Annotated in this window: 51 protein-coding genes (1 of these 51 only partly in view); 14 read left to right on the plus strand and 37 right to left on the minus strand. The window is 47.4% G+C overall.

Annotated features, from left to right (window positions below; genetic code table 11):
* Window positions 1-36 precede the first annotated feature (36 nt).
* The gene (locus E2B99_RS13085; RefSeq protein WP_134245582.1) at window positions 37-531 is read right to left on the minus strand and encodes a hypothetical protein; all 495 of its coding nucleotides are present in this window, start codon (window positions 529-531) and stop codon (window positions 37-39) included.
* Window positions 532-646: 115 nt separating this feature from the next.
* On the opposite strand from E2B99_RS13085, the gene E2B99_RS13090 reads away from it, so the two are divergent.
* The 4 genes from E2B99_RS13090 to E2B99_RS13105 all read left to right on the plus strand — a co-directional run bounded on the left by E2B99_RS13090 (window position 647) and on the right by E2B99_RS13105 (window position 5,252).
* On the plus strand, window positions 647-1,540 hold the full coding sequence (locus E2B99_RS13090) for a 1-aminocyclopropane-1-carboxylate deaminase/D-cysteine desulfhydrase (protein ID WP_134245583.1): 894 nt from the start codon (window positions 647-649) through the stop codon (window positions 1,538-1,540).
* Between the two features lie 128 nt (window positions 1,541-1,668).
* The gene (locus E2B99_RS13095) at window positions 1,669-2,814 is read left to right on the plus strand and encodes an NAD(P)/FAD-dependent oxidoreductase (RefSeq protein WP_240687841.1); all 1,146 of its coding nucleotides are present in this window, start codon (window positions 1,669-1,671) and stop codon (window positions 2,812-2,814) included.
* A gap of 484 nt (window positions 2,815-3,298) precedes the next feature.
* Window positions 3,299-4,486, plus strand: a complete 1,188-nt coding sequence (locus tag E2B99_RS13100; protein WP_134245587.1) for an ammonium transporter — start codon at window positions 3,299-3,301, stop codon at window positions 4,484-4,486.
* A 244-nt stretch (window positions 4,487-4,730) separates the two neighbouring features.
* Complete coding sequence (locus tag E2B99_RS13105) at window positions 4,731-5,252, plus strand: DUF421 domain-containing protein (RefSeq protein WP_134245589.1); 522 nt, start codon at window positions 4,731-4,733, stop codon at window positions 5,250-5,252.
* A 53-nt stretch (window positions 5,253-5,305) separates the two neighbouring features.
* Here E2B99_RS13105 and E2B99_RS13110 read toward each other — a convergent pair whose 3' ends face one another.
* Window positions 5,306-5,626 (minus strand): DUF4870 family protein, encoded by a 321-nt coding sequence (locus tag E2B99_RS13110; protein WP_134245670.1) that lies wholly within the window; start codon window positions 5,624-5,626, stop codon window positions 5,306-5,308.
* 84 nt (window positions 5,627-5,710) lie between these two features.
* Window positions 5,711-6,475 carry a YARHG domain-containing protein gene (locus E2B99_RS13115; RefSeq protein WP_134245591.1) on the minus strand — a complete coding sequence of 255 codons (765 nt, stop codon included), beginning with the start codon at window positions 6,473-6,475 and terminating at the stop codon, window positions 5,711-5,713.
* 122 nt (window positions 6,476-6,597) lie between these two features.
* On the opposite strand from E2B99_RS13115, the gene E2B99_RS13120 reads away from it, so the two are divergent.
* Entirely contained in the window at window positions 6,598-7,221 is a 624-nt protein-coding gene (locus tag E2B99_RS13120) for a DUF2306 domain-containing protein (RefSeq protein WP_430981487.1), read from the plus strand.
* A gap of 61 nt (window positions 7,222-7,282) precedes the next feature.
* Here the strand turns inward: E2B99_RS13120 and E2B99_RS13125 are convergent, their stop codons facing one another.
* Window positions 7,283-8,935, minus strand: a complete 1,653-nt coding sequence (locus E2B99_RS13125; RefSeq protein WP_240687838.1) for a mechanosensitive ion channel — start codon at window positions 8,933-8,935, stop codon at window positions 7,283-7,285.
* A gap of 459 nt (window positions 8,936-9,394) precedes the next feature.
* A complete protein-coding gene (locus tag E2B99_RS13130; protein WP_134245597.1) occupies window positions 9,395-9,943 on the minus strand; it encodes a DUF805 domain-containing protein in 549 nt (182 codons plus the stop codon).
* Between the two features lie 160 nt (window positions 9,944-10,103).
* Here E2B99_RS13130 and E2B99_RS13135 point away from each other — a divergent pair, with 160 nt between their 5' ends.
* Window positions 10,104-10,526, plus strand: a complete 423-nt coding sequence (locus tag E2B99_RS13135; protein ID WP_134245599.1) for a hypothetical protein — start codon at window positions 10,104-10,106, stop codon at window positions 10,524-10,526.
* A gap of 24 nt (window positions 10,527-10,550) precedes the next feature.
* Here E2B99_RS13135 and E2B99_RS13140 read toward each other — a convergent pair whose 3' ends face one another.
* Entirely contained in the window at window positions 10,551-11,339 is a 789-nt protein-coding gene (locus tag E2B99_RS13140) for a ferredoxin--NADP reductase (protein WP_134245601.1), read from the minus strand.
* 97 nt (window positions 11,340-11,436) lie between these two features.
* Between E2B99_RS13140 and gigC the strand changes: the two genes are divergently transcribed.
* Window positions 11,437-12,324: a LysR family transcriptional regulator GigC gene (gigC, locus tag E2B99_RS13145; protein WP_134245603.1), complete on the plus strand. Its 888-nt coding sequence runs from the start codon at window positions 11,437-11,439 to the stop codon at window positions 12,322-12,324.
* A gap of 25 nt (window positions 12,325-12,349) precedes the next feature.
* Here the strand turns inward: gigC and E2B99_RS13150 are convergent, their stop codons facing one another.
* From E2B99_RS13150 to E2B99_RS13220, 15 genes are all read right to left on the minus strand, one after another.
* Window positions 12,350-12,856 carry a GNAT family N-acetyltransferase gene (locus tag E2B99_RS13150; protein ID WP_134245605.1) on the minus strand — a complete coding sequence of 169 codons (507 nt, stop codon included), beginning with the start codon at window positions 12,854-12,856 and terminating at the stop codon, window positions 12,350-12,352.
* Window positions 12,857-12,867: 11 nt separating this feature from the next.
* On the minus strand, window positions 12,868-13,521 hold the full coding sequence (upp, locus tag E2B99_RS13155; protein WP_134245672.1) for a uracil phosphoribosyltransferase: 654 nt from the start codon (window positions 13,519-13,521) through the stop codon (window positions 12,868-12,870).
* Window positions 13,522-13,680: 159 nt separating this feature from the next.
* Window positions 13,681-15,150, minus strand: coding sequence for an NADH-quinone oxidoreductase subunit NuoN (nuoN, locus tag E2B99_RS13160; protein ID WP_134245607.1), 1,470 nt, complete (start codon window positions 15,148-15,150; stop codon window positions 13,681-13,683).
* 3 nt (window positions 15,151-15,153) lie between these two features.
* Window positions 15,154-16,758 carry an NADH-quinone oxidoreductase subunit M gene (gene nuoM / locus E2B99_RS13165; protein WP_134245609.1) on the minus strand — a complete coding sequence of 535 codons (1,605 nt, stop codon included), beginning with the start codon at window positions 16,756-16,758 and terminating at the stop codon, window positions 15,154-15,156.
* Window position 16,759: 1 nt separating this feature from the next.
* The gene (gene nuoL, locus E2B99_RS13170) at window positions 16,760-18,637 is read right to left on the minus strand and encodes an NADH-quinone oxidoreductase subunit L (RefSeq protein ID WP_134245611.1); all 1,878 of its coding nucleotides are present in this window, start codon (window positions 18,635-18,637) and stop codon (window positions 16,760-16,762) included.
* A complete protein-coding gene (gene nuoK, locus E2B99_RS13175; RefSeq protein WP_026470970.1) occupies window positions 18,634-18,942 on the minus strand; it encodes an NADH-quinone oxidoreductase subunit NuoK in 309 nt (102 codons plus the stop codon). The genes nuoL and nuoK overlap by 4 nt, the downstream gene beginning before the upstream one ends.
* On the minus strand, window positions 18,942-19,502 hold the full coding sequence (gene nuoJ / locus E2B99_RS13180) for an NADH-quinone oxidoreductase subunit J (protein WP_026470971.1): 561 nt from the start codon (window positions 19,500-19,502) through the stop codon (window positions 18,942-18,944). Before nuoJ ends, nuoK begins: the two co-directional genes overlap by 1 nt.
* Before the next feature lie 13 nt (window positions 19,503-19,515).
* A complete protein-coding gene (gene nuoI / locus E2B99_RS13185) occupies window positions 19,516-20,079 on the minus strand; it encodes an NADH-quinone oxidoreductase subunit NuoI (RefSeq protein WP_034279245.1) in 564 nt (187 codons plus the stop codon).
* Window positions 20,080-20,098: 19 nt separating this feature from the next.
* The gene (gene nuoH / locus E2B99_RS13190; RefSeq protein WP_134245674.1) at window positions 20,099-21,088 is read right to left on the minus strand and encodes an NADH-quinone oxidoreductase subunit NuoH; all 990 of its coding nucleotides are present in this window, start codon (window positions 21,086-21,088) and stop codon (window positions 20,099-20,101) included.
* Between the two features lie 44 nt (window positions 21,089-21,132).
* The gene (gene nuoG / locus E2B99_RS13195) at window positions 21,133-23,835 is read right to left on the minus strand and encodes an NADH-quinone oxidoreductase subunit NuoG (protein WP_134245613.1); all 2,703 of its coding nucleotides are present in this window, start codon (window positions 23,833-23,835) and stop codon (window positions 21,133-21,135) included.
* Window positions 23,836-23,846: 11 nt separating this feature from the next.
* Window positions 23,847-25,196 (minus strand): NADH-quinone oxidoreductase subunit NuoF, encoded by a 1,350-nt coding sequence (gene nuoF / locus E2B99_RS13200; protein ID WP_134245615.1) that lies wholly within the window; start codon window positions 25,194-25,196, stop codon window positions 23,847-23,849.
* On the minus strand, window positions 25,193-25,702 hold the full coding sequence (gene nuoE, locus E2B99_RS13205) for an NADH-quinone oxidoreductase subunit NuoE (RefSeq protein WP_134245617.1): 510 nt from the start codon (window positions 25,700-25,702) through the stop codon (window positions 25,193-25,195). The genes nuoF and nuoE overlap by 4 nt, the downstream gene beginning before the upstream one ends.
* 15 nt (window positions 25,703-25,717) lie before the next feature.
* Window positions 25,718-27,517 (minus strand): NADH-quinone oxidoreductase subunit C/D, encoded by a 1,800-nt coding sequence (gene nuoC, locus E2B99_RS13210; RefSeq protein WP_134245619.1) that lies wholly within the window; start codon window positions 27,515-27,517, stop codon window positions 25,718-25,720.
* A gap of 105 nt (window positions 27,518-27,622) precedes the next feature.
* Window positions 27,623-28,300, minus strand: coding sequence for a NuoB/complex I 20 kDa subunit family protein (locus tag E2B99_RS13215; RefSeq protein WP_134245621.1), 678 nt, complete (start codon window positions 28,298-28,300; stop codon window positions 27,623-27,625).
* A gap of 6 nt (window positions 28,301-28,306) precedes the next feature.
* A complete protein-coding gene (locus E2B99_RS13220) occupies window positions 28,307-28,864 on the minus strand; it encodes an NADH-quinone oxidoreductase subunit A (RefSeq protein ID WP_134245623.1) in 558 nt (185 codons plus the stop codon).
* Between the two features lie 543 nt (window positions 28,865-29,407).
* Between E2B99_RS13220 and E2B99_RS13225 the strand changes: the two genes are divergently transcribed.
* From E2B99_RS13225 to E2B99_RS13235, 3 genes are all read left to right on the plus strand, one after another.
* Window positions 29,408-30,745 carry a MacA family efflux pump subunit gene (locus tag E2B99_RS13225; protein WP_205669687.1) on the plus strand — a complete coding sequence of 446 codons (1,338 nt, stop codon included), beginning with the start codon at window positions 29,408-29,410 and terminating at the stop codon, window positions 30,743-30,745.
* A gap of 27 nt (window positions 30,746-30,772) precedes the next feature.
* Complete coding sequence (locus tag E2B99_RS13230; protein ID WP_134245678.1) at window positions 30,773-32,785, plus strand: MacB family efflux pump subunit; 2,013 nt, start codon at window positions 30,773-30,775, stop codon at window positions 32,783-32,785.
* A gap of 73 nt (window positions 32,786-32,858) precedes the next feature.
* Window positions 32,859-34,286: an efflux transporter outer membrane subunit gene (locus E2B99_RS13235; protein ID WP_240687839.1), complete on the plus strand. Its 1,428-nt coding sequence runs from the start codon at window positions 32,859-32,861 to the stop codon at window positions 34,284-34,286.
* A 158-nt stretch (window positions 34,287-34,444) separates the two neighbouring features.
* Here E2B99_RS13235 and dps read toward each other — a convergent pair whose 3' ends face one another.
* From dps to E2B99_RS13290, 11 genes are all read right to left on the minus strand, one after another.
* Window positions 34,445-34,954, minus strand: coding sequence for a DNA starvation/stationary phase protection protein Dps (gene dps, locus E2B99_RS13240; protein ID WP_430981485.1), 510 nt, complete (start codon window positions 34,952-34,954; stop codon window positions 34,445-34,447).
* 210 nt (window positions 34,955-35,164) lie between these two features.
* Window positions 35,165-35,692, minus strand: a complete 528-nt coding sequence (locus E2B99_RS13245) for a hypothetical protein (protein ID WP_134245627.1) — start codon at window positions 35,690-35,692, stop codon at window positions 35,165-35,167.
* Between the two features lie 16 nt (window positions 35,693-35,708).
* Window positions 35,709-36,272, minus strand: coding sequence for a hypothetical protein (locus E2B99_RS13250; RefSeq protein WP_134245629.1), 564 nt, complete (start codon window positions 36,270-36,272; stop codon window positions 35,709-35,711).
* Window positions 36,273-36,301: 29 nt separating this feature from the next.
* Window positions 36,302-37,132 (minus strand): enoyl-ACP reductase FabI, encoded by an 831-nt coding sequence (locus tag E2B99_RS13255; protein ID WP_134245682.1) that lies wholly within the window; start codon window positions 37,130-37,132, stop codon window positions 36,302-36,304.
* 82 nt (window positions 37,133-37,214) lie between these two features.
* Complete coding sequence (locus E2B99_RS13260; protein ID WP_134245631.1) at window positions 37,215-37,913, minus strand: XAC2610-related protein; 699 nt, start codon at window positions 37,911-37,913, stop codon at window positions 37,215-37,217.
* 18 nt (window positions 37,914-37,931) lie between these two features.
* Window positions 37,932-38,483, minus strand: coding sequence for a hypothetical protein (locus E2B99_RS13265; protein WP_134245633.1), 552 nt, complete (start codon window positions 38,481-38,483; stop codon window positions 37,932-37,934).
* 123 nt (window positions 38,484-38,606) lie between these two features.
* On the minus strand, window positions 38,607-40,229 hold the full coding sequence (locus E2B99_RS13270; protein ID WP_240687840.1) for an ABC transporter ATP-binding protein: 1,623 nt from the start codon (window positions 40,227-40,229) through the stop codon (window positions 38,607-38,609).
* Entirely contained in the window at window positions 40,207-41,232 is a 1,026-nt protein-coding gene (locus tag E2B99_RS13275; protein WP_134245684.1) for an ABC transporter permease, read from the minus strand. The genes E2B99_RS13270 and E2B99_RS13275 overlap by 23 nt, the downstream gene beginning before the upstream one ends.
* A gap of 5 nt (window positions 41,233-41,237) precedes the next feature.
* Window positions 41,238-42,311, minus strand: a complete 1,074-nt coding sequence (locus E2B99_RS13280) for a microcin C ABC transporter permease YejB (protein ID WP_134245637.1) — start codon at window positions 42,309-42,311, stop codon at window positions 41,238-41,240.
* Between the two features lie 41 nt (window positions 42,312-42,352).
* Complete coding sequence (locus tag E2B99_RS13285) at window positions 42,353-44,236, minus strand: extracellular solute-binding protein (RefSeq protein WP_430981488.1); 1,884 nt, start codon at window positions 44,234-44,236, stop codon at window positions 42,353-42,355.
* Window positions 44,237-44,294: 58 nt separating this feature from the next.
* Window positions 44,295-47,660 carry a LysM peptidoglycan-binding domain-containing protein gene (locus E2B99_RS13290; protein ID WP_134245639.1) on the minus strand — a complete coding sequence of 1,122 codons (3,366 nt, stop codon included), beginning with the start codon at window positions 47,658-47,660 and terminating at the stop codon, window positions 44,295-44,297.
* Between the two features lie 356 nt (window positions 47,661-48,016).
* On the opposite strand from E2B99_RS13290, the gene dnaQ reads away from it, so the two are divergent.
* The 3 genes from dnaQ to nudC all read left to right on the plus strand — a co-directional run bounded on the left by dnaQ (window position 48,017) and on the right by nudC (window position 52,297).
* Window positions 48,017-49,453 (plus strand): DNA polymerase III subunit epsilon, encoded by a 1,437-nt coding sequence (gene dnaQ / locus E2B99_RS13295; protein ID WP_134245641.1) that lies wholly within the window; start codon window positions 48,017-48,019, stop codon window positions 49,451-49,453.
* 300 nt (window positions 49,454-49,753) lie between these two features.
* Window positions 49,754-51,412, plus strand: a complete 1,659-nt coding sequence (locus E2B99_RS13300; protein WP_134245643.1) for a hypothetical protein — start codon at window positions 49,754-49,756, stop codon at window positions 51,410-51,412.
* Window positions 51,413-51,460: 48 nt separating this feature from the next.
* The gene (gene nudC / locus E2B99_RS13305) at window positions 51,461-52,297 is read left to right on the plus strand and encodes an NAD(+) diphosphatase (RefSeq protein ID WP_134245645.1); all 837 of its coding nucleotides are present in this window, start codon (window positions 51,461-51,463) and stop codon (window positions 52,295-52,297) included.
* A gap of 38 nt (window positions 52,298-52,335) precedes the next feature.
* Here nudC and E2B99_RS13310 read toward each other — a convergent pair whose 3' ends face one another.
* The 5 genes from E2B99_RS13310 to E2B99_RS13330 all read right to left on the minus strand — a co-directional run bounded on the left by E2B99_RS13310 (window position 52,336) and on the right by E2B99_RS13330 (window position 57,618).
* Window positions 52,336-53,703 carry an erythromycin esterase family protein gene (locus tag E2B99_RS13310; protein ID WP_134245647.1) on the minus strand — a complete coding sequence of 456 codons (1,368 nt, stop codon included), beginning with the start codon at window positions 53,701-53,703 and terminating at the stop codon, window positions 52,336-52,338.
* A gap of 285 nt (window positions 53,704-53,988) precedes the next feature.
* Window positions 53,989-54,993: an alpha/beta hydrolase gene (locus E2B99_RS13315; RefSeq protein ID WP_205669689.1), complete on the minus strand. Its 1,005-nt coding sequence runs from the start codon at window positions 54,991-54,993 to the stop codon at window positions 53,989-53,991.
* A gap of 72 nt (window positions 54,994-55,065) precedes the next feature.
* Entirely contained in the window at window positions 55,066-55,854 is a 789-nt protein-coding gene (locus tag E2B99_RS13320) for a BON domain-containing protein (protein ID WP_430981486.1), read from the minus strand.
* Between the two features lie 219 nt (window positions 55,855-56,073).
* Window positions 56,074-56,514 (minus strand): YraN family protein, encoded by a 441-nt coding sequence (locus tag E2B99_RS13325; protein WP_134245649.1) that lies wholly within the window; start codon window positions 56,512-56,514, stop codon window positions 56,074-56,076.
* Between the two features lie 54 nt (window positions 56,515-56,568).
* Complete coding sequence (locus E2B99_RS13330) at window positions 56,569-57,618, minus strand: penicillin-binding protein activator (protein ID WP_134245651.1); 1,050 nt, start codon at window positions 57,616-57,618, stop codon at window positions 56,569-56,571.
* 15 nt (window positions 57,619-57,633) lie between these two features.
* On the opposite strand from E2B99_RS13330, the gene rsmI reads away from it, so the two are divergent.
* Window positions 57,634-57,671, plus strand: the start of a protein-coding gene (rsmI, locus tag E2B99_RS13335; RefSeq protein WP_134245653.1) for a 16S rRNA (cytidine(1402)-2'-O)-methyltransferase. It continues 799 nt past the right edge of the window; only the first 38 of its 837 coding nucleotides appear in the window; it begins with the start codon at window positions 57,634-57,636; the stop codon falls past the right edge of the window.

The following is a 57,671-nucleotide window of genomic DNA, read 5'->3' on the forward strand; positions in this document are numbered from 1 at the left end:
TGATGGACACGCTTTATTGTTGTGCAATAGTGATGGCTACATCTGCGTAAACGTGTCTTTAAACTGTGGCCATTCCTGCAAAAAGCTGGTGGCATAAGGTTTGTCTTTGGCCAGCAGTTGATCCAGTTGCCGATGCACGGTGTACAGCATAAACACATCCATTTCCAGCAGATTGGCATCAAATGTTCCCGCCTCATTCAAACGAGCCTGACGCTGTTGCTGCGCCACCTGCACAATAATATCCATGGCTTCCCGGCCAGCAAAAACCGCATAGGCTCGCAGGCGCAATTCCAGTTTTTGCCAGTCATCTGCCAGTTGCTTAAAGGTAGCCAGCTCGCTTTGGGTCGAACGCCAGCCAATTTGTGCAATATTGATTTTACCGCTCACGTTTTCCGGCAGTACGGGTTCCAGCAAGTCAGCCGTACTTAAAAAAATCTTCTTGAGGGCCATCACCTGTGCAATATCCTTGGCACCCTGCCCCAGATCCAGCGTGGCAGTTTTTTGCAGATCGGTTAAATAGACATTAAGCATGACAGGCCATCTTTTATGATAAAAATAGTCGCTATTGTAGCGAACATTACCAATAGATTTTAAACTTCCGCAAATATATTCATATTTTCCTGTTGCCTTAATATGTTGTTTACTGATGCTGATTGATGCGGCAAATAGTCCAAACCAGCGACTACCTTATGAATTTCCTAATAACATCAGCGTTTTTATCAAGCGTGAAGATTTGCTGCATCCGCAGATTTCCGGCAACAAGTTTCGCAAGCTTAAATATAACCTGTATGCAGCCCGGCAGATGGGCTACAACACCTTGCTAACGTTTGGCGGTGCCTATTCCAACCATATTGCAGCGGTGGCAGCGGCAGGTGATAAATTTGGTTTTAACACCATTGGTATTATTCGCGGTGAAGAACTGGTTGATAAAATTAATGACAATCTAACGCTTAGGCTCGCCCAGCAACAGGGCATGCAGCTTGTGTTTGTTAGCCGTGCGGATTATCGCGGTAAAACCGAGCCTGATTTTATTCAAAAACTGAATGACCAGTTTGGTGAATTTTATTTAGTACCGGAAGGTGGGACTAATCAGCTTGCTGTGCAAGGCTGTACGGAAATACTAACGGCACAAGACAAACAACAGTTTGATTATGTCTGCTGCGCGGTAGGTACAGGCGGCACCATTGCAGGGATTATTGAATCCAGTTCTGAGCAGCAAACCATTTTAGGCTTTCCCGCCCTTAAAGGAGATTTCCTGCAGGCAGAAATCCAGCGATGGACGCATAAAACCAACTGGCGGCTTATCCCTGATTATCACGGTGGAGGTTATGCCAAAACCACGTCTGCACTGTTGCAGTTTGTGCAGAATTTTAAAGCCCAGACCGGAATTGAAATTGAACCAGTTTATACCGGCAAAATGCTGTTTGGTTTATTTGATTTAATTCATAAACATTATTTTCCAGCAAATAGCCAGATTCTGGTAATTCATACTGGTGGCCTGCAAGGCAATTTAAGTACGCGCTTTATGATGTCCAGATAAAATCTTACCTCAAAAAAATTTGCGGTTTAACCGATAGCTTCTCGCTTATAATTCAGCTTTTATTTTGCTGTGAACATTCCGTGCTACAAACTGATGTCATTATTATTGGTGCTGGTGCATCAGGCTTGATGTGTGCTGCGATTGCTGCCAAACGTGGCCGCCGCGTGCTGGTATTGGAACGCGCCAACAAGGTTGGTAAAAAAATCCTGATGTCTGGCGGTGGACGCTGTAATTTTACCAACCTGTATGTTGAGCCGGAAAACTATCTTTCGCACAATCCGCATTTTGTGATTTCTGCCCTAAGCCGCTACACCCAGTGGGATTTTCTGGGGCTGGTGGGTGACTATAAAATTCCCTATGAAGAACGTAAGCACGGCCAGTTGTTTTGCCTTAATAGCGCCAAGGATATCTTAAATATGCTACTGGCCGAATGTGACAAAACCGGCAAGGTGACCATTCAAACCAGCACAGAAATTGCCAGTGTTGAAATGGATCCTGAGGGTCATTTTGTTCTGAATACCAATCAAGGCAACTATCGCTGTGAATCTTTGGTGGTGGCCAGCGGTGGCTTGTCCATTCCCACATTGGGTGGTTCCGGTTTTGGTTATGAGCTGGCACGGCAGTTTGGTCATCATGTATATCCTACCCGCGCCGGACTGGTTCCCTTTACGTTTTCCAATCAGTTTAAGGCCGTTACTGAGCGCCTGTCCGGCAATGCACTGGATGTGAGCTTAAGCAATCAAGACGCTGAATTCACTGAAGCCTTGCTGTTTACTCATCGCGGCTTAAGCGGCCCCAGTAGTCTGCAACTGTCCAATTACTGGCAGGTGGGTTCACCGATTTACATTAACTTCTTTCCTACCCTCAATATTGGCCAATGGCTGATTGAAAAAAAACAGTCTCAGCCTAAATCCCTGCTGCGCACCGTGCTTGGCGAAATCATGGCCAAAAGTATTGTGCTGGAACTCCAGCAACTGATCTGGCCACAGCACAGTGAAACGGCGCTGGGACAATTACCGGATGCGGTATTGCAGGAGATTGCCCGGCAACTACAGCATTTTGAGCAAAAACCTTCAGGCACTGAAGGCTACCGTACGGCAGAAGTCACATTAGGTGGTGTGGATACCACCGAGCTATCGTCTAAAACCATGGAAAGCAAGAAGCAAAAAGGCCTTTATTTTATTGGTGAAGTTATGGATGTGACGGGACACTTAGGGGGTTTTAACTTTCAGTGGGCATGGGCATCCGGAGTGGCGGCAGGTCAGGTGGTGTAAACTGCACAGGGCTATGGCTAAAAACTTTTTATTGCTTTTCATTTTCAGGTGTGGATTCATGATCAACACGTAATGCTGCCTTTTCCTAAATCTTATTGTGAACCATAGTTGTTATTACAGAGAAGCTTATTTGCATTTTAAACCAAGCCGATAAAACACATGGTTTCCCTTCATATTCACATGGCTTATTCACTTTTAAAAATTTAGTGTTCAAAAATGAAGCAAATCTGATCCATTATCGTCCATTCAATCCTGCACCACTTTGGTATTTTTTGCACTAATCCAGCCATTTTTTGCACCAAAAAAAGAATGGCTCCAGAAAAGTTCAAATTTCCATAGCTATAAAATTCTTCAATTTTTAAAATTTATTATTTAAATATCAATGTACTAAAAACTAAATAAATTTTTGGCATTACAATTGAAAGACATTACCCAGTATTGATCAATCAGCTCCTTTCAAAATCGTTTTGGAACAGGTTCAACTATGACCAGCAATGACGTTTTATTTCTTCTTCTGGGCGCCATTTTGGTGCTGGCCATGCATGCCGGGTTCGCATTTTTAGAGGTTGGTACAGTCAGGACAAAAAATCAGGTGAATGCTTTAAGCAAAATCCTGACTGACTTTGCTGTTTCCACCATTGCCTATTTTTTCATTGGTTATTATGTGGCCTATGGTACGCATTTTATGCATGCCGATACTGCCATTACTACCGAGCACGGCTATAACCTGATCAGGTTTTTCTTCCTGCTCACCTTTGCGGCTGCCATACCTGCCATTATTTCTGGCGGGATTGCCGAGCGTGCCAAGTTTCGTCCACAAACCATTGCCACCTTTACACTGGTTGCGCTGGTTTACCCTTTCTTTGAAGGTATTGCTTGGAACAATCATTTTGGTATTCAGGATTGGCTGCTACGTACCTTTAGTGCCAATTTCCATGACTTTGCCGGTTCGGTGGTGGTGCATGCCATGGGTGGCTGGATTGCCCTGCCTGCAATCATTCTGCTGGGCGCGCGTCAGGGTCGTTATGGCAAGGGTGGAAAAATCTCGGCGCATCCGCCTTCCTCCATTCCTTTTCTGGCACTGGGCGCATGGATTTTAATTGTGGGCTGGTTTGGCTTTAATGTGATGAGTGCCCAGAAAATCGAAGGGATTTCAGGGCTGGTGGCAGTGAATTCACTGATGGCTATGGTCGGTGGCACACTCATGGCCAATACACTGGGCAAAAATGACCCCGGCTTCTTGCACAACGGGCCATTGGCAGGATTAGTAGCCATTTGTGCCGGTTCTGATGTCGTACATCCACTAGGCGCACTGTTTATTGGCGGTGTGGCTGGTGGTTTGTTTGTCTGGCTATTTACTTTTACCCAGAACCGCCTGCGTGTTGATGATGTGCTGGGGGTCTGGCCGCTCCATGGCGTATGTGGTGCGTTTGGCGGGCTGGCAGCAGGCATTTTTGGCTTGCAGGCATTGGGCGGTCTGGGCGGTGTTTCCTTTATGTCCCAACTGATTGGCACCAGTTTGGGCATTAGCATTGCGCTGGCTGGCGGCTTTGTGGTTTATGGTATTTTAAAGGCCACCATTGGCATTCGCCTGACCCCGGAAGAAGAATACAACGGTGCCGATTTAAGTATTCACCGCGTATCCTCCACTTACGACCAAAACCTGTTTTAAGGTCTTAACCAGCCTTAAGTCACGTATGAACCAAAGCCATGCAGTTCATGTTTTGAATCATGGTCGCATGGCTTTTTTATGCTTAGTCTTAGGCTAAATATCTTACTTTAACTAACTGGCTTAAAGAATTTTGAGATCAACTTATTATTGATCAAACTGTTACGTGATGCCAACCAATTCACTTCATTCCCTGAATAATGCTTCAGCCATAATTAATACCATCACAATAACTCGCATAATCATCATGGAATGGAATAGCATTTTTTCATTTGACATACCCGTGCTGGAAATGTTTATTCGTGGCACAGTCATGTACTTGGCTTTAATCATCCTGATGCGGGTCATTTTAAAGCGGCAGGCTGGCGGTATGGAAACTGGCGATTTGCTGCTGGTGATTCTGCTGGCTGATGCCTCACAAAATGGCATGGCAGGCGATTATAAAACCATACCGGATGGCCTGATTTTAGTCGCCACCTTAATGTTCTGGAACTTTTTTCTGGATTGGCTTAGCTATCGTTTTGCATGGTTTGAACAGCTGTTAAATGCACCACCCGTGCTGCTCATCCGGCATGGCAAAATGATACACCGCAATATGCGCAAGGAATTCCTGACTCAGGCCGAGCTGCTTAGCCAGCTGCGTGAGCAAGGTATTGATGATGTTAAAAAAGTCAAAAAGGCCTATATTGAAAGTGACGGCAAACTTAGCGTCATTGCCTATGAGCAGCGCACCAGACAACAGGGCAAACTCCATGATAAACAACTTTAAGCCCTTAATAGAACCCGACAATTAAGCCGGGATGGTATACATTGCGCTATTGCTTATTCAATGCTACGTCGTTCATTAAATGCCAAAAAGCCCTTAACCATGCGGTAGATGTACCACAGAGTTAATGCAAATAAAATGACATAGCCAATCAGGATAAAACGGGTAATGGTACCAATCAGGCCAATAAACAAGACACACCAGAAGGTCTTGATCTGCCAATCAAAATGACTTTGCAGCCAAGTACCACGCACGTCATCCCGTTTGACGTAATTCATGACAATCGCAATAATGGCTGTAATCCCTGAAAACAGGCCTAGCGCATACAGAATATAAATAATCAGGGTAAGCTGGCGGTTACTCTCAAGGTTTTGCAGATTGTGAGAATACTGCGTATTCAATGGGTCATAATTATTCATAATCAATTTTCCTTTTTAAATGGCTGATGGACAATTAAAAGATTAGCGTCCCCAGTCAAGTTCCACGTTCTCAGCATAGGGTTCCATGAGCTTGATGCGCTTGATATTCTCGCGTTCAATTTTGCTAAGTTGCTGTTCAACATTCAAACTGCACGGGATATACCAGTCCTTGTCACTAAACAGGCTGGCAATGACTTTATTGCTAAACGAGTAATTGTGGCGGGCATAGATTTCATTACGCATGTATTGCAGCTCCTGTCTGCTAATCTGCAAATCGCTGTCTTTCAGCAGGCGCTGGGAGGCTTCTGGAAATTCGCCAACATTCATTTGATAACGGCACTGCTGCGGTGCCAGTTCAAAAAATTTGGGTTGAATGCCTGCCTTGTTGGCTTGCCATGACCCTTCAATAGACTTTGGTTTGCTTAAATCCAGATGCAGTTCAAACACACCAGCGCTTTCAGGCTTACCTGTTTCACGCGCAATAATCTTGTATTTGTTGTTCTGTTTATTGTTACCTTCAGGTTGTATTGTCCCTACAAAACCTTGCTTATTAGCGCCAACAATACTGTAACCCCTCACTTGCCCCTGCTGGATACTTTCAATAAAAAACCCAATACGACGTGTATCAAAACTACCCGACCAGCTACTAACGAATCGACTTAAAGCAGTCTGCTTTGATGGACTCTGGTTCAAACCTGTGGTGCTTGCTGCATAAAGCGGACTGGCAAACAGGCCAAGCAGCATCAGGCTAAGGCTATAAACTCTATTGTTATAGCAATTGTGATTGGCCTTGTTGTGGTTTTTCATACTTCAATTCTCATATTAATTTTCTGCTTTAGGCTTTACAAATCAGGGGGCTTGTTCAAAATAAAAACATTTCATTCTTGTTCAATTCTTAAATGACCCACCTAAAAACACATTACAACATCATGCTATTTGTTCTGTTGGGCATTTTTATCTGGCTTTGCGTGCTGATGGTTAAAATTTGCCTCAGCTATTTTCCTTGGTCGGATACACAAGGTTTTTTGGTATTAAAACAGGATGTGGTGCATTTTTTGCCGTGGCAATGGGCATTCAAAATTCATGTTGCTTGTAGCAGTTTAATTTTACTGGCGGGTTTTACCCAGTTCTGGCCTGCTTTTAGGCAACGTTTTCCATTATGGCACCGACGCTTGGGCTGGCTGTATATTATTGCAGTACTTGGCTTTGCAGCCCCCAGTGGTCTGGTCATGGCTGTTTACGCGGCTGGCGGGTTAGCAACACAGGTATGCTTTGTTATTCTGGGAATTTTGTGGATTGGCAGCACGGTATTGGCGTTAAAATATGCCATCCAGAAGCGCTGGTACAAGCACCGTAACTGGATGATCCGCAGCTTTGCATTGTCGTTATCTGCCTTGAGCCTGCGTTCATGGAAATTACTGCTGTATCAACTAACACCTTATATTGATGGCCTAAGCCCAAAGCTGATCTATCAACTGGAAGCCTGGCTGGGCTGGGTAATCAATTTACTGATTGCCCAACTCATCATTTACTGGATTAGCCATAAAAAATAATCTGTCCTGCATAAAAAAACCGCTAATTTCTCAGCGGTTTTTTAGTGATTGCTATTAAAGCTTAACGCAGGGGATTGATGGGAGCATCCGGGTCATCCGGTAGAATCAGCTCATTATCCGTACTGGTTGCTGGTGGTGTCGTTTCCGAAGGACTAATGATTGGAGACGCTGTAGAAGAACCAACAGGCGAACCCAGACCAGTAGCCAAAGGCACTTCCATATCTGCATTACTCATGCCTGATGCAGTTGGTGGCGAAGGCTTTTTGGCCTCTTCTTTTGCCTTGTTCAGCATGTCATCAAGCAGGCGTTGCGCAGGTTCGCGGCCACCCAGACCAAAGGCCAGTGCAAAGGCAACTGCAACAGCACCCAGCGTCAGACCAAAGGCCAGATTAACAATGGAATCGGCAATGCCCATGGCGCGCAGGCCCATCGCCAGCACCAGACCAATAATCAGCACACGTACCACGTTGGCCAGCCACAATGAATAGTTGTAACGGCCACGCTGTACAATATCGCCAATCAGGTTGGCCAGCCAGAAGCCAATGATAAAAATGGCAACGCCCAGCAAGATGTTGGCACCAAAGGCAATGAAGGTTGTAATCAGGTTGCTGACCTGGTCAAAGCCCAGACGGTTTGCCGCTTCAGCCACTGCAAACAGCATGGCAAAAAATACCAGCAGCTTGCCAATAATGGCCGACAGATTGGTGCTGCCCAAAAAGCGCTGCATGTCCAGCTTGGCAGGCAAGCGATCGAGTTCGGTACCTGCCATCAGGTTAACCAGAATACCAGCCACAAACTTGGCGACCACATAAGTGATAATCAGGATCAATGCCGCCGCAATAATATTGGGAATGGCATACATGATCTGATCCAGCATGCGGATGGCAGGCTGCGAAATTGCCTCAATATGTAAGGCATCCAGTGCAGCAATCAGGGTTGGAATCAGGATCAGGACAAATACAATCGAACCGGCAATATTGGGAATGCTGGTGGTATTTTTAACGCCAACATGCGAAGCAGCAGATTGCAGGTTCAGACTAGAAACCAGACCGACCACAATGTTGCGCACAATTTTGGCCACAAAGTAACCTACAAAACCAATCACCAGTGCGGCAAACAGGTTCGGCAGGAACAACAGTAAATCATTTACCATGTTCTGTACCGGCAGCAACAGGCCATTTAAGCCCAGTGCAGACAGCACCATCGGAACAAACAGCAACAGGATTAACCAGTAAATAATCTGGCCAATATTATTGCTTAAGGGTTGTACGCCAACATCTGCACTCAAGCGCTCATCCAGTGTGGTGCGCGCCAGTAACCGGGTAATTCCGGCACGTGCCAGCGTTGCCAGCACCCAGCCCAGTACAGCCAGCACCAGTGCAGACAATACACGCGGAACAAATAGCAGTACTTCATTCACCATATTGGAAAATGGCGCTGATACGGCATGCAGATTTAACAGGTTAAAACTGGCAATTACCGCAATAATTAAAATAAACCAGAACACCACGCGCCCGGCAATATGTTCAATATCGGTATGGTGCCCTGTAGAGCTGTTGACATGTCGATTGACATTGAGTTTTGAAAGTAACTTACGTACACCTGCGCCAGCTAGCAGTGCAATAACCCAGCCGACGAGCAGCAAGGCAATAGCACCGAGAATAGGTTCTAGCTGAACACCATATGTATGCTGGAAGTTCTGGAATTTATCCATAGCTAACCCCTTGATCATATCGGTCATTCATTTTTATTAATGAGCAGCTTGCATCTGCACGTCTGAATTAATTATTCAGCATTTTGTTTTCAGCGGTTGGCGTGCAATTGGGAGCTACTCATCAATACCCTTTTATCTTCGAGATCATGACTTAAGTTTTTTGCTATGAAATCAACTTAGTGATGACCCTAAATAACCTTAGCAAAGCGTCAAAATATAAAAACAACGCTTTTGTTTCGTTCATACTGTTTTTGTCAAGCTAAGTAGGATTTTTATTAATATCTAAAATTTAATTTTTATTTTTTAAACATTTATTGCCTTGCATCTAATATTTACAGCTTTTTAGAATTGCACTCCTCTCCACAATTACTATACTTAGCCCTCATCCTGGGCTTAAAAACAAAAAAGCCAAAACAATGCTTTGGCTTTTTGAATAAACTTACGCTTTAAGATAAAGTTTTAATATTTTGTCATGTTCGCCAGATTTGACATATCACCGGACATGCCGCCCAGCATAGTCATCATCACAATCAAACCAACAATTCCCAGTACGGCCAAGATAATGTAAATCACCCCCAGTATACTTTCCCAGCCTTTATTGGGACGTGGCGGGCCAAAATTATTGCTGCCACGTGTGCCCGGTGCAAAAGTTACATACAGAATAAAAATCACATTTACCAGTGGCACCAGCATCAGTAATGACAGCCAGCCGCTTTGATTCAGGTCATGCAGGCGTCGGATAGTGAGCACAAAGGCATAGTAAAAAAATATGATGTAAACCACTACCATAACCAGAATGCTGGCTGTTCCAATCCCTGCATAAGGATCAGTAGAGCTGGCAGAATTACCAAAAATGGCAATACCCAATATTGCAACAATCGCAATAATCAAAGAAATCACCAGATACCAGGCCAGATAAGCCAGCCGGGCTAAACGACCGCGTGGTGAAAGTGGATGGTCAGCAACTGGTGCCATGACAGGCGGCTGTGAAGGATCATAAGTTGTCATAAATTTACCTCGTGTACCCTAATTATCATTAAAAGTTATTGCTGGATTTTTTACAGGTTAGATCATTTAACCGTCAACAGTATAGATAGCGTATTATTTTTTGCTTTGTCAACAAAACTTACTTAAAATTGCGCGTTCTTTTAGCAGTTTAAGTGCTGTGATGCCCTACTCCGTTACACCCGTTCAGCTTGACCTGCCCACCTCACTCAAGCACCAATGCTGGCTGCACACCTCAAGAGATGGTCATTTAATTGGCATTATTGCTTTTGAAGGCGATGCACCACAATTAAACTGGTATGACCTTGAATACCTGAGACGGCGTAGTGACGAATTTTCAGTCATGGCTTTTCCTGAATATATTTCAGCACTGATTATTGACCTGCGTAATCTTGAAGCGCGGCTGGAAGCTGATGCGCCTATTTTCCCGTGGCGCCTTACGGAAGAAGATTGTCCTATTCGGGTACTGGTCAGTGCTGAGCAGCGCGCCTATTATTCTTCGGTGTTTGAACCGGCTTGGCTGGCCTGGGATTTACAGGCAACCATCAAGGACATGCGTGACTTTTTTGATATGCACTATCATTAATTTAACTGTTGCGATTATTTTAATTTACCAGTAATTTTCTACCGCAATATTCCCCTCACCACGCCGGTTCATGCTGAGGCCACGTGCTTTAAGTGCATTACGTGTATCGTCTACCATTTGCGGATTTCCACACAGCATGACATGACTGGTTGCAGGATTTAATGCCAAGCCTGCCTGCTGTTCCAGTAAGCCGTTTTCGATCAGTATTGGCAAGCGTTGATGTAAAACATATTGATCTAAAACATGATCACTTGCCGGACTATCTGCCCGCGTGATAATTGGCAGAAATTTAAAACGTGCCCCACCTTCGCCAAAACTTTGGGCAATACTTTCAATGTCTTTGACATAGGCAAGTTCATCACGGGTACGCACACTATAGGCCAGGATAATGTGCTGATATTGCTGCCACGGGGCAAAGTCCTGCAACATGGATAAAAAAGGTGCCAGTCCGGTTCCGGTAGCCAGCAACCACAAATCATGCGGTAGAGGTTTCTGGTAGCGTGCCAGTGTCAAAAATCCATAGGGAATTTTTTCTAGCAACAGAGAGTCCCCGGCTTTTAAATGCTGCAAGCGTGAGGTAAATGCACCATCTGGCACGACAATAGAAAAAAATTCCAGTTCCTCGGCAAACGGTGAAGACACTACGGAATAGGCACGAAAAATTTTCTCACCGTCCACCTCAATGCCAATACGGGCAAACTGCCCGGCACTAAAGCGGAAATGTGCAGGCCGGGTCAGGGTAAAGCTAAACAGATTTTCACTCCAGCGCCGTACACTCAGGACGGTTTCGCGGGTAAATTTTTCTTCATTCATCGGTACATACTTATATCTCTACACTGCCCGGCAATGGTAGCATGTATTCATACTGTTCCTAATTTTCAAACCAAAAAAGTCACAAAAGGTACACTTGATGCGCATGACGTTAAGACAACTCGCTGTCTTTGTTGCCGTTGCCCAGGAAGGCACTGTTACCCGTGCCAGTGATGCAGTGCGCCTGACCCAGAGTGCGGCCAGTATGGCACTGGCTGATCTTGAAGATGCGCTGGGTGCTCCCCTGTTTGACCGATTGGGCAAGCGCTTGCAGCTGAATGACCTCGGCCGGTTTTTGCTGCCACAAGCGCTGGAAATTCTGGGTCGCTGCGAAGCATTTGAACAGGCGGCGCAGGGTGAACTGCAAACTATTGATTTGCGTCTTGGCGCAACTTTAACCATTAGTGATTATCTGATGCCAGACCTAATGGCAGACTTTTTAAAGTTCCAGCCGCAGGCGCAGCTTCAATTACAGGTTGGCAATACACGCCAGATTATCGAAGCAGTGAGCCAGTTCCAGCTTGATCTGGGTCTAATTGAAGGTTCGTGCCACTTACCGCAATTGCAGGCCTTTCCGTGGCGAGATGATGAACTGGCGGTTTGCTGTGCGCCGCAGCATCCGCTGGCTCAGCTCACCCGGCCACTAGACATCAGCGACTTTCAGCAGATTGACTGGATTTTGCGTGAGGAAGGCTCAGGCACGCGTGAAGTTTTTGACAATGTAATGCTCAAAGATTTGCCCAATGCCAAGTTGCGACTGACGCTGGGGCATAATGAAGCTATTTTAAAGGTGGTGGCGGGTGGTCTTGGGGTGGCCTGTGTATCACGGCTGGCTATTGAACCGCTAGCCAATGAAGGTCAGCTTGTCATTCTGAATACACCATTCTGGACACTCAAACGCCCGTTATTTATGCTGGTACACCGCCAGAAGTACAAAGGCCCTGGCCTAAAAGCTTTTATGGAATTTTGCCGGGCAAACAATCAATAGCTGATTACCCAAGGTGATTGAGCAATCAGTCCAGATATTTTTGCCAGAACTCGGCAATACCTGTATTTTCATCCAGCTGATAATTGTTGTAGCCAAATGCGTGATAAGCCCGTTTGGCAGGTTCATTGCCGCTCAGTACTTCCAGCGTCATCTTGCAACAACCCAAAGATCTAGCATGGGCCTCGGCTGCCTCAAACAGCTGGCGTGAGATACCCAAACCACGCGCCTGTTGTTGCACAATCACATCATGGATATTCATTAAGGGCTGGCATTTAAAGGTGGAAAAACCCAAGAAGGCATTCAATACACCAACGGGTCGATGTTGATGATATGCCAGCCATGAGTAAGCAGTTGGAAAATTTTGTAGCTTTTTCACCAGATTATCTTGGCAAAACTCACTTAACGCTTCACCGCCACCCATGGTGTCTTGCGCATATTCATTCATTAGCAGCACCAAGTCCTTGGCATAGGTCGGGTTGCTGTAATCAACCCTAATGATGCTAATATCAGTAATATTGAATGAATGAGCCATAGAATAAATTGCTAAGGTTTATTAAAAATAATTTTCTTTTGAATGGTGCCAAAAATCTTATCACCAGCATCACCCAAGCCTGGGATGATATAGCCTTTTTCATTGAGACACTCATCAATGGAAGCCGTATAAATCATCACATCCGGATGATGCGTTTGCAGGTTAGCAATCCCTTCTGGTGCAGCAACCAACACCATCACGCGAATTTCTTTGCACCCTGCCTGCTTCAATAAATCTATGGCTGCCAGCAGTGAATTTCCAGTAGCCAGCATTGGATCAATAATTAACGCCAAACGTGCATGAATATCCGGCGCCAATTTTTCCAGATAACTGCGGGCTTCCAGCGTTTCTTCATTACGTTCAAGACCCAGTACGCTGACCTTGGCACTAGGAATCAGGTTGAGCACACCTTCCAGCATGCCAATCCCCGCACGCAAAATGGGCACAATGGTAATTTTTTTGCCAGCAATACGTTCTACGCTCACTGGCCCTGCCCAGCCTTCAATCACCTCATTTTCCAGAATCAGGTCTTTGGTGGCTTCATACGTCAGTAGAGAAGCTATTTCCTGTGATAGCTCCCTGAAATTCTTGGTGCTAATGTCGGCACGGCGCATTAAACCAATTTTATGGCGAATCAGGGGATGACGAATTTCTAGGATAGGCATATCAATCTGAACGGCTGCGGTAAACAACAGCATGATAATACAAAAAAGGATTTAATATAAAAAAGCAGCATTAAAAAACCCAGCATCGAAAAGAAAAATGCCCCAACAGTGTTGAGGCATTTTTAGACAACAGATTAAACGACAGTAAATTAGCTAGCCTTAGCGCATCACCACGATTTGAGCTAGTGCTGCCAGTTTAATCAGTGGTTGCGGATAAACACCCAGTAGCAGCACCAGCAATGAAGTCAGCAGTACCATAATACCGCCTGCTTTTACACCCCAGTTGGTCTGGGCATCAATGCGTGGTGTATCTGGTGGGGTCATGTAAAGCACCACCATCACACGCAGGTAATAGTACAAACCAATCGCACTACCCAGAATAATCATGGCAGCCAGGAACCAGCTCATGTTCTGTACTGCAGCCATTATCACAAAAAACTTGCCAATAAAGCCAGCAGTTAATGGAATGCCTGCCAGTGATAGCATCATGACAGTGAGCACGGCCGTGAGCACTGGACGACGCCAGAACAGGCCGCGATAATCAGCAATGGATTCTGCTTCAGTGGTACTATAAGGACTGGACATCAGTGCAACCGCGCCAAACGCACCAATGGTGGTCAGTACGTAGGTCACCAGATAAATGCTGACCGTTGCAATAGATGATACACCCAGACAAATAATGGCAATCAGCACATAGCCAAAATGCGCGATAGATGAATAACCCAGCAGGCGTTTTAAGTTAACCTGACGTACTGCCAGCAAATTACCCACCAGAATCGACAACACCGCAATTGTAGCCAGAACAGTATGCAGCCCTTCCATTGCCAGTGAACTGGATACCAGTAAAAAGCGAACTGCAACGGCCAACATGGCAACTTTGCTGACTGTAGCCAGAAAAGTTGCTGCTGGTGCAGGCGCACCCTGATACACATCAGGTGTCCAGCCATGAAATGGTGCCAGTGATAACTTGAATGCAATGGCAATCACGATCAGGCCAAAGCCCATCACCACAATTGGCTCATGCAGTACCTGCCCCAGAATCTGACCCAGATTACGGAAATCCATGGTGCCAGTATAGCTATATAGGAAAGCCATACCCATCAGTAAAGCCGCAGAAGCAGTTGCTGACAGCACCAGATACTTGATCCCGGATTCCAGTGACTTGCTGCGTTCATGGGTATAAGCCAATAAGCCGTAAGTTGGAATAGACAGCAACTCAAGACTCATAAAGAATGAGGTCATATGGCTGCTAGCAGTCATCAACATGCCGCCTGCGACAGCAATCAGCAGCAACAGGTACAGCTCTTCACGGTTATGCTGGTAGCTATCAATGTAAGCATGCGCCAGCGTACAGCACGCTAGCGAAGCAATCAGGATTAGCGCCATATTAAATAGCGCAAAACCATCAACCACGAATAAACCCATTACAGCTTGCGGGCCAGAGTTCTGGAAAAATACCTGCCAGACAATACAGGCAACAGCAGCATTTAAGCCGATCACGGTTGCCGTTGCAATAAGGTCATGCTGGCGCTTGATGGCAACCAGTAGCATCACCAAAACGGCTGTTAGGCTGACAATAATAACCGGTGCAAGCGGCGCCAGCGGTTTTAGCGTAGAAATCATATCCATGGCTTATTGCATCTCCACGCTATTCATTGGACTAATGTTTGGCGTATTAAACAATGGGTAATGATATGAGTTACTTAACCATTGCATGCTTAAATGCGACGTATTGAGTACATCCTGCGGGAATAGCCCCAGCCATAACAGGCCAACGCCCATCACCAGTAGCATGGTCATTTCACGCGCATTCAAGTCTTTAAATGGCTGAGCCAGTTTTTGCTGTGACTCATGCGGCTGACCAAACATGGCTTTGTGAATCATGATCAGCGTATACAGTCCTGCAAAAACCAGACTCACTGTGGCCAGAATGGTAAAGGCTGGATAACGTGCATAAGAACCCAGCAGAATCAGGAACTCTGCAACAAAATTACCTGTACCCGGAATGCCCATTAATGCAGCACTAAAGAACATCAGGAAAAACGGCAAATAGCGGAACTGTCCCCACAGGCCACCCATCAGGCGCAAGTCACGAGTATGCAGACGCTCATAGATCTGACCTGCCATAATAAACAGCGCAGCAGAAGACAGACCATGTGCCAGCATCATGATCATGACACCTTGCAGGGTCATCAGGTTGCCTGCATAAATGGCCAGCAGGATAAAGCCCATGTGCGACACGCTGGTATAAGCCAGCAGCCGTTTCATGTCAGTTTGCTGAAAGGCCAGCCATGCACCATAAAATACGCCAACCAGACCCAGAATAATCGCAACATTGGCGAAATCAGCCGACGCGTGCGGAAACAGGGGCAGCACAAAACGCAACAAGCCATAAGCTGCTGTTTTGATCAGGATACCAGCAAGGTCTACCGAACCAGCCGTGGGTGCCTGAGCATGGGCATCGGGTAACCAGCCATGAAATGGCACTACGGGCAGCTTCACCGCAAAGGCAATGAAGAAGCACAGCATCAGGCCAAATTCAAAGCCATACGGCAGGGTTGTCCCTAACAGGTGCATATAGTCAAATGACAAGGTATTGGTCTGGGTAAAGCGGATCAGCACCAGAGTTAGAATACCCACCAGCATGATCAAACCAGAGGCCTGCGTGTAAATAAAGAACTTGGTTGCAGCATAAACACGTGAACGGCCAGTTGAACCCGAATGTCCCCACAGTGCAATCAGGAAATAGATCGGTACCAGCATCATCTCCCAGAAGAAGAAGAACAGGAACATATCAATGGCTAGAAACACACCAATAACGCCGCCAAGACTCCATAACAGGTTAAGGTGGAAGAAGCCCACATTTTTCTGAATTTCATCCCATGAGCAGCCTACAGCCAGCACACCCAGCAAGGCAGTCAAGGCCACCATCATCAGTGACAAACCATCCAGTGCCAGATGGAAGCTAATGCCCAGCATGGGAATCCATGGCAGGTTAAATTCTGCCTGCCATACAGGTGCAATGCCCGGTTGTACTACAATGGAAGTGGTTTCAGCATAATGCCCTGCCATCCATAACTGAATGGCCAGACCGAGTGTTACCAGCATGCCAATCAGGGCAATCCAGCGTGGTGCCCGAATACTAACCTTTTCAAACACCCAGCATAAAAAACCTGCAATAAAGGGAATCAGGATTAATGCAGGGAGAACCCAGTTATTAGTTGAAAGTTCCTGCATCTTATTTCCCCAGTACCTGAATCACAATAAGTATCATGAGTAATATCACCGCGCCGATCACAATTGCTGCTGCATAACCACGCAATGATCCTGTTTGGCGATTTGTAGTAACACTGTTACCTGCCCTCACCAGTACTGGAAATACGCCCCAAATCCGGTCTACTGGATCACGTCCCAGCAAACGGGCAATCATCAGGTACGGTTTAACAAATATTAAATGATAAAGCGCATCAAAGCCCCAAGCATTACGCCAGATATGCGCAATGCCGGCACCCACTGATGTGTTTGCCATTTTTTGTACCGAAGCATAGTTAAAGGCAAACAGTACGGCACCCACGATCAGGCCCAGCAGAGCTACCCCAATGGCGGTATATTCAACAAAATGCTTATCGTGAGCCACTGCTGCATTTACCACAAATTCTGGCAATACATTATTGAGTACATGACCTACCGGATGTTGCAGTAGCGCACCAATACAGGTCGACAATACCAGTAGCACACCCAGCGGTAACCAGTAGGTAACCCCTTCAATTTTGTGCGCATGGGTTTTTTCTTCGCCATGAAATACCAGCCAGATTAGGCGGAAAGTATAGATTGACGTCAGGAAGGCACCCACAATGCCAGCCCAGAATAATTCTGGATGACCGGCTGCCCAGGCTTGCCACAGGATTTCATCTTTGGAATAAAAACCAACCGTGATAAATGGTAAGGCTGCTAGTGCACCACCACCCACCAGAAAGCAGACGTATACAAATGGAATGGTTTTACGCAAGCCACCCATTTTGAAAATATTCTGTTCATGGTGACAGGCAATAATCACCGCACCTGAAGACAGGAACAGTAAAGCCTTGAAAAACGCATGGGTTAGCATATGGAAAACAGCAGCCTGATAGGCTTCGGCACCTAGTGCCAAAAACATATAACCCAGCTGACTCATGGTTGAATAAGCCAGTACACGTTTAATGTCTGATTGTACCAATGCTGCAAAACCAGCCATTAGCAAGGTAATCGCACCAATGACACCCACAAAATACAGCACATCTGGCGCAAGCTGGAATACCGGATGCATCCGGGCAATCAGGTAAACACCTGCGGTAACCATGGTTGCCGCGTGAATCAGTGCAGATACTGGTGTTGGACCTGCCATTGCATCAGCCAGCCAGGTTTGTAGCGGTAACTGTGCGGATTTACCCACAGCACCACCCAGCAGCATCAGGGAAGCCCAGGTCACTGCCGGGCTACCGCTGGTTAGCACTTCTGGCGCACGAACAATAATTTCATAAATGTCTAAAGTGCCAAATTGCTGGAACAGGATAAACAAGCCAATGAGCAGCAGAACATCACCCACACGGGTTACGGTAAATGCCTTGATGGCTGCAAAGCCGTTGTCCGGGTTTTTAAAGTAAAAGCCAATGAGCAGGTAAGAACACAAACCTACGCCTTCCCAACCCAGAAACATCACCAGCAGGTTGTCACCCAGTACCAGCAGTAACATGCTGGCCACGAACAGGTTAAAATATGAGAAGAAGCGTGCAAAGCCTTCTTCCCCACGCATGTACCATGAGGCAAACAGGTGAATGAAAAAACCAACACCTGTAATCATGCCCAGCATGACCAGTGACAGGCCATCAAGTTGCAAACCAAAGCTGGGAGCAAAACTGCCAATGTGCATCCATGTCCAGAGAATCTGGTGATAGTAAGCACCCTGGGTATCCTGGCCTAAATAATCGGTTGCTACATACAGTGCAGTTAACGCCGACAGCGCCATTGACCCAACGCCAATGATTGCTGCGAGTTTTTCAGAAATCTGGTCACGCAGACCGGCCAGTAAAATAAAGCCCAGTAGCGGAAAAACGAAAGTTAAAAACAGTAGGTTCATCCGCGCATCTCACTGGCTGCATCAACATCCAGATGCTGGAAGCGATGATAAAATTGAAGCACGATTGCCAGACCAATACAGGCCTCGGCTGCAGCCAACGTCAGGATCAGGATAAACATAACCTGCCCATCCGGCTGACCCCAAACACTGCCTGCCAGCACAAAAGCCAGTGCCGCAGCATTCATCATGATTTCAAGACTCATGAGCATAAACATCAGGTTACGGCGCACCATAACGCCATATAATCCTAGCGCAAATAGCAGTGTTGCCAGAATCAGGCCATGTTCCAGTGGAATTGCTCCCATCATGGTTGCACCTCACTATCTCTTACGAAATCTTCTTTAATCGAATCTTCTTCTGCAACTATAGGTTCACGCTTGCCCAAATGGAATGCGGCGACTAAAGCACCTAAAAGTAACATGGCTGCAATTTCAACCAGCAACAGATAAGGGCCAAACAGCGCAATACCCACCTGCTTTGGACCAACGCCGTGCGTGCCAATTGCAGGATGCGCGGCAGTATTACCAGAAGACAGCATCCATACCAGTGCCAGACCGAGTAAAAAGCTTAGCAAGGCCGGTACAGTCCAGGCCGATGAGTTCAGCCACAATTTTTCCTGCTGGGTGGTCTGTGCGCCCAAATTAAGCATCATCACCACGAACACGAACAGCACCATAATGGCACCGGCATACACGATTACTTCCAGCGCACCTGCAAATGGCGCACCCACGATAAAGAAAATACCCGCCACCGCCAGCAATGACACAATCAGGTTAAGCAAGGCATGAACCGGATTGGTATTGGTTACCACCCGGATCGTAGACAACAGGGCCACAATGGCCATAAGGTAAAATGGCCAGATCATGCTAAATACTCCATCATGGCAGTAGGCTCCGTGTATCAACAGGTGCAGATTCGCGCTCTGCTGCCCCTTTGGGTTTACCATCAATTGCCATACCGGCAACCCGGTAGAAATTATAATCAGGATATTTGCCAGGGCCTGAAATCAGCAAATGCTCTTTTTCATATACCAGATCCTGACGCACATATTCGCCCATTTCAAAATCCGGGGTTAACTGAATGGCCGTGGTCGGACAGGCTTCTTCACACATGCCACAGAAAATGCAGCGTGAAAAATTAATGCGGAAAAACTCAGGATACCAGCGCCCATCTTCTTTTTCTGCTTTTTGCAGCGAAATGCAGCCTACCGGACACGCCACTGCGCACAGGTTACAGGCCACGCAGCGCTCTTCCCCATCCGGGTCACGGGTCAGAATAATCCGGCCACGGTAACGCGGTGGTACGATCTGTTCTGCCGGTACTTCCGGATATAAAATGGTATCACGCTTGCGAAAAGCATGAGTAAATACCATAAACAGGCTACGGACAATCGTCCCTGCTCCAATAACAACCTTCCCAAAGGAAGCCAGAATACTTGTCATAACTGCTCTCCTTGCTCCCTTAGACGGAATAATTGTGCAGAATGACTGCAGCAGTAACCAAAAGATTAATCAGGGTTAATGGCAGACACACTTTCCAGCCAAAATTCATGACCTGATCATAACGTGGACGCATTAAGGAACCACGAGCCAATACAAACATCATGACAAAGAACAGGGTTTTCACAATAAACCAGAAAACTGGTGGAACAAATGGAATTTCAATATTAAACGGCGCTAGCCAGCCGCCAAAAAACAGCACGACAATCAATGAGGAAATCACCACCACGTTGACATATTCAGCAACGAAGAACATGCCCCACTTCATACCCCCATATTCAATATGGTAACCCTCGGCAAGTTCCTGCTCGGCTTCCGGCTGATCAAACGGATGACGGTGAGTCACGGCAACACCGGCAATCGCAAAAATACAAAACCCTAGGAACTGCGGCACAATGTTCCACAGGTCACGCTGCGATTCCACGATGTCACGCAGGTTGAATGAACCAGCAATGGCCACCACACCCATCAGCGACAAGCCCAGAAACACTTCATACGAAATGGTCTGGGCTGCGGAGCGCAAGCCACCCAGCAAGGAATATTTGTTATTGGAGGACCAGCCGCCAAACAAGACAGCGTATACCGCAATACCAGCCATGGCCATAAAGAACAGCAGGCCAATATCAAGGTCAGCCACCCCAAGGGTTGGGCTAACTGGAATTACCATAAAGGACAGGACGGCAGTACCCATTGCCACTGCAGGCGCCAGACGGAAAGTGAGCTTATCGGCAAACTTGGGTGTCCAGTCTTCCTTAAACATGATTTTCAGCATGTCGGCAACAATCTGGAATATCCCGCCGGGGCCAACCCGGTTAGGACCATAGCGGTCCTGCCATAAGGCCAGCAAACGGCGCTCAATAAAACTCATGAGCGCAGCAAATAATACAACCACCAGTAAAATCACAATGGACTGCACCACCATAAAGGTCGTTTGCCACTGGCTGGTGGTCATATAATCATTTAAAAATGATGGAATTGAAGGATCAATCCGCATTGTTAGACTCCTACCGCAGCAGCATCAACGCTGATGGCTATTGAATCGGTCAAGCTGACTACTGGCGCAAGTCCAACCGGATAACCTACATAACCATATGGCAAATAGTCCACCACATTGACTGGCAGGTTAATGCTGGTATCACCTGCTTTTACAGTAACACGCTGGCCCTGCTGAACATTCAGGCGGGCAGCATCATCACGGCTTACACTAAATGCAGCTTCTGGAATGCGTGACTGCATAACCGGGGTACGTACTGTCATTTCGCCACTGGCAAAAATATGATGAACCGGAACCAGACGGTAGGTACTGTCATTGTCCAGTAGCGGTGCTGGAGCCACAAAACTGCGTGCCGGACGTTTTGGCAGACGATCAAACAGGCGCACGCCCGGATCCCCCGCTTTTAGATGTCCACCGACTTCATCCTGAAACTTGTTCCACGATTGTGGTGAGTTCCAGCCCGGCGCCCAGGCAAATGGAATCAGCGAGGATGATTCCTGCGGGCCAACATAGCCTTCCATGGAGAAAGCCAGTGCAGAATCCACATCAACTGGCTGCTTGGGTTCATGCACAGAAATTGGCGCACGCATGGCGGTACGACCAGAATAACGGCGTGGTTCACGGGCAATTTTTAAGCCATGTACACGATAGCCTGCATCTGGCGCAACATCCAGAATGCCTTCCAGCACAGGAATTTTTCTGGCCACTGCTTCAACCACGTCATCCAGTACAGTCCAGTCAATTGACTTACCCTGAATGCCAGTATGAATGGCATGTAGCCAGCGCCAGCTTTCCTTGATGCTGATTTCCGGGTTGTAATAAGCCGGATCAAACACCTGGAAGTAGCGCTGTGCACGACCTTCCTGACTCACCACTGTGCCATCACCTTCAGCAAAACTTGCCGCAGACAATACAATTGAGGCTTTCTTAACGGTTGGAGTTTCCTGATGATCCAGCACAATAATCTGCTGGGTTTTTGCCAGTGCAGTCTTGATCTGTTGCGCTGGCAGACGGCGGTACAGGTCATTTTCAACCACAACCACAGCATCATAGTTTTGCGCAAAAGCCTGTTCCAACGGCATACCGCCCATCAGCGCCAGCCCCATGGAATTCACTTCTGGTACAACCAGTGTCAGGCCAGCTTGTTCGCCCAGGTTTAAGGCAATTTGTGCTGCGGCTTCCATCAATGCAGGTTCTAGCAAGCTGGTTCCAGAAATGATCAGTGGCTTTTTGGCATGCTTGAGCTGACGCGCTACTTCCAGTGCAAACACCTTGGCATCATCGGAAATATCACCATTCATGGCTTCAGCTTTAATCGCGGCGGCAATGGCAAAACCTAAACGTGCAATATCGTTGGGTGAGGCAACCACTTCACCTTCAGCAATATCACTTAAGCGCGTGGCAACCGGACTTAAAATATAAACCGGGCTTTTTGCATCCTGTGCAATACGGGCAACCGGCTCGGCCAGCCAGCCTTGCGTTTTGCGATCGCTTGCCATTTCCAGCCCTTTATTCTTGGCAGACTGGCGTACTGATAGTGCCATACGCGGTGCAGTCTGAGTCAGGTCTTCACCCAGAATCAGGACGGCATCGTAATCTTCCACTTCACGCAGGTTCGGATTATAAATGCCTTCGGTTTGCATCAGGCTAGCCGCTAGCTCAACCAGTTGCTGTTCCTGCTGGGTCATACCGGTAGAAAAATTGTCATTGCCAACCAGCTCACGCAAGGCAAAATTGCTTTCCAGACTGGCGCGTGGTGAGCCAATACCCAGCACGTTCTGGCCTTTTAAGCTGGCAATCGCCTGATCCAGTGCTTCATCTACACTGACCGTTAAGGTACGGCCTTCAATGTGTAACTGTGGCTGACGTGGACGATCCTTGCGATTGACATAGCCTGCACCAAAGCGACCCTTGTCACACAGGAAATACTGGTTGACCGAGCCGTTAAAGCGGTTTTCAATCCGGCGCAGTTCGCCATAGCGTTCTCCCGGAGAAATATTGCAGCCTGAGGAACAGCCCTGACAAATGCTGGGTGCATACTGCATATCCCATTTGCGGTTGTAACGCTCGGAATGGGTTTTATCGGTGAATACGCCGGTTGGACAAACTTCAACCAGATTACCCGAGAACTCGCTTTCCAGTACACCATCTTTTTCACGGCCAAAATAAACCCGTGCTGCGTTGCCATAAACGCCAAGATCAGTACCGCCTGCATAATCCTTGTAATAGCGCACACAGCGATAGCACGCAATACAGCGGTTCATCTCATGAGCAATAAATGGACCCAGATCCTGATTCTGATGCGTGCGTTTGGTAAAGCGATAACGACGGCGGTCATGGCCAGTCATTACGGTCATATCCTGCAAATGACAGTGTCCACCTTCCTCGCACACCGGACAGTCATGCGGGTGGTTGGTCATCAGGTATTCCACGATAGTTTCGCGAAATGCCCGTGCTTCGTCATCTTCAATAGAAATATAGGTATCATTGACAGCAGGTGTCATGCAGGACATCACCAGACGTCCGCGCTTGTCATCCGCATTGGCATATTGTTTCACTGCGCACTGACGGCATGAGCCTACAGAACCCAGTGACGGATGCCAACAAAAATAGGGAATATCAAGACCAAGGGACAGACAAGCCTGTAACAGGTTCTCTGATCCATCAACCTCATAATCTTTACCATCGACATGTATTGTAGCCATCGCCTGGTTCCTTAAGCTTGCTGAGCGTTGCTGGTTTGAACCACGGATTCCGCTTCTTTGGGAATCAGTGCTTCAAACTCGCTGCGAAAATATTTTAGGGCGCTTTGTAATGGCTCCATGGCACCGGGCGCATGTGCACAGAAAGTCTTACCAATCCACAAATTCTTGGTGAGCTGTTCCAGATGGGTAATGTCTTCCATCTTGCCACGACCATGTTCAATGGCAGACAGCGCTTTTACGCTCCATGGCAAGCCATCACGGCATGGCGTACACCAGCCACAGGATTCACGCGCAAAGAATTCTTCCAGATTGCGGGTCAGCGATACCATGCACTGGGTTTCATCCACCACCATGATCAGGCAAGTGCCCAGACGTGAACCTGCTTTCATAATGCTGTCGGCATCCATCGGCAGATCAAGATGCTCAGCGGTTAAAAAGTCGGTGGATGCACCACCGGGCAGCCAGGCTTTGAGCTTTAGGCCATCGCGCATGCCACCCGCATACTCTTCAATCACTTCGCGTGCCGTGGTACCAAATGGCAGCTCCCACAAACCGGGGAAACGCACCTTGCCGGAAACACCATAAATCTTGGTACCGGGGTCCTTGCTCTTGTGGGCAGACAGATTGATATACCACTCTGGTCCACGCAGCAAAATGGCTGGCAGATTATTAAAGGTTTCAACATTATTCACAATTGTTGGGCGGCCCCAGGCACCAGCCACCTGTGGAAATGGCGGCTTGGTACGTGGATTGGCACGGCGGCCTTCCAGCGAATTAATCAGTGCGGTTTCTTCACCACAAATATAACGGCCAGCGCCAGTGTGCACGTGAATTTCAAAGTTCCAACCGGTATCCAGAATGTTTTTGCCCAGATAGCCCTTGGCACGCACCTGTTCCAGTGCTTCATTCAGATAGCGGGCCGCTTCAATGTATTCACCACGAATAAAGATATAACCTTGCGTGGCTTCCAGCGTATAACCCGCAATGATCATGCCTTCAATCAACTGATGAGGCAGCTTTTCCATGAGCAGGCGATCTTTAAAGGTGCCCGGCTCCATTTCATCGGCATTACAAATCAGGTAACGCGGGCCACCATCATTGGGCGCCATCAGCGACCATTTGATGCCTGCCGGAAAGCCAGCACCACCACGGCCTTTAACCGTTGCTGCCTTAACCACTTCCTGCACTTCAGCGGGCGTTAGCTTCAAGGCTTTTTTCATGCCTGCATAACCTTCCAGTGACTCATAAGTATCGACATCATGCAAGAATTCATGATGTTTTAACCGCCAGGTCAACGGATGGGTTTCTGCGGTGCCGTTACCGTGAATAGGTCTTGGTTCTGTATTTACATGGCTCGTCATACATATTGCTCCAGTAAGGCAGCGATGTCATTGACACCGACCAGACCATGCGTATCTTCATTGATCATCAGGGTTGGCCCCTTGTCACAATTGCCCAGACAGCAAATGGGTAACAAGGTAAAGCGGCCATCTGCTGTGGTTTGGCCGTATTGGATTCCGAGGTGCTTTTGAAATGCTTCAGCCAGTGTTTCAGCGCCCATCAGGAAACAGGCAATCGAATCACACAGCAAAATCACATTACGGCCTACCGGACGACGGTAAATGCGGTTATAGAACGTGGCTACACCTTCTACGTCAGCTGCTGAAATACCCAGCATCTGGCCAATCGCAGCTACCTGTGCATCATCCACCCAGCCATTGCGCTTTTGCACAATTTTCAGCGCGTCCAGACAAGCAGCACGCGGATCAGGATAATGGGCAATCTGGTGCTCAATATCGTGAATTTCTTGCGTGGTCAAAATGGCTTCAACATTCACACGCGGTTTTTTATCAGTCAAAATCATCATGATAGTGCTATCCCCTTAACGATCCACATCGGCCATTACAATATCGATGGTCGCCAGATAAATAATCAAGTCGGACACCAGACTGCCATTAATTACAGAAGGAATTTGTTGCAAGTGCGGGAACGTCGGTGTACGAATCCTGGTACGATAACTCATGGTTGATTTATCGGACGTCAGATAATAAGTACTCGCCCCTTTCACTACCTCAGCCATGACGGTAGACTCGCCTGCTGGCATCACCGGACCCCACGATACACTTAAGAAGTGGTTAATCAGGGTTTCAATATCATGCAGGGTTTTGTCTTTTGGCGGTGGCACAGCCAGCGGATGGTCGGCTTTATATGGGCCAGACGGCATGTTGTTCAGGCATTGCTCAATAATGCGCATGGACTGCCAGATTTCTTCGTAATGCACCAGAATACGATCATAGGCATCACCGTGGTAGCATAGTGGCACTTCAAACTCAAAGTTCTCATAACCACTATATGGACGCGCTTTACGCACATCAAAATCAATCCCAGTAGCACGCAAGCCAGTACCAGTAACACCCCAGGCCAGTGCCTGTTTGGCATCATACTGGGCAACGTTGCGGGTACGGCCAATCATCACACTGTTTTGCAGGGCGGCCTTTTTGTACTCTTTTAGGCGGCTTGGCATCCAGTCAAGGAATTCACGCACCAGCTTTTGCCAGCCATTTGGCAAGTCTGCCGCTGTACCACCAATACGGAACCATGCCGGATGCATCCGGAAACCAGTAATGGCTTCAATCACATCATAAATTTTCTGGCGATCGGTAAACATATAGAATACCGGCGTCATACCTCCGGCATCCTGAATGGCAGTACCAATAAACAGCAAGTGGTTATTGATGCGGAAAAATTCGGACAGCATCACGCGGATGACTTGCGCACGGTCAGGAACAGTAATACCTGCCAGTTTTTCAACTGACATGACATACGGCATGTTTTGCGCAACACCGCCCAGATAATCCACCCGGTCGGTATAGGGAATATACGAATGCCAGGTTTGACGCTCGCCCATTTTCTCGGCACCACGGTGGTGGTAACCAATATCAGGCACACTGTCTACAACTTCCTCACCATCCAGCTGCAATACCACACGGAACGCACCATGCGCGGATGGATGGTTGGGGCCAAGGTTTAAGAACATGAAGTCCTCATCCTTGTTGCCCCGTTTCATGCCCCAGTCTTCCGGTACAAAGCGCAGTTGTTCCTGCTCAAAGTCCTGCTTGGCCTTGTCCAGATAGTACGGCGTGTATTCTGTCGCACGCGCAGAATAATCTTTGCGTAGCGGATGACCTTCCCAGTAGGTTGGCAGCAAAATGCGGCGCAACATTGGATGACCCGTAAAGTTGATGCCAAACATATCGTAGGCTTCGCGCTCATACCAGTTGGCATTTGGCCAGATTCGCGTTGCAGTTGGAATGTTCAGATCAGCCATTGACAACGCTACCTTAACGCGAATATCCGTGTTGCGCTCCAGCGACAACAGGTGATAAAACACGGTAAAGTCGGATGGGGGCAACCCGTCACGATGATTGCGTAGACGCTCATCCATGGCGGAAAGGTCGAACAGCATCACATAAGGACGTGACACCGTTCGCAGGAACATTAGTACATCCAGAAGCTGCGAACGTTCAACCCAGATCGTTGGAAAGTCTTCAAACGTGGTTTGTATGCGGAAAGAGTCACCAAACTTGCCGCGTAGCTCTTCTAAAACAGCAAAGGCAGGTCGTTTATCAACCGCAGGTGACTGTGATGCAGCATCTGGCAAAACAATTGATTCTTCAGCCATTGGTTAGGCTTCCTATTTACTACAAATTCTGGCGCACAAGGATCAGCATTAATCACTTGCATAAGCTGGCAAAACGCTGCAAAGGCAGCGTTAGGGGTACAACAATTACCGACTTTCGTCTGGTGAACGCAAATTCGTCACTGCAATCCGTTCCGCTTTTTTGCGGTCACGCTCCGGCTGCATTTTTGGACGATATACCGGTTTTAGGTCATCGCCGATTACCGCTGATAATGGACGACGTTCTTTTTGAATCTGATCCTGCAACAGCATGAGGGCTTGAATCAATGCTTCAGGACGTGGTGGGCAACCTGGTACATACACATCAACAGGAATGATTTTATCCACGCCCTGCACGACTGAATAAATATCGTACATGCCACCGGAATTGGCGCAGGCGCCCATGGAAATGACCCACTTGGGTTCCAGCATTTGCTCATACAAGCGCTGAATAACTGGCGCCATTTTAATAAAGCAGGTACCCGCCACGATCATCAGGTCGGCCTGACGTGGTGAAGCGCGGATAACCTCGGCACCAAAACGCGACATATCATGGACGGCTGTTAAAGTGGTGGCATATTCCACATAGCAGCAGGATGTTCCAAAGTTATAAGGCCACAGTGAGTTTTTGCGACCCCAATTAACAGAAGAATGCAACAAGTCCTCAAGCTTGGTCATGAAGACGTTCTTGTTGACATCATCGGCAACCGGATCATTGACTTCCCTGCGATCCTGCAATGGATATTGCTCTGCATTGGGATTGGCGCGGGTCAGGGTATATTTCATATCGCATTACTCCTTAACAGCAGTTGCAGAAGACACGCGATCAGTACGTGACGCCATCTTGCCCGATAGCTGCGCTGGCACTTTTCCGGTAGGGTCAGTTTCCAGTTCTTCAATATTGTTAAAACGGGTGATTTCTGACAGATCCATGTTTGGCTTGCCAATTTGCGGCTGAATACCAGCCTGCTTACGGCGATCAGCTGGTGACCAGTTCAGGGAGCCAGTGCTGAGTTCATAAACCAGACCAATCAGCAGGATCAGTACAAAAATCGCGGCAGTCCAGAAACCTGTCCAGCCGACTTCGCGCACCGAAACAGACCATGCATAAAGGTAGAGTGCCTCAAGATCGAACACTACGAAAAAGATAGCAACAAGATAAAACTTGGCAGACAGGCGCAGACGCGCACCGCCAGCGCCGACGACCCCTGATTCAAAGGGTTCATTTTTGGCACGACCCCATGCTTTGCCACCCAGCAGCAAGGGAACGGTCAGCATGAAGACGCACAAAAAAGTGACGCCGATAACGAAAGCCACAACGGCCCAGTCATATGGAGTAATGGCACTCATGCGGGGACAACTCCTGGCAGGCCAAAATAATTTTGGTAGGTAAAATACATTTGGTTAGGAAAAAACCAAATCCTTGAAGATTGCATCGGATTGTACCTGATTTTGCCTAATTGTTTCTAGCCATGTATCCGTATTGAGTTCAGCTAAAACCATAATATTTGTTTATTTTTTATTCATTCATTAAGGCATTAATTCATTTACTTTTTGTATTATCGTGGTGCATTTTTTAAAAATCAGACTTTAGTCTTAAGTTTCGTTTAATTTTTATAACCCTTAATTTTTCTATTTATGAATGGGCGATAAAGATAGTAAAAATCTGCTTATTTCGCTATTGATTAAAAATTACTATGCTTACTATCTGTAAGTTAAGTGCTCTTTCATAAAAAACTCCTATATTTCATAAATCATGGATAAAAATGCAGAATAGAATTGAATATGATTACAATTCATTAACATTTTGATATATAAAAAAACAATTCAGCCAATCTAAATCATGCAATCAGTCTTTATAGTCGTTTTCATTTAAAATCAAACTGATATCTTATGTTGCCGAAGTCCAGACCCCTGAAAATCCTGGTAATTGTTTTAATTACTGCGCTGGTGGCCGTGTTGGCCTGGAAATTCTTTAAACCCAAAGAAGAAAAGCCGCAATACATTACGGCTAAGGTAAGCCGTGGCGATATTGAAGAAACAGTCCTGGCTACAGGTACATTACAGGCCGAGCAACTGGTGAGTGTAGGTGCTCAGGTGTCAGGCCAGGTTAAAAAAATGTATGTCAAGCTGGGAGATCAGGTTAAACAGGGACAACTGATTGCCCAGATTGATTCAGTACGGCAGGAAAATGATTTACGAAATGAGGAAGCTGCACTGGATAACCTGCTGGCACAAAAGGCGACCCGTCTGGCTACCCTAAAAGAAGCACAGCTGGCCTTTAACCGCCAGAAGCAGATGCTGGCACAGGATGCCACTTCCCGCGCCGAGTATGAAAGCGCACAAGCTACCTTTGAAACCGCGCAGGCCAATGTTAAAGCCATTAATGCGCAGATTGAACAAAGTCGCCTGACCATTTCAACCGCCCGTGAAAACGTGGGCTATACCCGCATTACCGCACCGATTAATGGCACCGTAGTGGCCATTGTGACCGAAGAAGGCCAGACCGTAAATGCAAACCAGTCTGCCCCAACGATTGTGAAGCTGGCCAAGCTACAAACCATGACCATTAAGGCGCAAGTCAGTGAAGCTGATGTGATGCGCATTAATCAGGGCCAGCCAGTATATTTCACTACGCTGGGTGAACCCGACAAGAAAATTTATGCCAGCCTGCGCGCAATTGAACCCGCACCGGATTCAATCGCCACTGAAAGCAGTAGTAGTTCTAGCAGTAGCACCAGCAGCAGTGCGGTTTATTACAATGCCTTGTTTGATGTACCCAACCCGGATGGCCAGCTTCGCATTGATATGACTGCACAGGTCTATATTGTGCTCAATGAAGCCAAAAATGTGCTCACTGTTCCTGCCGCTGCCCTGAGCACTGGACAGGGACGCGGTAAAAAATCAGGTCAGGGTAATGCCAGTAACGATCAGGCTAGTGCCCGCTCCGGCAATGACAGTAATAATGCTGGTGCCAACACTGATGGCAATGCCTCAAGCAGCAAAGCCAGCGCCAGCAGCAAGATTGCCAATCGCCGGGCCATGGTACGCGTACTTGATCAGGAAGGTAACGCTGTACCACGTCAGGTGCAGGTAGGCTTGAATAACCGGATTACTGCTGAAATCAAGTCAGGGCTTAAGGAAGGTGAAGAAGTGGTGATTGCTGATAGCACTGACTCTTCCAACAATAGTGCCAAACGCTCCAGTAACCGTGGCCCGATGAGGTTTTAAACAGTGAGTACTGTAAAAACCAATCACATGAACCCAGCAGGTTCAGGCCCGGCAGCCATACCTTTACTGGAAGTGGAAAATCTCACCCGTGAGTTTCCTGCTGGTGAAGGCACGGTAGCAGTGCTCAAAAATATTAATCTGCAAATCCATGCGGGTGAACTGGTTGCCATTATTGGCCAGTCCGGTTCCGGCAAATCCACCCTGATGAATATTCTGGGCTGTCTTGACCGCCCTACCCGTGGCAGCTACCGCGTCAATGGGCAGGAAACCGGCAAGTTGCAACCCGATGAACTGGCGCGCCTGCGACGTGAGTATTTTGGCTTTATTTTCCAGCGCTATCATTTGCTGGGTGATTTGTCTGCTGTGGGCAATGTGGAAGTGCCTTCCATTTATGCCGGGATTGAGCCATCAGCGCGCCAGCAACGGGCTGCCCAGTTACTTACCCAGCTTGGTCTGGGTGAGCGGCTAAACCATCGTCCCAGCCAGTTATCTGGCGGCCAGCAGCAGCGTGTGAGTATTGCGCGTGCACTAGTCAATGGCGGCGATGTGATTCTGGCTGATGAACCTACGGGCGCACTGGATAAAAACAGCGGCATCGAAGTCATGCGTATTTTGCGTGAACTGCACCAGCAGGGCCATACCATTATTTTGGTTACGCACGATCCGCAAGTTGCACAAAATGCCAGCCGGATTATTGAAATCAGTGATGGCGAAATTATTGCAGACCGGCAAAATACCCCGGTGCATGCCACAGACGGCATTCAAACCGAGCCAGTAATTGTAGAACAGACTGAAAGCAGCAAATCGGTCAAACGTGTATCAGCGTGGCGCTCGTCATTTGACCGGCTCGGTGAAGCTTTCCGTATGGCTTTGCTGGCCATGAATGCCCATCGCCTGCGTACTTTCCTCACCATGCTGGGCATTATTATTGGTATTGCCTCGGTGGTTTCTGTGGTGGCGCTGGGAAATGGTTCACAGCAGCAAATTTTGCAGAATATTAGTAGTCTTGGCACCAATACCATTACTGTGTATCAGGGCCGGGGCTTTGGTGACAATTCCCGCACCAGTCAGGCCAGAACCCTGATTCCCGATGACGCTGATGCCATTGCTGAACAGCCTTATGTCGATAGTGTCAGCCCTAGTGTGAATAGCTCACAAACCATTCGTTATCGCGATATTGAAGCCAGTGCCACTATTAATGGTGTAGGTGAAGATTTCTTTAATGTCAAAGGCATGACGTTTAACAGTGGTCAAGGCTTTGATCGGCAAAACGTCAAGGAATTGAGCCAGGATGTGGTTATTGATGCCAATACACAAAACACCCTGTTTCCCAATGGGGAAAATCCGGTAGGCCAGGTAATTTTACTGGGCAATGTGCCTTCACGCATTATTGGGGTAACAGCTGCTGAAAAAAGCATGTTTGGCAATTCCGATTCACTCAATGTCTGGATGCCCTACACCACCGTCATGAGCCGTATTCTGGGTCAGCCCAATTTGCGGAGCATCATTGTGCGTATTAATGACAATGCGCCAACCAGTGCTGCTGAAAATGCGATTTTAAGTCTGCTGGAACAACGGCACGGCGCACAGGATGTATTTACCCAGAACAGTGACAGTATCCGGGAAACCATTCAGCAGACCACGGCCACCATGACGCTGCTGATTTCTGCCATTGCCGTGATTTCCCTGATTGTAGGCGGCATTGGCGTGATGAACATCATGCTGGTATCCGTTACCGAACGGACGCAGGAAATTGGGGTACGCATGGCTGTTGGCGCACGGCAAAGTGATATTTTGCAGCAGTTCCTGATTGAAGCGGTGCTGGTATGTATTCTGGGCGGTGTATTGGGCGTATTGCTGGCATTAGGTATTGGCCAGATTTTTAGTCACTTTGCTGGTGATACGTTCCAAATGGTCTACTCCACCACCTCCATGGTTGCCGCATTTATTTGTTCGTCCTTAATTGGTGTGCTGTTTGGATTTTTACCGGCACGTAATGCGGCTCAGCTTGACCCTGTGGCTGCCCTTGCTCGTGAGTAATGCGACTGACGCATTTTGTAAATTCAACAGCTTCAGGTTAAAGCGCCAGAGCAAAGATGATGAGAATGTAATAATGATGTTAAGCCAGAAGTTATGCCAAAAACTTGCCAGAAGTTCACAGCATGTTGTGCTGTCGGTTGTGGCGCTCTCAGTACTGGGGGGTTGTTCGGCTGTAGTACGCACGCCATACCAGCAACCCGCCATACAGATTCCGGCTCAGTACTCTCAGCAGAGTCAGGCAACAAATGCTCTGAATCTGGCACAGTTACAGGATCACTGGTGGACTGTTTTTAATGATGCTGAGCTGAACACACTGGTGGATCGGGCGCTGGCAGCCAACAATGACCTTGTGGTCGCTGGCTTACGCTTAAGACAAGCGCGTGAGCAGGCAAGCCTAACAGCAAACCAGCAATTGCCACGCGTGGGTGCCAATGTCTCTGCATCGCATCAGGTGGATGTGCGTGATGGTGAAGACAATTCACGCGGCTTGAGCCTGTCAGGTTCGGTCAGCTATGAAGTGGACTTATGGGGCAAACTGGCCAGCCAAACCGAAGCAGCACGCTGGGAAGCTGCGGCCACGGCACAGGATTTACAGGCAACCGCGCAAAGTCTGGTGGGTACGGTGTGCAACCTGTACTGGCAACTGGCCTATTTAAATGAACGGATTGCTTCGGGTGAGGTCAGCATTTCTAACAGCCGCAAGCTGTTTCAACTGGTACAGGCACAGTACCGGGCTGGTGCAGTGTCAGGACTTGAACTGGCACAGGCTGAACAGTCGCTTGTGGGACAAGAAGCCAGCCAAAGCCAGCTCATCCAGCAACGGGTTGAAGCGCGTAATGCCTTGGCAATCTTGTTTGATGTCGCGCCGGGCCAATTGGGATTTAGCGAACCACAGCGTTTAGCCAACTTCCAACTGCCTGTCATTGATGCAGGCCTACCGGCTGAATCGATTGCCCGTCGTCCCGACCTTACAGCTGCCGAACTGCGCTTGCGCCGGGTACTGGCCAATAAGGATGCGACCCGCGCCAGTTATTATCCTTCCATTAGCTTGACCGGTTCCCTAGGTTCCAGTAGCACCTCGCTGACTGAACTCATCAAAAATCCAGCCCTGACGCTCGGTGCTGGGTTGTCGCTACCCTTTTTGCAATATAACGACATGCAGCGCAATCTGGCGATTAGTGATCTGGAATATCAGGCTGCGATTGTCGGGTTTCGCCAGTCTATTTACACCGCGCTGGCTGATGTGGAAAATGCGCTATCCAATAAAACCCAGTTGCAGGTACAGGCCAGTGCTCAGGAACGTACCCTTACGCTGGCTCAACGCACCGAACGCTTAAATGAAGTGCGCTATCGTGCTGGTGCGGTGGCACTGAAACAATGGATTGATGCACAGGAAGCACGCCGTAATACCCAAAACTCACTCATCCAGATTCGCTTAAATCAATTGAGCAACATGGTGACTTTAATGCAAAGCTTGGGTGGCAGTCCGGTTAGAAGTTAATTTCGTTGTTTTTATTTTTTGATTTAGCTTTAAATTGTCCAATCGCTTTTTCACGTTTTAAAGACAAAAGTTTTAAAAGCAAGAATTTTAAGGGAAAAAAACAGCCCGGCAGTTGCTTGTATACACCTGCCGGGCTGCTGGTCTATAAGACTGGCTCTTTAAGCATTCGGGTTTGATGGCGCATGCTCAGAATCAATATTGGCTTCCAGGAACCATAGATATTGATCCAGATCTTCCAGCGCTGCATGGATAATATCTTCAGAAATCGGGTCTTCAATTTTATCAATGGTATCGCGCAGATGGTTGGCCACCACACCATAGCGGTCAGCCAGTTCCTTTAAATGTTCCTGCACATCATGAACATCGACAGGATAAGGACTCAAATGCGAGGTTGCGGCCACAGTCTGGGTGGTGCCCAGTGCAGTGCCACCAATTTGCACAGCACGCTCGGCCACGTTGTCCAGATGGGTAATGAGGGACGTTCTAAATGTATCCAGCATTTCATGCACGGCAATAAAGTTGCTGCCACGCATGTTCCAGTGTGCCTGTTTGGTCAGCAATGATAAATCAATCAGGTTGGCCAGAATCTGGTTAAGGATTTCAATGGTGGCTGATTTTACAGCAGGGTCAAGATTATTACGGGTATAAACTTTTAATGTTTTTGACATGATAGGGTTCACCGATTTTATTGCTGAGCAGAATTTAACAAGGACGACCTAAAATGAAGATGTACTTCATGGTCTGTATTCTTTTAAATTAATACAGTGCAGCATTGCGCTGTGTGTCTAATTTTAAAGGTTTTTGTATGGCTTTGATTATGGAAAAGTTATCTAACTTCGTTTGTTAAGTACAAATATTAAATTATAAGAAATTTCTGTTTAGGACAGCTTTGCATTGATCATTACTTTCTTTATAGATTTCCTGACTTCCTGCAACTGGTCGCTATCAAACTCTTTAAAATAAACAGTATGATTACCAAATATTATAGGTATAAAGCTAGATTTTAGTTTTTTAAAAACATTAACTTGCAAAATAACGCGCCGAAACTCATCAGCACGACCATATGTATGATCAAAACGGTATTTTCGCACATCTCTATATTGCTGATGAAATTCCTGCTCTAAAACATGCTCAGGTGTAGTTTCCAGATCAGCTTCGATAATTACTTCATGGAATGTATTTGCACTACTTTCCACCTGATGGGTAAAAAACAAATTTTTAACACGAATCGAATCCCCTGTTTTGTTATTAACTGCAATCGTTTTTTCAGGAGAAATCGTAATTTTATAGGAAGGACAAATGAGACCTAGCAAATAAATCATCACATATTTTAAACTATAGATCATTATTCCTATAAAAATTAGCAGCACTAGGACTAAAAAGGTTTTTAGAGAATATTCTGTCATTTTTATTCTGTGAAACTTAAAGCACTTTATAGCCAGCCTTGGGTAAAAACCATTGCATGGCCGCAGTAATTACCGTAATTAGAAAAACAATCAACAATACCCAGTGCGAGGCATTAAACCGTTCTGGAAACAGCACATAAAAGGCACTTACGCCAATACTGTTGCACGCCACAATTAAAATGGCGCAGGCATAATCATGAAAACGGCGGCCACGGTTGGATTTAATCACCCATTTGGCTGTGGTGTTATAACTTGGAATGGATAAATGCGCATTGCCCAGTTGCTCTAGCTCAGACAAATATTCCCTTAAATTGGTAATAATCAGTTCGTACTTGAAATTTAAAAACGCAAAAGAAGCTGAAGCCACAGGAAAACCCAGCAAAATCCATTCAATGTGGGCAGTGCTATCCTTGCTGGCATTGTGCGCTGCAATGAGTGCGGCCAGTAAGCCAATAAAAAAACTGATAAAAATGGTAAGCGCCTGCTGACGCTGTGAAGTTCGCGCATTTAATTCATTCGAGGCTGCAATATAACGGTAATTGACTGATGCGTAATCATTTTCAAAGCGCGAACTGCTCACAAGTGTTCCCTTTTATTCTGTTCCTAGCATTAGTCGGTATTCAGCAGGCTTTCACTCATGCCCACTGTATTAAAGCCGCCATCGACATACATAATTTCACCGGTAATGCCTGATGCCCACGGTGAACATAAAAATAAGGCTGCATTGCCCACTTCTTCAATCGTGACATTGCGTTGTAATGGCGCAATGGACGCATTCACATCCAGCATTTTACGAAAACTTTTAATACCACTCGCGGCCAGCGTCCGAATTGGCCCGGCAGAAATGGCATTCACGCGAATTCCATCCTTGCCCAGACTGCTGGCCAGATAACGTACACTGGCTTCCAGCGAGGCTTTGGCCAAGCCCATCACATTATAATTGGGCAGCACACGTTCAGACCCCTGATAGGTTAAGGTCAGCAAACAGCCCTGACGTGCCTGCAATAAAGGTTTGGCTGCGCGTGCGATGGCAATGAAGCTATAGGCCGAAATATCGTGGGCAATTTTAAAGCCTTCCCGACTGGTGATATCGGTAAAATCACCATCGAGTTGATCGGCTGGGGCAAAACCAATGGAATGCACCACCCCATCCAGACCATCCCAGTGCTGGCCTAAATCAATAAAGGTTTGTTCAATTTGCGCATCATCTGCTACGTCACAGGCAAACACCAGGGTCGAACCCATCTGGCCGGCAAATTCATCGACGCGTTTTTTTAGTTTTTCATTGGGATACGTAAATGCCAGCTCTGCCCCTTCGCGATGCAATGCCTGCGCAATGCCATAGGCAATTGATAGTTTGCTGGCAATGCCTGCAACCAGAAAGCGTTTTCCTTGTAATAACTTACCTTGCACCGATGATCCCTGTTCTGCGGATGTCATATCAAACCTTATCTGTTCAAAATTATTCATTAAAGATCCTGCTAGCCATCATAGCAAATTTTTTTGCCGTGCCTGCCTAGGCTTATTGATAATAGTCATCGATTGGGTATTTTTTCACGGTGGTTTGCCATTGATGGGTGCTCAAGTTATAGGTTTTGGTAGTAACTTTGACCTGCTCCCCGCCCATTGCATCTTCAGTCACTTCATGTACCAGTTTTAATCCTTTACTGGGAATAACCGCATATTCTGATGACACATGGAAACAGCAACCGGATTTGGCAAAGGTTATTAGTCGCTTGCGCTTGGCATCAGTTTGAAACATACCCAGATTTTCTGTGGCTAATGCAGTCAGTTCATCACTGATGACAAATTTCTGGGGGGTTTTATTAAACACATAAACATCATAGGACGGCCCGCCATAGCTACTTTCATTGCCGTTACGAATAGCCAAATCCTGCTGCCCATCAAAGTTAAAATCCTCAAAAATCAATGGGCTTTGCTCATTGTATAATTGAATGACATTCACACTGGGCTGTTGCTGTTTATCCAGATAAAAATTCAGGTCATTGGATATGAAAGTTTGAAAAACCTGCTGACTACCCTTTTTATATAGCAGAATTTTGGCTTGGCCTGAACATTCATCTTTTTCACAGTGAGCCACATCAAGCTGGGCATTATAGAGTTTGGAGCCATTTTTGATCTGGAATGTGGCGGCATGGCTTAGTAGCGGTCCGCTTAGAACCAGACAAATTAATAATTTAAGGTTTATTCCATTTTTCATTATTAACTTTCCCTTAGACTAACTGGTCTGAATCCAATGGAATTTATTATTTTTCATATAAATAATACCGCTGCCACAGGATTCCAGCATCCCAATATCTATGCCATCATGTTCCAGATAAACCAGTTCGTTTTCAGGCACATCTTCCATAGCAGGAATATCTCCGTTTTCACCCATTGACACATTCAGATCAACATATTTTTCATGCTTGGGGGCAATACTATAGGTTTGAAAAATTGATAAATCATCTTCACTAAGCCCAGCCAATGTTTTGCCAGCAATGAGGTATTCTGTACGTTGATGATTACCAAAAATAATTTCAAGACCAGCTTTATGATTTAACGTGTTTTTCACCACTCTCACCAAATCAAGTGCGCCATCACCATCCAGATCCAGCAATAATTTCTGGGCACGAAATGCAGGATCAATTTGCATGTCTGGATGCTGTAAAGATTGCTCAAGTAGTGTATTTAAATACGGCGTATGTCGGGTAGCAAACTCAATCTGGTTACAGCCTGACAATATGATTAATGAAAAAATAGTAAGTAATAAAATTCTAAAATTTCGCATTTTTGTTCCGGGTTTTTAAATCAAATTTTAATTAGAATACTTCAATAAGCTGAAATGCCAGTTTCACTATTAGAAAACTGGCAGTTTATATAAGGTGTTTTTCAATTCAGTTATAAAGAAAAATTAGCCTATTGCCGCCTCAATTAATGCCTTGGTATAGTCGGTTTGCGGTGCATTAAACAGGTCTTCTGTGGCCTGTAACTCCATCACCTTGCCATGGCGCAGCACCAGCACGCGCTGACATAAAGCCCGAACTACCGCCAGATCATGGCTAATAAACACATAACTAATCTGTTCATCCTGCTGCAATTTGCGCAGTAGATTCACCAAAGCGCGCTGTGTTGTCCTGTCCAGTGCCGAGGTGGGTTCATCCAGAATCATCAGCTTGGGCTTCATAATCAGCGCCCGTGCCAGTGCCACCCGTTGCCGTTGCCCGCCAGACAACTGATGTGGATAACGGTCAGCAAAGTCGGCAGGCAATTCTACCTTTTGCAGCACCTCTTCCACTGCCTTGCGACGCTCAGTTTTATTGGGAATCAGGCGTGTGGCGCCTTCTCCAATAATTTGCTCTATGGTCAGGCGCGGATTTAAACTGCCAAACGGATCCTGAAACACCATCTGAAACTGAGGTCGCAGTGGCCGTAACTGGTTTTCGTTCAAGTGATCCAGCCGGTTCTGGTTGAGCACAATTTTGCCATCACTTTTAATCAGGCGAGCCAATGCCAATGCCAGCGAGGTTTTACCGGAACCACTTTCGCCCACAATCCCCACGGATTCGCCACGCATCACATTTAAATCCAGTGGTTCAACTGCAACCACATGGTCAGTTACTTTGTTAAGCAAACCAGTTTTAATCGGGAAACGAACTGTAATCTGTTCTAAATGCAGCATCGGTTTTTCACTGGACAGATTGGCATTAGGCATTAACGCCTGCCCAAAATCCTGATCCAGCAAATGGCAGGTGTAATCATCCTGCGGATTGGCAAAAATCTGTGCCGTGTTGCCTTGTTCCTTCACCTGCCCCAGTTGCATGACAATGACATCATCACTATAACGGCGTACCAGATTGAGGTCATGGCTGATTAAAATCATGGCCATATTTCGGCTAAGTTGTAGCGATTTGAGCAGGTTTAATACCTGCGCCTGCAGGGTCACATCCAGTGCTGTGGTTGGTTCATCAGCAATGAGAATATCCGGGTTCTGTGCCAGTGCCATCGCAATCATCACACGCTGGCGCTGCCCGCCAGACAGCTCATGCGGATAACGCCCGAGCTTTTGTTCCGGCTGTGGAATACCCACCTGATTCAATAAGTCAATTACCGTGCTGCGTACTTGTGCCTTGCTGAGACCATTTAAACGCAGCATTTCACCAATCTGCTTTTCCACTTTATGCAGCGGATTGAGCGCCGTCATGGGTTCCTGAAAAATCATGGCAATTTTCTTGCCACGAATTTGCCGCCATTGAGTTTCGTTAAGCTGTAACAGGCTTGTATCGTTTAAACGGGCTTGTCCTGTGACCTGCAAGCTGTCCGGGAGCAAGCCCAGTAAGGCCAGTGATGAAATGGACTTGCCAGAACCGCTTTCGCCTACAATTGCCAGCGTTTTTCCGGGCTGCAAGTCAAAGCTTAAATCCTGCACTAGCACTTGCTGATGGCTGCGAATGGACAAATGCTCAACATGCAGCAATGCATTGTTATTATTGTTGATTGCCTGATGATTCATATCAACGTCTTGGGTCAAATGCATCGCGTGCGGCCTCCCCGATGTACACCAATAAAGACAGCACAATCGCCATGGTAAAAAAGCCGGTCAGCGCCAGCCACACAGCATCCAGATTATTTTTGCCCTGCAATAACAGCTCACCGAGTGAAGCAGATTCCGGCGGCAAGCCATAGCCTAGAAAATCCAGCGCGGTGAGTGCGGTAATGTTGGCTGTCAGCATAAAGGGTAACTGTGACAAACTGGAACTTAAGGCATTGGGTAAAATATGCCGGAACATGATGGCACGGTCGGTTACCCCAAGCGCGCGTGCTGCACGCACATAGTCCAGATTGCGTGCGCGTAAAAACTCAGCCCGCACCAGACTCACCAGCGCTGGCCAGCCAAAAAACAGCATGATTAAAAACAGCCAGTACACGCTGGGCGTAAACAGGCTTACCAGAATAATCACCATAAACAGCATGGGCAGACCGCCCCACACTTCCAGAATACGCTGGCCAATCAGGTCAACCATGCCACCATAGTAGCCCTGCAATGCCCCCACAATCACGCCGATAACGGCCGCCGCCGCGGTTAAAAACAGGCCAAACAGCAGGGATACCCGCAGGCCATAAATCACCCGGGCCACCACATCACGGCCCTGATCATCGGTGCCCAGCCAGTTCTGCGCACTTGGTGGTGATGGCACAGGCACAGCCAGCTCCATATTGGGTGTCTGGTAAGAAAAAGGAATGGGCGGCCACAGCATCCAGCCATCCTTTTCAATGAGTTGTTTTACGGCTGGATCACGGTACTCGGCTTCGGTTTCAAACACACCGCCAAAAGTGGTTTCGGAGTAGGTTTTAATGACTGGAAAATACAGGCTATCCTGATAGGACACCAGCAAAGGCTTTTCATTGGCAATCAGCTCTGCGCCAAGCGACAGCACAAAGATGATCATGAATAAAATAAAGGAAAAATACCCCAGCCGATGTGCCTTAAAGCGACGTAAACGCGCAGCCATGATTGGACTGAATCGCGGACTAAACATTAAACTCATTGGTTAGCCCCCCGCGATTCAAAGCTGATTCGTGGATCAATCACCTGATACATGACATCACTTAGCAGGCGCAATAACAGCCCAATCAAGGTAAAAATAAACAGGGTGCCAAAAATCACCGGATAATCCCGTTGCACCACTGCTTCAAAACCCAGTAGCCCCAAGCCATCAAGGTTAAAAATAATTTCAATAAAAAAGTTACCGGCAAAGAAAATACCCACCAGCGCTTCAGGCAAGCCGGCAATCACAATCAGCATGGCATTGCGAAATACATGACCATACAGCACCTTGTTTTCAGTTAAACCTTTGGAACGTGCGGCCAATACATATTGCTTGCCAAGTTCTTCCATAAAGGAATATTTAGTCAGGTAAGTCAAGCCAGCAAAGCCGCCCAGCGTCATGGTGGTAAGCGGCAACACCAGATGCCAGAAATAATCCTTGATTTTGTCAATCAGCGATAATTCAGCAAAATTTTCCGACACCAGCCCCTGTAGCGGAAACCACTGGAAATAACTGCCGCCAGCAAAAAATACAATCAGTAAGACCGCAAAGACAAAAGTCGGCACGGCATAGCCAATGGCTAGCAAAAACGAGGTGCTTTTATCAAACAGCAGGCCATGCTCGCGCGCCTTGCGAATGCCCAATGGAATGGACACCAGATAAATCAGCAGCGTGCTCCATAATCCCAGTGAAATGGTCACTGGCATCTTTTCAAGGATTAAAGTAGTCACTGGTTTGTCCTTAAAAAAACTGGTGCCAAAATCAAGGCTTAAATAGCCTTTAAGCATCAGCCAGAAACGTGTTGGCGCAGGTTGGTCAAAGCCATACTGTTGCTTGATCTGGTCAATCATTTCTGGCGACAGGCCACGCGCACCCTGATAATGCGTACCCTGTGCTGTAGAAGCAGCCTCTCCCTGCCCTGCGCCAAGACCCTGTGCCTGCTTTGCCTGTTCAATCGCCATTTCCACCGGGCCACCGGGTGCAAGCTGCACAATAACAAAATTGGCCAGCAGGATGAGGAACAAGGTAGGAATGATCAATAACAGACGCCTGATGATGTACGCTGACATTCCGGTTTCCTTATATATAATTATTCATAAGCTGGCAGGTTTTACTGCGCAGACTTGCTTTGTCGGGATAAATAAGTGTTAACACGCTGCGCTTTTTTCGGATTGACCCACCAGTAATCCAGGCCAATATCGTATTTAGCCGGATTTTTAGGCTGCTCATACATGTCCCAGGTGGCAATCCAGTTGCCTACCTTGCCATAGGTGGGAATCACGTAGTAGCCAGCACGCAGGGTACGGTCCAGCGCATGGGTATAGGTTTGCAATACCTGACGATTGGGTGCCTTGATTAACCCATCAATAAGCTGGTCAACCACCGGATTTTTAATACCGGCAAAGTTGTAGTTGCCTTGCTGGTCTGCGGCCAGACTGCTCCAGAATTGTACCTGTTCATTACCCGGCGAGTTGGATTGCGGGATAACCTGGGTGGTCATGTCATAATCAAAGCGGCGCATGCGCTCAGTATATTGCGGTACATCCACCAGACGCAGATTGACTTTAACCCCAAGGCGTTTCAGATTGCGTATAAAGGGTAAAATGGTGCGCTGCAAACCATCCTGACTGATCATGAAATCAATCTGGATTGGCTTGCCCTGCTTATCCAGCAAGTTGCCATCTTTATAGCGATAGCCTGCACTCAATAAAATCTGGCGGGCAATCAGCAGATTTTTGCGGTTATAGCCACTACCGTCACTCACCGGATAACGCCAGTCCTGCAAAATGCCCTGCTGCTCCAGCGGTGACAGTTTTCCAAGCAGCGGCTGTAAAATTTTTAATTCATCACTGGATGGTTTGCCGGTCGCTGCCAGATCACTGTTATAAAAAAAGCTTTGCAGCCGCTGATACTGGCCAAAAAACAGTGCCTTGTTCAGCCACTCAAAGTCATAGGCATAGGTTAGTGCCTGCCTGAAACGGATATCTGCAAATAGTGGCCGCCGGGTATTAAACACAAACATCTGGGTGGCTACCGGATTTTGCGTTACGATATTTTGTTTGCGCACAATACCGGATTTGGCAGCGGGGAAATCATAGGAGAGCGACCATGTTCTGGCCTTGTATTCGGTCTGGTACAAAAACTGGCCGCTTTTAAAGCCTTCAAAGGCAATGTCCAGATTGCGATAATACACATACTTAATCGTGTCAAAATTATTGCGGCCCCGGTTGACAGGCAAATTCTGTCCCCAGTAATTGGGATTGCGCTTATAGGTAATACTGCGCCCGGCATCTACACGATCCAGCACATAAGGCCCACTGCCCAATGGTGCGGTTGCCATAATCCGGTCATAGGGTTTTTTGCTAAAGTCCTTTTGCGAATAAATCGGTACTTCAGACACAATGGATGTGATTTCGCTATTGTCCTTACTTTTATAGTCAAAGCGCACATCCAGTGTATTCAACGCCTTAACGCTTTTGATATCGCCCAGATATACCTTGAGCCCCGGTGCGCCATCCTTTAGTAATGCATTAAAGCTAAAGGCCACATCTGCAGCAGTAACTGGTGTGCCATTACTAAACCGTGCCTTGGGATTTAAATGAAAAATGGCATAGGATAAATCTTCCGGGTCTACAGTAACACTGCTGGCCAATAATGGATAATTCACGGCGGCTTCATTAAGCGAGCGCTTCATTAGGGTGTCGTACAAACTGCCAGTACCATCAGCAGCCGTCCCCTTGCCATTCAAGGTCTGGAAATTATCAAAGGTGCCATTGGCCGACATGGACAGCACCCCACCTTTGGGGGCATCAGGGTTGGCATACGGCATGTAGGGCGCATTCTGGTACAGCGGTTTTTCATGCGCACTAATGTAGTTTTGTCGTACTGGCACAGCAGTTGCAACACTGCTGGCCAGCCCCATACTTAACCCCACACCCAGTAATAAACATTGTTGTTTTAAATTGCTTTTAATGTGCGGGTCTAACCTTGCCATTCCATCCTGGCGGCGTTGTAACATATAGCATTACTCACAACAGTCACTGACTAAAAAATTATAGGCTACGGCTTCCACTATTGGGCACCACCAGCACATCACCAATTTTAACGTTGGTTGATGGGGAAATCTGGTTCATTTTGGCCAGATCATTGACTGAAACACCGTGTTTTGAGGCAACCTTGATTAAGGTATCGCCCCGCTTGATGGTGTAATTGCTGGTGAGCTTTGGCACATTCAGGCTTTGGCCGGACTGGACTTTGGTCTTGGCTGAAATCTGGTTTAACTTTGCCAGTTCTGCTGCTGTCAGGTCATATTTAGCGGCAATACTGTTGAGTGATTCACCACGCTTTACTGTATAGCTTTCCGTGTCGTCCGAACGGCTGGCTTTGGCACTTACCGTTTCAACTTCAACCTCATCGGCTTCAGCTTTTTTGCCTGTAGCCTTTTTATCAGATTTGCTGTCTGCTTTTTCCGATTTGTCAGCTTTGGCTGATTTTTTATCTGATCTGGCATCACTGGCCACCAGCGTCAGGGTAGCGCCCCGAATCAGGTTACTGCTGGCTTTTAAGTCATTCATTTCTGCCAGTTCTTGTGGCGTCAGGTCAAACTTTGCTGCCACACGCGTTAGCGTATCACCAGACTGTACGGTATAGCTGGTCGGACGCGCTGGTTCTTCAGGCGTTTCGGTATCCGGCACGTTCAGCTTTTGCCCCACAATCACCATGCTGCTGGCAGAAATCCTGTTCAGTTTGGCCAGTTCATCATTGGTGGTATTAAAACGGCTGGCAATCCGGCTTAAGGTATCACCGGATTTAACGGTATAGCTGATGGTGTCAATCTTGGCCGCAGTTTCCTTACTGGAAGACTCTTTACCAGAAGGTTCTTTACTGGAAGTCTTGGCATTACGTGAGCTGATAAGCGGCGCTTTTTCATCAGCATCATTAACCACTGTAGCCGGAACTTTAATGGTTTGTCCTACATATAAGGTGCTGTTGGCCGAAAACTTGTTAAATGATGCCAATTCTTCATTGCTAATCTGGTAACGATTGGCCAGTGAACCTACTGATTCTCCCGGCTTCACCTTATAGCTGATGGTTTCTACTTTTTCAGCAGTTTTACGGCCTGATGTAGTCTTGCTGCCACGTGGTTCATCGTCTGCCTGATTGTCATCAGTACGACTTGTTCCATTGTCGACCAGGGTCAGGCGTGTACCACGCAGCAGGTTACTGGTTGCTGTCAGGTTATTCATGCTGGCCAGCTGTTTGTTGGTCATACCAAATTTTTCTGCTACGGCAGTCAGGGTATCACCCGCTTGAACCGTATAGCTGGTTGGACGGCTGGGCTGTGGCTTTTTGGCATTATACAAATACAGCGCAGTGCCCACATAAAGCGACTTATTAGGGTCAATCTGGTTCCAGTTGGCCACATCACGCCAGTTCACGCCATAACGGGTTGCAATACTGGCCAGCGTATCGCCTGCCTGCACCACATGCACAGAACGCTCGCCCTGTGGTTTTTGTGTAGCATTGACAATCACTGGCGCCACTTTCGGTTTGGCTGGCGAAGCAGTATTTTTCTGGGCAACCAAAACGGGCTGTTCATACTTGATTTTTAGCTCCTGCCCCTTGGCATCCGCCACTGACTGGCTGGTTTGAATAGCTGTCAGCTTGATCTTGCCATCTAACGGATCAACCACCTGGGTTCCCGCTGGTGCCAGTGCCTGCAATTCAGCCACCACCTTAGCTTTTTCCTCAACGGTTGGCTGCGGCTCGCCAGCGACTGGACTGGTTACGCTAGCAACGGTTGTGGAGGCAGTCAAGCCACGCAGCTCGGCATTGCTTAACGGCGGTTCACCCACTGGCTGAATATTGCGCGCTGGTGTTACTGCAACCGGAATCCGGGGGCTACTGGGCAAATCCGCCTGATTGGCAAAGGCTGCCAGTGCATTGGCAGACGCTGGTGTTGGATTGCGCTTGGTATTCATGGCCAGCATGCCAGCGGTACTGCTGGCTGTGGCAACTGGTACAGATGTCGTTATTGCAGGAGTTGCTGTTACCGCTGGTGTAGTGGTTCTAACGGTTTTTGAACCATTACTTAATGTGGTCGTAATGGTTGTATTGGTATTGGTTACATTAGCGTTACGGGCTGTCACTGGCTGGGTTATTGACGAGCCCAGTGATGACGTATTGGTACGATTGATAGTCCCTGCACTCATCAGTGCAGCAGCCTGCTGGGTACTAAAACTGCGGTTTGCCGTGTTGCCACCTTGACTTAAAATGACCGCACCACCCACCGGGCCTAGGCTTGCCATCAGGCCGGGATTGGTTTGTCCAAGGGTCGGCATACTGCGCAAACGCTGGTCAATCTGTGCATTTAAGGCTGCGGGAATCAGCAAACGGTTTGGCCCCATGGGATCAGTATAACTGCTTCTGAATCCGGGATTTAATTCATATAGCTCCTGATAGCTTAAGCCAGCAATTGATGCAGCCAGCGTCAGGTCAACCACCCCGGGCAACTGTACTTCACGGAAGTGAGGGCGATTGGCAATGCTGGGCAAATATACCCCATAATTTTCTGGATTTTTTACAATTTGTGCCACTGCCAAAAAGCGAGGCACATAGTTCATGGTCTCGGCAGGCAAGCGCAGTGACCAGTAATCGGTAGGTAGTCCTGCTGCCATATTACGGTTAATGGCTTGCTGGATACGACCCGGACCCGCATTATAGGCGGCCAGTGCCAGCTCCCATGAGCCAAACTGGTTATACAGGCTGGTCAGGAATTCATAAGCTGCGCGTGTGGATTCCACCACGTCACGGCGGCCATCATAAATGGAATTCTGACGTAGGCCATAAATGGTGCCCGTACTGGGAATAAACTGCCACATCCCTGCTGCTGCGGCACTACTGGTTGCAGCCGGGTCATAAGAACTTTCAATAACAGGCAATAACGCCAGTTCTGTGGGAATACCACGGCGCTCGGCTTCCGTCACTGTATGGTATAAATAACGGCTGGCACGCGCACTCAAGCGGTCAATATAGGGCTGGCGGCTGGCAAACCAGCTTCGTTGTGCCGTAATCCGGCTGTTTTGGACGTTCAGGTTCATCTGAAAACCTGCCCGCATGCGTTTCCACACATCACCATGTCGCAAGATTGCAAGACGGTCGCCTTCTACAGCCGCCATATCCGTTGCTGACAGCAAGGCTTCCAGTGAATCAACACTGTTGGCATCCAGCAGAGCTTCCTGATGACCGGACTTGCTATGGCCTATGGTTTTACTGGTTTTGGCTTGCATGGTTTTCTTGGGCGGTGTATTGGAGCAACCACTCACAATCCCGGCAGCCATTAAGGCAACCGTTAGGGCCATGAGCTTACCCTGAAAGCCAGATGTATTTTGCTCAACGGTTTCTACAGAATGTTGCATAGCTTGTTCCTACCACCCAGATTAAACGCATCCACTAAAGCGCCACATTGTATGAAGACTGCCTTAGCTCTCCAACCCTGTTCACGCGCAAGAATGTCAGCGAATGTTGCAATTTAGCCATATTACTTACAAAGTTTGAAAATAAAAATAGTCAATCGTAACGATATTGAAAGTAGGCGCGCCAAAATTCAGCCTCACACCTGACTATTATTTTGTATGTTTAACGCAGATTAGGCGTTTTGGTTGACTAAGCTGGTTAGCTTTTGCTCAGGCTTAATGGCTTTATCTGAGCACTAGACCTCAGTGACTGGCTTCGGTAGACTGCTGGCTTGATCCGTGCGGAGCTGTTGCAGGCCATGAATAACCCCCAAACCCAGCCAGTTGTGTTGTATGTCGATGGTGCCTGTCGTGGCAACCCGGGCCTTGGCGGCTGGGGTGTCTATATGCAGCTTGCTGATGGACAGGAACAGGAGCTGTGCGGCGGTGAGCCTGATACCACCAATAACCGCATGGAACTGACTGCAGCCATTGAAGGCATCAAGGCTTGCGCTGTATCACAGCCGCTGGTGATCTGGACCGACTCCAACTATGTCAAGCAAGGCATTACCGAATGGATCATTGGCTGGAAAAAGAAAAACTGGCGCAAGGCTGATGGTAAAGCAGTGATCAATGCCGACCTCTGGCAACAACTGGATCAGGTTTGTCAAAACCGCAGTATTGAATGGCACTGGATTAAAGGCCATGCTGGTCATGCGGGCAATGAACGCGCAGACATGCTGGCCAACCGTGGCGCTGATCAGGTTAAAACCAATACAGGTCGAATTAACTCTCCCCAGCCAGCAGCTTCTTTAAATGCCACTGTTCCTGAAGCCGATGCACCTGCTGCGGAGCCTGACTGGCTTAGCCACGATCCACTGGGTCTGGACATGTTGCATGAACAGGAGCCAGATGAGCTTTATGCTGCTGATGAAGAATGGGTGGATGAGGTTGAACCCAAAACGGCTGTAGAGCAGCACAACAAGGAACAGCAACTGGAACAGGCCAATCCGCAAAATGGTATTCAGCGCACTCCTGCCAAAGTAAAACTGTCCGGCAAACGCCAGTTGATTCTGGATACTGAAACCACTGGCTTTAGCTTTGCCGATGGCGACCGCATTATTGAAGTTGGCGTGATTGAAATGATCAACCGCAAGCTAACAGGCAGCTCATTTCATGTCTATATTAATCCACAGCGTCCGGTGGGTGATTCGGTCACTGTCCACGGCATCAACGATGCTTTTTTGCAAGACAAGCTGCTATTTGAACAAATTGCTCAGGAATTAAACGATTATCTGCATGGCGCGGAAATCATTGCGCATAATGCCACCTTTGACATGAACTTTCTGGAAGGTGAATTTTTAAAGGCTGGTTTGCCTTCACTAAAAAGCCGGGTGGAAGTGACTGATACACTGGCGCTGGCCAAACGCAAGCATCCGGGTCAGAAAAATTCGCTGGATGCACTGGTTCGGCGCTATGAAATCAAGCAACGTGACCGTACTTTCCACGGTGCATTGCTGGATGCGGAAATTCTGGCTGATGTCTACCTTGCCATGACCGGTGGTCAGGTCACGCTGGATATTGGGGGTGACCAGAGCAGCGCTGATGGCCTGTCCCAGCACCGTCAGTTTGCTGGCCGCTTTAAATTGCCGGTCATTGCAGCATCAAATCAGGAATCACAAAATCATGGCCAGTGGCTGGATCAGTTTAGCGAGAAAAATGGCATGCCTGCCCTGTGGCGTACTGTATTTCAATAAGCCATTTTTTGCTAAACTACTGCAAAGCCATTTTCCGCACATAAACTGTGCAGTTTGCCACAAATGGTTTAAAAAACTTTAGCAAAGCATGATTTTTTACTGGCTGTCCTGCGCCAAACACTATATGTTATAGCAGACGCTAAAAACTCCAGCAGACCCTGTTTACAAGGACTGCCGTGTCTACAAAGACCTGCCACGGGTTTGCGCACCAGATAGCCAACGCCTGTACTGCCACGTTAGCAACCCAGTACAGGTTCATACATCGACCTCAAATAAGATCTAAGGAAGGATGTTATTACTATGTCCCTTGCTACCGCTCAACATTTTGATGCCATTGCACTTCATATTGTTAAACCGGAAATAGATGCCTCACTATTACAAGTACAAAATGCCTTAAGCGCTTATATTGACGACACCAGCAATACCTTTGGCCTGACTGAGGCCAGTGAAAACATGAACCAGATTCACGGTGTCCTTAGCCTGCTGGAAATTACCGGTGCTGTTGAACTGGCTCAAGCCACCTCCAAGCTGATTAATCACATTGTTGCCAATACCAGTAAAGTGACTGATCAACAACTGGGTGCCGTCAGTGAAGGCCTGATGATGCTGTCCCGTTATTTGGAATTTGTGGTACTGCGTGAAAATCTGTTGCCACATTTCCTGCTGCCATCTATCAACCGCATTTATGCAGAGCTGGGTGAGCCGTTATTGCGTGAAGGCTATTTCCTGCAGCCCTATCTCAGCATTATTCAGCTGCCCCAGTTGAACCTGAACCTGCAAAAGCCGGAGATCAGTCCTTCACAGGTGAACCAGCTGTTAGCGCTGTATAAAACCTCACTCAATCGCGTGCTTAAAAAGCAGGCCAATGCGCTGGACTTTCAGGCCATTAAACTGGTTGGGCATTTTACCAGCATGCTGGCAGCTGGCAGCAGCTCGGAACTTTACTGGCATGCCATCAATACTGCCTTTACAGATCTGCAAAGCTGCAAGCTCAATGATGTTCGTCTGCGTACCCTGATTTTAATTGAACGTAACCTGCAAAAATTTATTGGCAATACAGCAGCCTTTGTTCCTACCGAGCAGGATATTGCTGATGCCCTGACCTTAAGCGCCTGCCGTGACCATGAAGAAGCTGATGAATTGCGCCAGCAACTGGGCCTCTATGAATATCTGATTAGTGATGCGCAGGCCGGTTTGCTCGGCCGTTATTTGCATGGCCCGGACAGCGCGACTATTCATGTCACCACAGAACTGATGCAGCAGGAAATTACTGATATCAAAAACAAGATCGACAGCATGCAGCATGGCGACAGTATTGACAGCAGTTTTCCAGCCATTGGCGAACAACTGCACCAGTTGGCCAATGCTTTAAACCTGCTCAATCTGGGTGAAGCCAGTACCCTGCTTGCCTATCAGGCCAATCAGGTTGCAGGCTGGCAGGATCTGACCAATCTTGAAGATGTTAACAACCTGATGGATGCCCTGCTTTATGCAGGCAACGCCCTGACTGTGCTGGATCGCTCCTATATTGCTGGCACCAGCAAGCTGCCTTTCCATAACCTGCATATTTCCCTGCATCAACTGGAAGAAGCCGGTGAAACCCTGATCAAGGAAAGTCGTGAGTCGCTAAATATGAGCATGCGTGCACTCACCTCTTATCTGGAAACCAAAGACCTGTTACACATGAATAATGTACCCGCCATGTTTGAGACCATTGCTGGTGCCTTGTTATTTATGAATGCCACAGCAGGCGGCGATATGCTCAAGCAGGCCGCTCAATATGTAGAGCGTGCTTTTGCACCAGACCAGACCACGCCTCCGGATAGTCATCACATCAATTTGCTGGCCAATGTCATGGTGAGTGTGGATCATTATCTTGATAGTCTGGAACAGCAAAAACCGCTGGGTATCCGTCCTTTTGAGATTGGCCTGAAAAGTGTTCAGGAACTAGCTGCCTGAAACGGATATAAACTAACCATACCAAGCTCATGATATAGGGTCACTGTGATGCAAAGCACCATCTTGCCGGATAATTTGACTGCTGCTGGCCATGCGTCTGAGCAGACGGCTTCTGCACATGGACTGCCAACCGTCATAGCCTATATCTTAAAAGACCATGCTCTGCTGGTTAATGAACAACTGGAATTGCCTCGCCTGCCTGCGCATCCAGAAGATATTGTGGTTAGTGTAGAGCCTGAGCAAAATGGCCAGCGGGTGGTTGCACGTCCTACTTTCCATGAGAATGAAATTCCGGCGGGCTACCAGTTTGTGCCAGTGCGTCAACTGGTGAGCCACTGGACTGTTGCACAGTTTGAGCAGACTAGTCGTGCCATGCAGCTTCTGGAATGGAAGCGTAACCATCAGTTTTGCAGTCGTTGTGGTCACAAGGCCGTCGCCCATGCCAAAGAACATTGCATGACCTGTACTGCCTGCGGTTATTCGCAGTATCCACGTATTAATCCCTGTGTGATTATTGCTATTACCAAGGGTAAACAGATCTTGCTGGCACGCTCTGCCCAACGGCATACCAGCATGTATGGCCTGATTGCCGGCTTTGTGGAAGTGGGTGAAACCCTTGAACAAGCAGTTGCGCGTGAAACCCTTGAAGAAGTTGGAATTCAGTTAAAAAATATTCAATACATGGCGAGCCAGCCGTGGCCATTTCCCAGCAACCTGATGCTGGCCTTCAAGGCTGAATATGCCGATGGTGAGCTACTGCTGCAAGATGAAGAAATTGCTGAAGCTGCTTTCTTTGATTTTAACCAGTTACCAACCATTCCGCCCAAAGGCAGCATTGCCTACTGGATGATTGAACAAGTAACCCAGCAAGCATCTGCACTTTAAATTTAATTAAAAATTTCTGCTGCAACCTTTTGATAGGATTATTGACCGGTTGGATACGTTTCTGGCAAGTCTTCTTCAACTTCCGGTTCTGTCACGCTTTGCCGATCCAGAGGATTCAAGGCTTTAGTTTTATCTATATAAATCAGCGCATCATACTGCTGATCGAGCCGGGTTTTTAAATAATGACTCCAGCGCTCGGTTGCAGGTGCATAAATTACCCCAATGTAGCGCTCTAACCGCTCCTTACTTAACAACGCTGCATCTGGCTTTTCTTTTTGTTGCTGGGCTTGCAAGTTAATCCAGAATTTTTCTACACCCGCCTGCTGGCTCACCTGATGTAACAGCGCTTCATGGCTATCAGGCAAACCCGGGCGCACAGCTTTACGGATGCCCGGACTATCCCAGTCATCAGCCGCAAAAACTTCGCCCTGATAAGTACTAAAGCCAACAATAAAGGTGTTGTCCGGATGTCGTTCACGCATTAACTGGCCAACATTCACCTGATCACGCTGGCCGACTTCAGTAGCGCGGGCATCGCCCAGATGTGAGTTGTGCGCCCAGACTATAATTTTGGCGGGCTGTCCTTGCTCGGCCTGATGTGCTGCAAGCGCATCAATGGTATCAACCATATGCGTATCCCGTAGATTCCACGAATTATTACGTCCGCGGAACATGGCACGGTAATAACGCTCTGCATTTACTGCCAAACGTGCATTTTGCTCGGCATAAAAATGCTCATCTTCCGCCAATACGCCTTCATTGTTGACTAGCGCATCTTCCTGATGGCGAAGCTCCATCAACTGGGCAATGACCGCATCCTCACAAGGTTCTGCGACACCATACTCGGTTGCCATGCCGTAGGTCTGGGGTTCCTTGCCAAAGGAGTCAAAGCAGCTATAGCGTGCACGGGCGCGATGGGCAGCTTCCGGGTCTACACTCTCCAGATATTCAATCACTGCACCCATGGAACGATGCAGGCTATATAAATCCATACCATAAAATCCAGCCTGGGTCTGGCCTTGTAACTGGGCTTTCCGGTTATATTTGCGCAACCACTCAACAAACTGTAGCACCACATCATTACGCCACATCCAGCGCGGAAAACGCTTAAAATCACTCAAGGCAGTTTGTGCATTAGGGTCTTTACCCTGCCCGCGTACATAGCGGTTAACCCGATAAGCATCGGGCCAGTCTGCCTCAACCACCACAGCGCTAAAGTTTTTTTCTTCAATCAGGCGCCGGGTAATCCGCGCACGCTCCTGATAAAATTCCTGCGTTCCATGCGATGCCTCACCAATCAATACAAACTGGGCATCACCAAGTTGTGCAAATAACTGGTCATCTTCGGCAGCACTGCCGGAAAGTGAATGAGTGATGGCCTGTAACTGGTGCAGGTGGCTGGTCATTGGTGTTCTCCCTGGGTCTGGTTCTTTTGTTGGATCAGGCGAATGGTTATTGGGATTGCCTACCAGATATAGCGTAATACTTATTTTTATAAGGGATATGACAAAGCAGCAAAATAAGGGTTTTAAAGTCGATTAGTCAATTTTTGCAACGAGGGATACTGCTTTGTAAAGCACAGCACATGGACACATAGCCTATAAAAGATGACTGCATCATAGGCTACCGTTAAATGCAAATTTCCGGGACACTCGACTAAGTCATCTAAACAGGGTTTATGATTTTAAGATCTATGAATTCAAGGTTTTTGCCAGATAATCCAGAATTTGTTGACGTGTATTTTTGTACCATGAAAGTCGGGTAGCAACTGCCGCCATAATAGAAACATGATTAGCGCCTTCCACAGTTTGCAATTGCACCGGAATTTGTCTGGCTTGCAAGGCAGCCTGCATGCGCTGTGCATTGAAAGGATTAACGCGATGGTCTTTGGAACCGACCAGCAATAAATGTGGCGGCGCATCGGTCCTGATATGGCGATCCGGCATGACCTGATCTGGGGAAGCATCGGCTGGAAACGCATCGCGGGTACTGTCAGTGCGAAAATCATAGCTATAAGGCCCTGCAATGCCAACCACTGCCTTAATATGCGATATCGGCACATTAACTTCAGCCAGCCAGCGTGAATTATCAACCGCTTCCACTACATTAAATGCCCCGGCAGAATGCCCCATCACCACAATTTGCTGCGGGTTGCCTCCATAACGGGCAATATTCTGGTTAATCCATTGGATGGCCAGTGCGGTATCCTGCACGTAATCCGGATATGTGTGCGCCGGTGCCAGCCGATAATTCATTACAACAGTAACATAGCCTGCGCGGGTAAAACTTTCACCCACAAACAGGTAATCATCCTTGCTACCTTCTTCCCACGAACCACCATGCACAAACAAAACCACAGGCTGTGGCTTGCTGTTGCTCACATGCAGCGGCTGGTAGACATCCAGCTTTTGCCGTGAATCCTGACCGTAGGCAATATTGTATTGCGCCGTAAAATCTTTGCGGGTAATGCCATTAAGGAAACCCACACCGGAAAAAAATTGCGTTAAGGAAGCCATGGATGAATGATTCTGCGAACTGGTTGAAGTAGCGGATGTCGTGTTACGCGAAGTATTGAGGGAAGAACAGCTGCTACAGCCTAATAGCACGATACCAGCAACCATCAGCCACTTGGTTTGTAGGCTATGCTTACCTTGCAAGTGCTGCTTATGCCGATCGCGGGCTAATTTATCTGTCATGCCGTATTCTTCCTTTGGTTAAAAATGCGCCTTATTCAAAATCTGAAATAGCGCCCTTATTTAAAAATGCAATTAAGGCGCTGACGTTTCATCGGTTTGATCCGGGGCAGCCTGTTCTGGATCAATCGCTACCGGGGTCTGATCAATTGTGGTGGTCGGACTCGCCAATGGCGTGGTTGAAGCCGTTCGGGTCAGATTAGCGTTTAAGGTACTGGCTGTGGCTGGTGTCGCTGACTGGGTTAAACCGTTACTTGAAGTTGCCACACCGGCATCACTCAATAAATCAATCAGTGATACCACTTTGACAATATTGGGTGTGCTTTGCAGAATATTGATCAATGCCTGATTTTCACTGGGCGTTAGTTTACCCATTACATACACCACGCCATCCTCGGTTTGCACCTTCACCTTGGTGTCTGAAATGTCTGGCGAAGTAACCAGCATGCGGCGAATATTGGCCGTGACAATACTGTCCTGCACAATCGTGTTATACGGAATTTTCTCGCCAATTGTAATGTAGTTATGTACAGTTTTTACATCAGACATGGCTCTAACATTGTCTTCTGCCAGTTGTTTTAAATATTGATCACCCACTTGTCCGGTGAGTAATACAGCACTATGAAAGCTGGCAATATTGATACGAGCATACTTAAAGCGTTCATCCAGCTTATAGGTGTTGATTTTAGCAGTGCGTTCAATGGAATTATCATTTAAAACCTGACTAAAAGTCCGCACTCCACTATCTGTCCCCAAGGGTGCAGGCCCGGTGCTTTGCGCCAGAAAACTCGCACAACCGGACAATCCCACCAGCATGATGCCTGCCAAACCCATTTTTAGTCCCAGATAGCCAGACTTATTCATAAACACATTTCCTTAAGACAAGATCAATTCAAACTGACCGAGTGTAACTAATTTTAAAGCTGCTTTTGAATGACTATCAGCATTATTTAACAGTTTTCTCTAGGTCCATGAATGAATTATGAATGTGTTGCTGGGACGATATTAAAATCAGGTGTTTTGCTCTGTAAGTAAATATTAGAATTGAAAAGGTCATAGTGACCGCTTTAAGCATTGTCAAATTTAAGCAATGTCAAATGCAGCCTGAATCCATTCCAGCTCAAAAGGCATTGATACATCCTGCGCTGTAGATTGCGCCAAGGCAGGCCACTTTTGAGAGGACGGTATCGGCTTTGAAGTCAGGGCAATCACATCAAAACGGCAATCGTGGTTGTGGTACTGCTTATGCTGTTGCAGAAAAACCTGCGCTGCCCTGATAATTTTACGCTGCTTGGCGAAAGTTATACTTTCCAGTGCGCTGACCAGACTATTGGCCTTGCGCTGGCGCACTTCGACAAAGACCAACTGCTGAGCACGCTGCACAATCAGGTCAATTTCGCCAAACCGGGTATTAAAATTTTGTGCCACCAGTTGATAGCCCTGATGCTGCAAAAAACTGGCGGCTGCATCTTCAGCTTGCGCACCCTGCTGATGCGTGGGACTACTGGAACGACCTACAGGCATGGATTAATCATCATATTCTGGGCTATTTAAGCAGGCTGTGAACACAAGCTTTGGCTAATTAAAACTCAGACCGGTATTTTCCACCTTCATACACTGGGGATAGCGGTCTATGGTATTTTTTACAATCCGGATCGTTCCCGTACGGCCATGAATAGTCTGACCCTGCTGCGTGTCTGGCTGTTTACCTGACGTATTATTCAAAATGACGCTGGCAATATTCCAGGTATCGCCCCCAAAAGCCAGCAAACGCTGATAGGGTACACTGGTGGGCTTGTCCTGATATGCCTTGAGTAATTCTGGCCAGTCTGCCTTATACAGGGCAGGTATATCGCAAAATTGCAGCCCGACTGGCAGGCTGGCGTTTTCCTTAATGGCCAGCGGCACAGTATAAATTTTCTCATTGGGTAGCTTCTTAAGCTGGCTAAGCCAGTCATAATCCCCCAGTAGCAAAATACCCTGTTGGGGTTCCAGCTTGCGCGGTACATTATTGCTGTTTACCAGCTTGCCACCCAAAATGCGGTTCATGGCATCGCGAAAACGCTTGGTACTGCCACTTTGGTTATCCTGGGTGAGTACAAATAGCTGACTAACCCCATCAGTCTGAATACGCTTGGTAATGGCTAGCGCATCTTCATCGGGTGACAGGGCAAATTGCCAAATATTGGGTTCGGTTTTATAAACCTGATTGAGCGCCAGTGTTTTAACCGCTGGCTTGGCTTGTACTAGTGCTTCCACTTCATTACGTGCCAATGGGCCAATAATCAGCTGGGTGTTTTTTTTAACCTCAGTTTTTAAAATATCCGTAATAGCACGCTGGCTATTGTCTACAAAACGCAGCACTGGTCTGGAATTTCCGGCATAATAGGCCGCTTCTATTCCATCCCGTACACTACTGGCGGCCACTGACATCGGGCCACTGGCGGGCAAAATAATGAGTACTTCAGCCTTTGATTGCTGTGCTGGCGTCTTAAGTAGCGGTGCCTTGACCACTGGCTTTGCTTGCAATGGTACTTTTGGCTGTGGCTGGGCCTGTACTGATGACAGCAACAAGGGCAACGCAGTTAGCCCCAATCCTGTTAATCTATTTAATATTTTTCTATACATGGAGAAGCCTTCCGCATGAGTGCTTATTTATATGTGGTGGCAACGCCAATTGG

Origin of the sequence: Alkanindiges illinoisensis, assembly GCF_004377485.1 — a bacterium.
Lineage (GTDB): Bacteria > Pseudomonadota > Gammaproteobacteria > Pseudomonadales > Moraxellaceae > Alkanindiges > Alkanindiges illinoisensis_A.

Coding starts and splice junctions, on each gene's coding strand:
- nuoN (WP_134245607.1), bottom strand. CDS start 15,150: ATGGATATGATTTCTACGCTAAAACCGCTGGCGCCGCTTGCACCGGTT.
- E2B99_RS13215 (WP_134245621.1), bottom strand. CDS start 28,300: ATGAAATATACCCTGACCCGCGCCAATCCCAATGCAGAGCAATATCCA.
- E2B99_RS13235 (WP_240687839.1), top strand. CDS start 32,859: ATGATGTTAAGCCAGAAGTTATGCCAAAAACTTGCCAGAAGTTCACAG.
- nuoJ (WP_026470971.1), bottom strand. CDS start 19,502: ATGATCTGGCCATTTTACCTTATGGCCATTGTGGCCCTGTTGTCTACG.
- E2B99_RS13140 (WP_134245601.1), bottom strand. CDS start 11,339: ATGAATGAAGAAAAATTTACCCGCGAAACCGTCCTGAGTGTACGGCGC.
- gigC (WP_134245603.1), top strand. CDS start 11,437: ATGCGCATGACGTTAAGACAACTCGCTGTCTTTGTTGCCGTTGCCCAG.
- E2B99_RS13255 (WP_134245682.1), bottom strand. CDS start 37,132: ATGACATCCGCAGAACAGGGATCATCGGTGCAAGGTAAGTTATTACAA.
- E2B99_RS13130 (WP_134245597.1), bottom strand. CDS start 9,943: ATGACAACTTATGATCCTTCACAGCCGCCTGTCATGGCACCAGTTGCT.
- upp (WP_134245672.1), bottom strand. CDS start 13,521: ATGCCTATCCTAGAAATTCGTCATCCCCTGATTCGCCATAAAATTGGT.
- E2B99_RS13100 (WP_134245587.1), top strand. CDS start 3,299: ATGACCAGCAATGACGTTTTATTTCTTCTTCTGGGCGCCATTTTGGTG.
- E2B99_RS13150 (WP_134245605.1), bottom strand. CDS start 12,856: ATGGCTCATTCATTCAATATTACTGATATTAGCATCATTAGGGTTGAT.
- E2B99_RS13280 (WP_134245637.1), bottom strand. CDS start 42,311: ATGTCAGCGTACATCATCAGGCGTCTGTTATTGATCATTCCTACCTTG.
- dps (WP_430981485.1), bottom strand. CDS start 34,954: ATGTCAAAAACATTAAAAGTTTATACCCGTAATAATCTTGACCCTGCT.
- E2B99_RS13230 (WP_134245678.1), top strand. CDS start 30,773: ATGAACCCAGCAGGTTCAGGCCCGGCAGCCATACCTTTACTGGAAGTG.
- nuoI (WP_034279245.1), bottom strand. CDS start 20,079: ATGACAAGTATTCTGGCTTCCTTTGGGAAGGTTGTTATTGGAGCAGGG.
- dnaQ (WP_134245641.1), top strand. CDS start 48,017: ATGAATAACCCCCAAACCCAGCCAGTTGTGTTGTATGTCGATGGTGCC.
- nudC (WP_134245645.1), top strand. CDS start 51,461: ATGCAAAGCACCATCTTGCCGGATAATTTGACTGCTGCTGGCCATGCG.
- nuoK (WP_026470970.1), bottom strand. CDS start 18,942: ATGGGAGCAATTCCACTGGAACATGGCCTGATTCTGGCAACACTGCTA.
- E2B99_RS13290 (WP_134245639.1), bottom strand. CDS start 47,660: ATGCAACATTCTGTAGAAACCGTTGAGCAAAATACATCTGGCTTTCAG.
- E2B99_RS13085 (WP_134245582.1), bottom strand. CDS start 531: ATGCTTAATGTCTATTTAACCGATCTGCAAAAAACTGCCACGCTGGAT.
- E2B99_RS13225 (WP_205669687.1), top strand. CDS start 29,408: ATGTTGCCGAAGTCCAGACCCCTGAAAATCCTGGTAATTGTTTTAATT.
- nuoF (WP_134245615.1), bottom strand. CDS start 25,196: ATGACGAGCCATGTAAATACAGAACCAAGACCTATTCACGGTAACGGC.
- E2B99_RS13095 (WP_240687841.1), top strand. CDS start 1,669: ATGTGTGCTGCGATTGCTGCCAAACGTGGCCGCCGCGTGCTGGTATTG.
- E2B99_RS13315 (WP_205669689.1), bottom strand. CDS start 54,993: ATGACAGATAAATTAGCCCGCGATCGGCATAAGCAGCACTTGCAAGGT.
- E2B99_RS13270 (WP_240687840.1), bottom strand. CDS start 40,229: ATGCATTTGACCCAAGACGTTGATATGAATCATCAGGCAATCAACAAT.
- E2B99_RS13265 (WP_134245633.1), bottom strand. CDS start 38,483: ATGCGAAATTTTAGAATTTTATTACTTACTATTTTTTCATTAATCATA.
- E2B99_RS13325 (WP_134245649.1), bottom strand. CDS start 56,514: ATGCCTGTAGGTCGTTCCAGTAGTCCCACGCATCAGCAGGGTGCGCAA.
- E2B99_RS13220 (WP_134245623.1), bottom strand. CDS start 28,864: ATGAGTGCCATTACTCCATATGACTGGGCCGTTGTGGCTTTCGTTATC.
- nuoL (WP_134245611.1), bottom strand. CDS start 18,637: ATGAACCTACTGTTTTTAACTTTCGTTTTTCCGCTACTGGGCTTTATT.
- E2B99_RS13090 (WP_134245583.1), top strand. CDS start 647: ATGCTGATTGATGCGGCAAATAGTCCAAACCAGCGACTACCTTATGAA.
- E2B99_RS13120 (WP_430981487.1), top strand. CDS start 6,598: ATGCTATTTGTTCTGTTGGGCATTTTTATCTGGCTTTGCGTGCTGATG.
- E2B99_RS13310 (WP_134245647.1), bottom strand. CDS start 53,703: ATGACCAGCCACCTGCACCAGTTACAGGCCATCACTCATTCACTTTCC.
- E2B99_RS13300 (WP_134245643.1), top strand. CDS start 49,754: ATGTCCCTTGCTACCGCTCAACATTTTGATGCCATTGCACTTCATATT.
- E2B99_RS13330 (WP_134245651.1), bottom strand. CDS start 57,618: ATGTATAGAAAAATATTAAATAGATTAACAGGATTGGGGCTAACTGCG.
- nuoC (WP_134245619.1), bottom strand. CDS start 27,517: ATGGCTGAAGAATCAATTGTTTTGCCAGATGCTGCATCACAGTCACCT.
- E2B99_RS13260 (WP_134245631.1), bottom strand. CDS start 37,913: ATGAAAAATGGAATAAACCTTAAATTATTAATTTGTCTGGTTCTAAGC.
- E2B99_RS13125 (WP_240687838.1), bottom strand. CDS start 8,935: ATGGATAAATTCCAGAACTTCCAGCATACATATGGTGTTCAGCTAGAA.
- nuoE (WP_134245617.1), bottom strand. CDS start 25,702: ATGATGATTTTGACTGATAAAAAACCGCGTGTGAATGTTGAAGCCATT.
- E2B99_RS13105 (WP_134245589.1), top strand. CDS start 4,731: ATGGAATGGAATAGCATTTTTTCATTTGACATACCCGTGCTGGAAATG.
- E2B99_RS13135 (WP_134245599.1), top strand. CDS start 10,104: ATGCCCTACTCCGTTACACCCGTTCAGCTTGACCTGCCCACCTCACTC.
- E2B99_RS13245 (WP_134245627.1), bottom strand. CDS start 35,692: ATGACAGAATATTCTCTAAAAACCTTTTTAGTCCTAGTGCTGCTAATT.
- nuoH (WP_134245674.1), bottom strand. CDS start 21,088: ATGACCACCAGCCAGTGGCAAACGACCTTTATGGTGGTGCAGTCCATT.
- nuoM (WP_134245609.1), bottom strand. CDS start 16,758: ATGCAGGAACTTTCAACTAATAACTGGGTTCTCCCTGCATTAATCCTG.
- E2B99_RS13275 (WP_134245684.1), bottom strand. CDS start 41,232: ATGTTTAGTCCGCGATTCAGTCCAATCATGGCTGCGCGTTTACGTCGC.
- E2B99_RS13285 (WP_430981488.1), bottom strand. CDS start 44,236: ATGGCAAGGTTAGACCCGCACATTAAAAGCAATTTAAAACAACAATGT.
- E2B99_RS13115 (WP_134245591.1), bottom strand. CDS start 6,475: ATGAAAAACCACAACAAGGCCAATCACAATTGCTATAACAATAGAGTT.
- nuoG (WP_134245613.1), bottom strand. CDS start 23,835: ATGGCTACAATACATGTCGATGGTAAAGATTATGAGGTTGATGGATCA.
- E2B99_RS13320 (WP_430981486.1), bottom strand. CDS start 55,854: ATGAATAAGTCTGGCTATCTGGGACTAAAAATGGGTTTGGCAGGCATC.